The sequence below is a fragment of the Microbacterium sp. NPDC058345 genome (assembly GCF_042723855.1).
GTDB lineage: Bacteria > Actinomycetota > Actinomycetes > Actinomycetales > Microbacteriaceae > Microbacterium.
In genome coordinates, this window is the sequence record NZ_JBHXIG010000004.1 from 113,248 (window position 1) to 169,418 (window position 56,171).

A 56,171-nucleotide genomic window follows, 5' to 3' on the forward strand; every position below is an offset into this window, starting at 1 on the left:
CCACCGACGCGATGCACAGAGCCTATGCGCCGTATTCGCAGTACCGGGTCGGAGCGGCCGCCCTGGTCGACGACGGCCGCATCGTCGCCGGGTGCAACATCGAGAACGCCTCGTACGGGGTCACCCTGTGCGCCGAGTGCGCGCTGGTCGGCGACCTGTTCATGTCGGGCGGTGGCCGGCTCGTCGCCTTCAGCTGCGTGAACGGCGACGGCGAGACGATCATGCCGTGCGGCCGCTGCCGTCAGCTGCTGTTCGAGCACGCGAGCCCTGGCATGCTGCTGGAGACCGTGTCGGGGGTGCGCACCATCGACGAGGTGCTGCCGGACGCCTTCGGGCCGTACGACCTGCGCCACTCGGCCGCGCGCGAGGCCGCACGATGAGCATCGAGCCCTTCGACGCCGTCGACGTCATCCGCGCGAAGCGCGACGGGGGAGCGGTGGCTGAGCCGGCGCTGCGCTGGATGGTCGACGCCTACACCCGCGGTTACGTGTCCGACGCGCAGATGGCGTCGTTCGCGATGGCGGTCTTCCAACGTGGCATGCAGCGCGACGAGATCCGCGTGCTCACCGACGCGATGATCGCGTCGGGAGAGCGGATGGACTTCAGCGGGCTGGGCAAGCGGACGGTCGACAAGCATTCCACCGGTGGTGTCGGCGACAAGATCACCCTGCCGCTGGCTCCGCTCGTCGCCGTGTTCGGCGTCGCCGTGCCGCAGCTGAGCGGTCGCGGCCTCGGCCACACCGGGGGCACGCTCGACAAGCTCGAGTCGATCCCGGGATGGCGCGCGGCGTTGTCGAACGATGAGATGTTCGCGCAGATGAAGGGCGATGTCGGTGCGGTGATCTGCGCGGCCGGTTCGGGACTGGCCCCCGCGGACAAGAAGCTGTACGCGCTGCGCGACGTCACCGGCACGGTCGAGGCGATCCCGTTGATCGCGTCGAGCATCATGTCGAAGAAGATCGCCGAGGGCACGGATGCCCTGGTGCTGGACGTGAAGTTCGGCAACGGCGCGTTCATGCAGGACATCGACCGCGCGCGCGAGCTGGCACGGACGATGGTCGCGCTCGGCACCGATTCGGGGGTCGCCACCACGGCCCTCCTCACCGACATGAACGTGCCGCTCGGTCTCGCGATCGGCAACGCCAACGAGGTGCGCGAGTCAGTCGAGGTGCTCGCCGGCGGGGGTCCGGCGGATGTCCGCGAGCTGACCATCGCGCTGGCCCGCGAGATGCTCGCTCTGGCCGGACAGCCGGACGCCGATGTGGAGAGCGCACTCGACGACGGCCGCGCCATGGACTCCTGGCGCGCCATGATCCGAGCGCAGGACGGCGACCCGGATGCGGCTCTGCCCGCCGCGCGCGAGACCCATGTGGTGCGGGCGGCCGTCGACGGCGTCGTCTCGCGCATGGATGCCCTGCCGTTCGGCATCGCGGCGTGGCGCCTCGGCGCCGGGCGCGCGCGTGCGGAGGACCCGGTGATCCACGCCGCCGGCATCGACCTGCACGCGAAGCCCGGTGATCGGGTGACCGCCGGGCAGCCGCTGTTCACGCTCTCGGCCGACGACGACGCCCGCTTCGCCCGAGCCCTGCAGGCGCTCGACGGCGCGTACGAGGTCGGCCAGACGGCGCCGGAGGCGACGTCCATCGTGCGCGAGCGCATCACCGCCGACAGCTGAGACGAGGAGCATCATGAGCATCGATCAGAACGGCGACCGGAAGGTGCAGGGCGTCTCGCTGCGCTCGCTGCCGAAGGTGTCGCTGCACGACCATCTCGACGGCGCCGTGCGTCCGGCGACGATCCTCGAGCTCGCCGACGAGGCGGGCATCGACGCCCCGGCGGGGGACGCGAAGGCGCTGCGGCGGTGGTTCGCCGAGCGCGGCGATTCCGGCTCGCTCGTCGAGTACCTGAAGACCTTCGACCTCACGACCGCCGTCATGCAGACCGAGCAGGCGCTCACCCGGATCACCCGGGAGTTCGTCGCCGACCTCGCCGAGGACGGGGTGGTCTACGGTGAGGTCCGCTGGGCGCCCGAGCAGCACGTCGCCGGCGGCCTGACGCCCGCCCAGGCGGTGCGAGCGGTGCAGCGCGGCATCGAGGAGGGCGAGGACGACGCGGATGCGGCCGGCCGCAGCATCCGCGTGGGGCAGATCCTCTCCGCCATGCGCCAGGGCGATCGGTCGCTGGAGATCGCGAAGCTCGCCGTCGCGAACCGCGAGCGCGGGGTGGTCGGCTTCGACGTCGCCGGCCCCGAGGACGGCTTCCCGGCATCGGGTCACCGCGCCGCCTTCGACTACCTTGCCTCGGAGTTCCTGCCGGTGACCGTGCACGCCGGCGAGGCCGCGGGGCCGGCATCCATCCGCTCCGCCCTCATCGACGGCCGCGCGCTGCGCCTCGGCCACGGTGTGCGCATCGCCGAGGATCTGCAGGTCTTGGAGCGCGAAGGCGATGAGGTGCAGGTGCAGTTCGGCGACCTCGCCCGGTGGGTGCGCGACCGTGAGATCCCGCTCGAACTGTCGCCGTCGTCGAATCTGCAGACCGGGGCGATCACCCAGTGGGGCGACGAGCTCGCGGACCACCCGTTCGACCTGCTCTACCAGCTCGGCTTCGCGGTCACCGTGAACGTCGACAACCGCACCATGAGCGGCACCTCACTGACACGGGAGCTCGCGCTGCTCGTCGACGCGTTCGACTACGACCTCGACGATCTCGAGACGTTCCAGTTCAACGCCGCATCCGCGGCGTTCCTGCCGGTCGAGGAGCGCGAGGAGCTGGTCGAGATGATCTCCGAAGGTTTCGAGCGCTGAGCGCGGATCGCACGGAGCACAGCCGGATGTCCTGCATCGCCGTCGTGGGCGCCGTGTCGTGGAACACGCTGGTGCTCCTCGATGATCTCCCCGCGCCCACGCCGCACATGCAGTTCGCCCGCGGTGATTGGCAGACTCTCGGCGGCACGAGCGCGGGGAAGGCGCTGGCGCTGGCCGCGCTGGGCCGGCGGGTGCGGTTGCGCGCTCGGGTCGGTTCGGATGCCGCGGGCGCTCGCATCCGCGCTGCCCTCGACGGTGCCGGCATCGGCCTCGAAGATCTCGTGGTCACGGGCACCTCCGAACGGCATCTGAATCTGATGACGCCGCGGGGCGAGCGCGTGTCGCTGTATCTCTCGACACCCGAGGCGCCGCCGACGGTGGCCGATCCGGTCGAGCTGTTCTCCGATGCGGCCGCGATCGTGCTCGACCTGTCGGACGAGGGCCTGGCCGCGATTCCAGCCGCCCGCGCCTCAGGGCGCCCGATCTGGGTCGACCCGCACGACTGGGATGGAGTGCAGGACTTCCACCGGCCGTTCCTCGACGCCGCTCATGCTGTGCTGTGCAGCGCGGACCGGCTCGACGATCCCGCCGCGTTCCTGCGCTCGTGTGTCGCCGGGGGCGTGGCCCTCGCGGTCTGCACGAGGGGCGCCGAGGGCGCGATCGCCGTCGACGCGTCGGGCGAGCTGCACGCCGTGCCGGCTGTGCCCGTCGATGTCGTCGACACCAACGGCGCAGGCGATGCCTTCTTCGCCGGTGTCCTCAACGCGACGCTGGGAGGCGCCGCCGTCCAGGCCGCGCTGACAGCGGGGGCTCGTTCGGCCGCCGCCGCGCTGCGCTCACGGCATCTGCATCCGCTGCTTGACGACGTCCTCGTCTGAGCGCGCTGGTTCAGCCGAGCAGCGCCACGATCGCCCTGACAAGTACGACCAGGGTTCCCGCCCACGCGCACAGCAGCATCACGCGCCTGGCCAGCCGCACGGGAATGCGCCGAGCGGCGAACGCGCCGACGATGATGCCGATCGCGGTGCATGCGCCCAGCACGACCAGATCGAGCGGCGCAGTGGCGGGAAGACCGCGCAGGGCGACGGAGACCGCCCCGTAACCGAGGAAGATCACCTGTGCGCTCGCGGCGAATCGGCGCTGGGGCCAATCATCGCCCAGCGCATAGGCGGCGAGAGCAGGACCCGACAGCCCGCTCGAGGCGTGCATGAAGCCCGCCAGCGCGCCCGCCGCGACAGCGCCTCGACGGCCTCGCAGATGCCGCGCCACCGGGCCGAGCCACTGCGCGCCGAGCGCGATGACACCCATCGCGCCGATGAGTATGAGAAGCGCCGGCTCGGGAAGGGCCAGCGATGTCATCGCGCCGAGCGGCGCGGCGATCAGCCCCGCACCGAGCAGCCACAGCGTGCGCCGCCAGTCGACCTCGCGCCACGCGCCGGGCAGAGCGAAGAGCGAGGCGATGACCGCGAGGAAGACGGCGAGGGTGACCCCCTCGACAGGCCCGTACACGAGTACGACAGGACCGATCAGCACCAGCACGAACGCCAGCCCCGTCACGCGCTGGATCAACGCGGCGACGAGGACCGCCGCTGCTGTGAGGACGAGCACGCCTCAGCGTCCGCGAGGTGGGGCGGTCGGCTGCGGCATCCTGGTGCTGTCGGGCGTCGGTCGGGCCATCCCGACGATCTTAGGCGCTCGCGACCCCCTCCGCGCGCCCCGCGAACGCGTCGCGCACGGCCGGGAAGAGCGGATGATCCGATGCCAGCCCCGTCACCTCGGCGGCTAGCTCCACGGGGTCGTCGGTGCGCAGCCTGCGCTGCAGCTCGACGGACTGCTCGTCTTCAGGATCGTCGAACGCCAGCGCCGCGGCGACCGCGGTGAGCAGCGCATCGACGGACAACCCGCGCTCGGCCGCCTCGGCCGCCGGCCCGATGAAGCGCTCATGTCGAGAGAGCTTGCGCAGCGGCTGGCGCCCCACCCGCCAGACCGTGTCGGGCAGGGCGGGATTCGCGAAGCGCTGCAGGATGGTTTCGCGGTACTCCGCGAGCTCTGCAGGGTCGAGCCCGTGCTTGGCCGCCAGCAGCGCCGAGGTCTCTTCCAGCGTCGCCGCCACCTGACCGGCGATCGATGCGTCGGCGAGGGCGTCGGAGATGCGCTCGACGCCGGCCATGGCGCCCAGGTAAGCCGTCGTCGCATGTCCGGTGTTGACGGTGAAGAGCTTGCGCTCGATGTACGGAGCGAGATCATCGACGAAATGCGCGCCGGGGATGCTCGGCGGGCTGTCCCCGAACGGTCCGCGTTCGATGGCCCACTCGTGGAACGGCTCGACGGTGACGTCGACGCCCGCTCCCTCGGGCTGCCCGGGGACGATGCGGTCGACGGCGGTGTTCGCGAACACCGCGCGCGCAGCGACGGCCCCCCAGTCGTCGTCGCCGGCGCGCGCGGTGATCTCCTGACGCAGCAGATCGGTCGCTCCGATGGCGTTCTCGCACGCCATGATCTGCAGCGGTGCCGCCTGCCGATCGCGGCGGCGCAGCCCCTCCAGGATGGGTGCCGCGACGAAGCGCAGCACCGTCGGCCCCACGGCGGTGGTCACCACGTCGGCATCCGCGATCTCGGCGACGAGCCGCTCGGGATCCGCCGCGCTGTTGATGGCGCGAAAGCCGGTGACGACGGTGTCGCCGCCGCCCTCGCCCACCTCGTGCACCGTGTAGCTGTCTGCGGCGTTGATCGCGTCGACGAGCTGTGCGGCGACGTCGGAGAACACCAGCTCGTAGCCGCCCTGGTGCAGCAGCAGCCCGACGAAGCCGCGGCCGATGTTGCCGGCGCCGAAGTGGACGGCCTTGGGGGAGGTGCTCATGACTCGTTGACGGCAGAGAGCAGCTCGAACAGTTCCTCGGGGGTCGAGGCGGCGTTCAGGCGCGCCACGTCGTCCTCGTCGGAGAACAGGATCGCGATCTGCGAGAGGATGTCGAGGTGCTCGCCGTCCTTGCCGGCGATGCCGATCACGAACGTCGCCTGCTCGCCGTCCCAGTCGACACCGCCGTCGTAGCGGACGACGCTGAGCGCCGAGCCGATCACCGCGTCCTTCGCGTCGTTCGTGCCGTGCGGGATGGCCAGGCCGTTGCCCATGAAAGTGGACACGGCCTGCTCGCGGTCGTGCATGGCCTGCAGGTAGTCCGAAGTGACGGCACCGGCCGCGACGAGCGCGTCGGCGGCCTCCTTCAGGGCTTCATCGCGAGTGGCGGAGCCTTCGCGGATGCGTACGCGGTCGAGGGTGAGTACGGTCATTTCATTTCCTTTCGAGGCCGTCGTCCGGCTAGAGACCTCGCCAAGGGAGGTCCAGCACCTCAGCAGAGGACACGAAATGTGCCTCCGCTCAGATCACCTATCTTCATCCAACGGCCCGTCGCTCCGGCCATCGCGTAGCGAAACCAGCGAACCTGGCCGCTCATGTAGCCCCACTTCTCGAGGGTGCATCTGGCCGGGATCCAGATCATGTCCGTGTCGTCCCAGCCGAACTTCGTCGCACTGTTTTCTCCCGGGTATATGGATCCGGTAGGACCTGCACACACGGTCGTACTCGAGGCGTTTTGGCATATCGTCATCAGGCGACTTCCGTTGTTGTAAACGGTCGCACCTGCGGCGTGAGCATTCGGAGTCGGTCCCGCCAGCGTGACGACAAAGGCAACTGCTGCGACAGCTAGCGCTCTCAATGCGAGCCGGCCACGGTCGAGTCTCAGTGTTTGGGATGTCATTTTTGCGCCTTCCCTTGTGCGTCCCCCGTGCACTACCGCGGCGCCAAGGGTGGGCTGGATATTGCCGGATAGCGTAGGGGCATCTGTGGCAATTCGCTACTGCCGAGTGTGCCGGTCACGCACCATTTCTACGACTTCGTCGTACTTCGGCGAGTTCATGAAGTTGTCGACGGAGATGTGAGTCGACTGCGGCGACTTGCTCCGGGCGCGATCCGTGAGCTGTTGCTGGGTGATGACCATGTCGGCGGTGCCGTCAAGGTTGGCGATCGCCTGGTTGACGACCGTGACGCCCTCGACGCCTGCCTTCTTCAGCTTGTTGCGCAGCACGCTGGCGCCCATGGCGGACGAGCCCATCCCGGCGTCGCAGGCGAACACGATCGACTGGATCGGCGCGGCCGCGGTCGTGGTGGCGCCGCCCGCGTCGGTCGCCGCAGCCGCTTCGCCTCCTGCACCGAGGGTGCCGAGCACGCTGGACTTCTTGCCCTTGTTGGCCTCGGTCTGACTGATCGCCGAGCCGAACGCGTCGGCACCCGACTCCTCGGCGGCGAGGTCGCGCCGGCGGGAGGCGCGCAGGATGACGGCGGTGATCAGGAAGGTCACCGTCGCGGCGAGCACCACCGACAGGTAGACGACGAGCAGGTTGCCGATGCCGCCTGCAGCCGGGCTGGACGCGGCAGCGGTAACGGCGATGATGCTGCCGGGCGCCGCGGGGAAGGCGAGGCCGCCGCCGAGGATCATGTTCGTCGCGACGCCGGTCGCGCCCCCGGCAATGAGGGCGAGGATCGTCATCGGCTTGCTCAGCGCGTACGGGAAGTAGATCTCGTGGATGCCGCCCAGGAACTGGATGACGGCGGCACCGGGTGCCGAGGACTTCGCCTGGCCGACGCCGAAGAAGGTGAACGCGAGCAGCAGACCGACGCCGGGGCCGGGGTTCGCCTCGATCAGGAAGAGGATCGACTTGCCCGCGTCGGTCACCTGTTCTACGCCCAGCGGCGTGAACACACCGTGGTTGATCGCGTTGTTCAGGAAGAGCACCTTGGCCGGCTCCACGATGATCGATGCGATCGGGAGCAGGTGCAGCGAGACTAGCCAGCCCACGGCGCCGCCGAGGACGGCGCTTACACCGATGATGACGGGACCGAAGACGAAGAACCCGAGAATCGCCAGGAGCATGCCGAGGATGCCCGCGGAGAAGTTGTTGACCAGCATCTCGAAGCCGGGCTTGATCTTTCCCTCCCAGATGCGGTCCATCCACTTGGTGACGAGGGCCGCGAACGGGCCCATGATCATGGCACCCAGGAACATCGGGATGCTGGTGCCGACGATGACGCCCATGGTCGCGATCGTGGCCACGACGCCGCCTCGTTCCCCGTGGATCATGCGACCGGCGGTGTTGGCGATGAGCAAGGGCAGCAGGTACGTGATCATCGGCCCGACGAGACCCACGTACTGCGGGAAGGTCGCGCCGTCCTCGCTCTGCGCGAGCGCGGTCATGGCTCCGGGCCACCCGATCTCCGACGCGTTGCCGAATCCGCCGAGCAGATCGGACACCGGATGCCAACCGCCCAGCCAGCCGGCCGCGATGAAGAGCATGGTGATGAAGCCCCAGGCGATGAAGGCCGCGATGTTCGGCATGATCATGCCGGAGAGGAATGTGCCGAAGCGCTGGACGCCTACTCGCGCCCTGCCGAATCGTGTCGGCGTTGACGTCGTCGTCATGATGTCGTCTCTTTCTGGTGTGAGGGTGTCGGGTTACTGCGAGGTCGAGGAAGCGGATGCGGCATCGCGAGCGGCGGCGCGGGCACCGGCGGCATCGTCGGCGCCGAGGGCCGCGTCGGCGATGCGCCGTGCGTCGTCGAGGGTGTGTCCGGCCAGTGAGCGGCGCACGTCGGCGAGGGCGGCAGGAGCCATGGACAGGCTCGTCGCGCCCAGGCCGACCAGCACGACCGCCAGCAGCGGATCGGCGGCGGCTTCGCCGCAGATGCCGACCGGCTTGCCGAGGCGCGCCCCGGCGTCACCGACCTCGCGAACGAGGCGCAGCACGGCCGGATGCCAGGGGTCCTGGAACGACGCCACCGATCCGAGCAGGCGGTCGGCGGCCATCGTGTACTGCGTGAGGTCGTTGGTGCCGATGGAGGCGAAGTCCGCGTGCGCGAGCACGCGGTCGGCCAGTAGCGCGCTGGCGGGCACCTCCACCATCACCCCGGCCGTCTTGAGTCCGTACTCCTTGGCGAGCGCGGTGAAGTACGCCGTCTCCTCCACGGTCGTCACCATCGGAGCCATCACCCAGAGGTCGGATGCGGTGGCGGCATCCGCCTCGGCGAGGGCGGTGAGCTGCTCGCGCAGGATGTCCTCGCTGGCGCGCAGCGCCCGCAGCCCGCGCAGCCCCAGCGCCGGGTTCTCCTCGTGCGCGTCGTTCAGGAACGCCAGCGGCTTGTCGGCGCCCGCGTCCAGCAGGCGCACCACGACCTTCTTCCCCTCGAACGCCGTGAGCAGCTCGATGTACGCCGCGCGCTGCTGCTCGATCGTCGGTGCCTGGGCGGAGGACAGGAAGAGGAACTCGGTGCGGAAGAGCCCGACGCCTTCGGCGCCGCGCGCCACGGCGTCGGCCGCGTCGGAGGGCTTGCCGAGGTTCGCCAGCAGGCTGATCGGCGTACCGTCGGCGAGGGCGCCGGGGGTGGGGGGAGAGGCGTCGTCGGCGGCCCGCGCGGCGATGCGCTCGGCGACGACGGCGATCTCGGCGTCGGTGGGGGCGTCGTTCACCGTGCCGGCCGCGGCGTCGACGACGACGGTCTGACCGTCGACGAGGCCGGTGGCATCTGCGGCGCCGACCACGGCGACGATGCCCTTCTCGCGGGCGAGGATGGCGGTGTGCGAGGTTGGCCCGCCGTCGGTGGTGATCAGCGCGAGCACCTGCTCGAGGTTCAGCAGGGCGGTGTCGGCGGGAGCGAGGTCGCGGGCCACGAGCACGAACGGATGCCCCGGATCGGGCACACCGGGCGCCGCGACATCGCGCAGCCGGGCCAGCACCCGCTGGGCGATGTCGTCGAGGTCGGCGGCGCGCTGGCCGAGATAGCCGCCGACGGCCTCGAGGGTCGCGCGGAATCCGGCGAATGCGTCGTGCACGGCCCACTCGGCGGTGCTGCCCTCGTCGATGCGACTGTCGACCTCGTCCTGAAGGGTCGGGTCCTCGGCGATCATCGCCTGAGCCTCCAGCACCTCCTGGGCGGAACCGCCCGCGGCATCCGCGCGCTGCTGCAGCTCTGCCGCGACGGCCGCGACGGCTTCACGGGCGCGGGTGCGCTCGGCGTCCGCCCCGACGGTGCTCGGCAGCTTCTCGGGCGCCGGAAGCGCCTCGGCCATGCGCACGACCGTGCCCGTCGCGACGCCCTGGCCGATGCCCACACCGCGCAGGATGCTCATGCGTCCTCGTCGTGATCGGTGGTGAGCAGTTCGGTGAGGGTGTCGAGCACGGCTTCCGCGTTCTCGCCCTCGGCGCTGATGACGACGTGGTCTCCGAAGTCGATGCCGAGGGCGATCACGCTGAGGATGCTGGCGGCGTTGACCGCCTTGCCGGAATCCTTGGCGATGGTCACCGGGATGCCGGCCTCTTTCGCGGCCTGCGCGAAGAGCTTCGCGGGGCGGGCGTGCAGTCCGTGCGACGAGCCGACGCGGACGGTGCGGGAAGAGGCGGTCATGAGTTTTCCTTCCGGTCGTGCGGCGCGGCGATCGCGTCGCGGACGAGGCGCAGCGTGCGGCTGCCGTCGAGGTCGGTGAAGGCGTCGCCGGGAAGCGTGACGACCTGCGAGCGGCCGGAGAGCGCGCGGCGGATGGCGTCGGCGCGATCCGCCAGATGCGGACCGATCAGCACCGCATCCACTCCGGTCGCGAACAGCGCGGTGTGCTCGGTGCCGGCTTCGGTCGTCCAGGGCAGCCCGGCGGCCACGGCCGCGCGCCGCAGTCGCTGTGCGACGAACGTGCTGGACGCGCCGGCCCCGCACACCACCAGGATCCGCATCGATGCCCCTTTCCACCCTCAGTGTGCTGCCGGCTCCCAGCGTTCTTCCAGCAATCTTCCTTCCGCCCCTGCGGAACGTCGGCTTCCGCCTCCGCGGCGGACGGGACTGGCATCATGGAGGCGCACGGGTCGACGATGAGGAGGCGGAGATGTCGCGTCAGCGCCAGGACCAGCTCCTCACCGCGCTGCTGCGCCAGGACGGCTGGTCCACGGCGGCCAGCCTCGCCGATCGGCTCGGGGTGACCCCGCGCAGCATCCGAGCGTACGTGGCGTCTCTCAACGCCCGCGTGCCAGGGGCCGATGCGATCGAGTCGGGCCCGGCGGGCTACCGTTCCGGACCGGGCGCCGTGGACGCCCTCGGTGTCGCCGACGCGCACGGCACTCCGCGTGCGCGGCTGCATCGCCTCATTCGCACCCTCGTCGACGAGTCCGCGGGGATCGATGTGTACGAGACGGCTCTCGCGCTGCACGTCAGCGAGACGACACTCGAGAACGACCTGGCGAGGGTGCGCGCCCTGCTCGAGGGCGGCGGAGTCCGCCTGGAGCGCGATCGCGACCGCGTACGCCTGCACGGCGATGAGCAGTCGCTGCGGCGCCTGCTGAGCAGGCTCGCGCAGGACGAGATGGATGCCGGGCCCCTTCGGGCCGACGCGCTGCAGCGCGCTCTCGCGCCGGAGGCCGTGCCCGCGCGGGCCGTCGGTCCGTTCAAGACCGCCCTGGTCCGGGAGCTCGGCGCCCTCGGTTACTTCGTCAACGAGCTGGCCATCAGCGACGTGCTGCTGCACATCACCATCGCGGCCGAGCGCGTGGCCGTCGGGCGCGCCCTGGAGAGCACCGCGGATGCCGCGGATGCGGCCGTCATCGCGGTCGGCGAGACGATCGCCCGGCTCGCGGGCGAGCACTTCGGCGTCGCCCTCGGCCGCGGCGATCAGGAGCACCTCGCGAACCTCGTGCTCACCAGGGTCGTCACGCCGGGGCAGGACGCACAGCGAAGCACGCCGCGCAGCATCGACCCCGAGGTGGAGCGGGCCGTCCGCGCCGAGATCGAGCAAGCCGCCCACGACTATCAGGTCGACCTGGTCGATGACGTCTTCATCATGCGGCTCGCCCTGCACGTGCAGAACCTGCTGCGGCGGTCCCGTGAGCAGGCGTGGACCCGCAACCCGCTGACCCGGTCGCTGAAGTCGTCGTACCCGATGATCTTCGAGGTCGCGGTCTCGATCGCCAGCGGGCTGCACGACCGCCTGGGGGTCCCGCTGCAGGAGGACGAGATCGCCTACATCGCGATGCACGTCGGCGGGCGCCTCGAGCGCAGCCGTGCGGCGGACGCCATCCTCTCCGCCACGATCGTGTGCCCCGGCTACCACGAGTTGCAGGAGCTGCTGCGCTCCAGCGTCGACCGCTCCCTCGGCACGCTCATCGAGGTCGTCCGGGTGGACACCAGCGTCGACCCGGACTGGAGCAGTCTCGACACCGACCTCGTGCTCAGCACGATCCCCGTCGCCGGCGCCGACGAACGCATCGTGCGGATCCAGCCGTTCCTCGGAGAGGCCGACATCGAACGCGTGCAGCAGGCCGCCGCCCGGGTGCGTCGCGGGCGCCGGCTGCGCCGGCTGCGGACAGAGCTGCAGCGCTACTTCTCCGCCGAGGCGTTTTTGATGCCCATCCCCGACGCCGGTGAGGACGAGATCATCCGCCGGCTGGGCGGTCTGCTCGCCGCATCCGGCCTGATCGGCGACGACTACATCGAGAACACCATCGCGCGGGAGCGGATGTCGTCGACCGCGTTCACCGACGCGCTGGCGGTGCCGCACGCCCTGCAGATGACCGCGCGGCGCACCGCGATCGCCATCGGCATCGCCGACGGCTCAGTCGCGTGGGGGAGCGGACGCGTGCAGGTGGTCGCGCTCGCCGCGTTCAGCGAGAGCGACCGTGATGCCTTCCAGACCGTGTTCGAGCAGTTCGTCGAGGTCTTCAGCGAGCGCGACAGCGTGCAGCGGATCGTGCGTCGCGCGACAGGCTTCGAGTCCTTCCTCGACGAGCTGGTCGCGGTCATCGAGGGGTGACCTCCGTCCGTGTGAGGTCGCGGACGGTCACCGCGGCGCGATCACCGCGACGAGCGAGTCCAGCAGCACGGCGGCGCCGGGGGCATCGGCGACCTCCAGGGTCACCTCGTCCCCCGGCAGCAGACCAAGGTCCATCAGAGCGAGGATGCTGGTCAGATCGACGCGTTCGCCGGCATCCGTCGACAGCGTCACCGGCGCGGAATGCGCCTGAGCGAGACGCACCAGCTCGGCGACGGGCCGGGCATGCACGCCGTCGGGGACGGCGATCGCGACGCGCCGGCGCAGCACCGTCATCGCCGCTCCGCGAGCAGCTCCCGTACGGCGCCCTCGATCTCGGCGACGGCGGCGCGAGCCAGCTCGGCCGTCTCGCCGCGCGCGTCGATGTAGACCTTGAGCTTCGGCTCGGTGCCGCTCGGGCGCACGATCACGCGCGAGCCGTCGGCCAGCGCGTAGCGCAGCACGTCGCCGGCGGGAAGCCCGGCGGCACCCGCCGCGAGGTCCTCCGCCTTCGCGACGGCCCGTGCGCCGAAGGAGGCGGGCGCGTCGGCGCGCAGCGAGAGCATCAGCCCGCTGATCACCGACAGGTCGTCGACGCGGATCGACACCTGCCCGCTCGCGAAATGACCGATCTCGGCGCCGAGCTCGTCGAGCAGGCCGGCGATGGTGGTGTCGCGGCCTCGCGCCTCCGCGGCGAGACCCAGGATCGCCACGGCGGCCGAGATGCCGTCCTTGTCGCGCACCGTCTCGGGATTGACCAGGTAGCCCAGCGCCTCCTCATAGCCGAACGCGATCCCGGGAGCCCGTGAGATCCACTTGAAACCGGTCAGCGTCTCGTGGAAGTCGAGGCCGTACTTCTCGGCGATCGCACCGAGCCCCGGAGACGACACCAGTGAGCAGGCGAGCGACGCGCCGTGCGGCGCCGCGGCGGGGGCGACCTGGACGGCCTTGGCGGCGCGCCAACCCAGCAGCAGCCCGACCTCGTTGCCCGTCAGACGGCGCCAGCCGCCCTCGGCTGTGGCATCGGGGATCGCCACGGCGAGACGGTCGGCATCCGGATCGTTCGCGAGGATGAACTCCGCGTCCGCAGCCCTGGCCCGCGCGAAGGCCAGGTCCATCGCGCCCGGCTCCTCGGGGTTCGGGAAGGCGACGGTGCGGAACGTGGGGTCCGGCTCGCGCTGCTCGTCGACCACACGAGGAGCCGGGTAGCCTGCGGCCTTCAGCACGCGCGAGAACGTCTCCCAGCCCACGCCGTGCATGGCCGTGTACACCCAGCGCATCTCCTGCACGCCGAAGGGTGCGGGCGCGAGCGCGGCGGTGGCGGCCACGTACGCGTCGACGACGTCCTCGCCGGCGACCTCATAGGCGTCGGAGCGGGGCAGCACGCCGATGTCGCCGGCGTCGGCCACCCGCTGGATGTGCGCGGCGATCTCGGCATCCACCGGCGAGACGATCTGCGCTCCCTGATCCGCTCCGCCGAGATACACCTTGTAGCCGTTGTCGTTCGGCGGGTTGTGACTCGCCGTGACCATCACCCCGGCGTCCGCGCCCAGGTGGCGCACGGCGAACGCGAGCACCGGCGTCGGCAGCAGCCGGGGCAGCAGGATCGCACGCAGCCCCGCCCCGGCGAACAGCTCCGCGGAGTCGAGAGCGAAACGCCGCGAATTGCGCCGGCCGTCGTAGCCGATCACGACGGTCGGGGTACCCGCCGCGCGCTGCAGCAGGAAGCCGGCGAAGCCGGCGGCCGCCTGAGCGACCAGCACGCGGTTCATCCGGTTGCTTCCGGCGCCGAGCGCGCCGCGCAGACCGGCGGTGCCGAAGGCCAGCCGGCTGCCGAAGCGATCATCCAGGTCGGTCAGCGCGGCGGTGTCGCCGCCGGCGGCGCGGGTGATGACCGCGGCGAGCTCGTCGCGGGTCTCGGCATCCGGGTCCTGACGCAGCCAGGCGCGTGCCTGCGCGAGCCGGTCGGCGCCGTTCACAGCGCCTCGATCACGCGGGCGAGCAGGGCGGAGATCACCGGTTCGGCCTCGCGCCCGGCCTCGATGACCTCCGCGTGGCTGAGCGGCGTCTTCTGGATGCCGGCGGCGAGGTTGGTGATGAGCGAGAAGCCGAGGATCTCCATCCCCGCCTCCCGCGCGGCGATGGCCTCGAGCGCGGTGGACATGCCGACGATGTGGCCGCCGATGGCCTTCGCCATCTGCACCTCCGCCGGGGTCTCGTAGTGCGGCCCGCGGAACTGGGTGTACACGCCCTCGTCGAGCGTGGCGTCGACCGTCCTGGCGACGTCGCGCAGGCGCTGCGAGTACAGGTCGGTGAGGTCGATGAAGGTGGCACCCTCGAGCGGCGAGTCGGCGGTGAGGTTGATGTGGTCGCTGATCAGCACCGGCTGGCCGGGCTTCCACGTCTCGCGCACGCCCCCGGCGCCGTTGGTGAGCACCATGATCTTCGCGCCCGTGGCCGCCGCGGTGCGCACGCTGTGCACGACGCGCCGCACGCCGTGCCCCTCGTAGTAGTGGGTGCGCGCGCCGATGACGAGCACGTTCTTGCCGCCCGGCGTGCGGATGCTGCGCAGCGTCCCCACGTGGCCCTCCAGTGCCGGCTTGGAGAAGCCGGTGACCTCGGTGGCGGGGACGGTGGCGACGGTCTCGCCGATGAGTTCGGCCGCCTTGCCCCAGCCGGAGCCGAGGGTCAGGGCGATGTCGTGGTGGTCGACCCCGGTCAGCCGTGCGATGTCGGCGGCGGCGTGCGCTGCGACCTCGAACGGGTTCGCGTTCGGGTCGTCGAGGGGGTGCGTGAACGTTTCAGGCATGAGTCCACTCTAGGAACGTGCAGGTCGCACTGCCAGGATTGCGGAAGAATGGAGACCATGTCACAGACTCCCTTCGCGAACAGGCAGAGTGTGGCCGTCCTCGGTGGCGGCCCCGGCGGGTACGAAGCAGCTCTGGCCGCCGCCCAGCTGGGCGCGGAGGTCACGCTCGTGGAGCGGGTGGGGGTGGGCGGCGCAGCCGTGCTCACCGATGTGGTGCCGTCGAAGAGCCTGATCGCCACGGCGGACGCTGCGGTCGCGATCTCCGAGGCATCCGATCTCGGTGTGCAGTTCTACGCCAAGGGTGCGAACGGCAAGCCGCTCAAGCCGGAGATCGCCATCAACCTCGCGGCCGTCAACAAGCGCCTGCTGGCCCTCGCCGGCCAGCAGTCGGAGGACATGCGCGCCGCGCTGCTCGAAGCCGGCGTGCGCATCCTCTCGGGTCACGGGCGCCTCGAGGGCCCGAACGCCATCATCGTCTCCACGGCGCCGGGCGGCACCGACTTCGACCGCGTCGAGGCCGACACCGTGATCGTGTCGGTCGGTGCATCGCCGCGCGAACTCGACTCCGCGAAACCCGACGGCACGCGCATCCTCACCTGGACGCAGCTGTACGACATGAAGCAGCTGCCCGAGCACCTGATCGTGGTCGGCTCGGGGGTGACCGGCGCCGAGTTCGCCTCGGCGTACATGAACCTCGGTGCCAAGGTGACGCTGGTCTCCAGTCGCGAGCAGGTGCTGCCCGGCGAGGACAAGGATGCCGCGAAGGTGCTCGAGCAGGTCTTCACGCGCGGCGGGATGCAGGTGCTCTCGAAGGCGCGCGCCGAGAAGGTCGAGCGCACCGAGGACGGCGTGCGGGTGACCCTCACCGACGGGCGCACCGTGGACGGCAGCCACTGCCTGATGGCCGTCGGCTCGATCCCGAACACCCGCGACATCGGCCTGGAGGAGGCGGGCATCGAGCTCACCGAGGCGGGGCACGTGCGGGTGAATCGCGTGGCGCGCACCTCGGTGCCGAACGTGTACGCGGTGGGCGACTGCACGAACTTCTTCCCGCTGGCATCCGTCGCCTCCATGCAGGGCCGCACCGCGGTGTTCCACGCGCTGGGCGACATCGTGATCCCGCTCGAGCAGCGCAGGATCACCGCCAACATCTTCACCGCCCCTGAGATCGCCACGGTCGGGTACTCCGAGCAGGACGTGGAGAACGGCGTCGCCGACGGCATCGCCTACAAGCTGCCGCTGGCGGCGAACCCGCGCGCCAAGATGATGGGCATCAAGGACGGCTTCGTGAAGATCATCGCCCGCAAGGGATCCGGCACGGTGATCGGCGGCGTGATCGTCGCCCCGAAGGCCTCCGAGCTGATCTACCCGCTCGCGGTGGCCGTGGAGCGCCGCCTCACCGTCGATCAGGTGTCGCGCGTGTTCGCCGCCTACCCGTCGCTGTCGACCAGCATCACCGACGCGAGCCGGGCGATGCACCTGGTGAACATCTCCTGAGATCCGCCTCCTGATACGCGGAAGGCGCGTCCACCCGAACGGGGAGCGCGCCTTCCGCGTGTGCGTTCTGGTCAGCTGATGGTGAGCAGCTGGTGTCCGGCCGACACGGTGGCACCGGCGTCGGCGCTGATGTTGCCGATCACGCCGTCCTTGTGCGCCTGCAGCGGCTGCTCCATCTTCATCGCCTCGAGCACGACCACGAGATCGCCCTTGACGACCTGCTGGCCCTCTTCGACGGCGACCTTCACGACGGTGGCCTGCATGGGCGACTTGACCGCGTCACCCGAGGCGCCGGCGTTCGCGACGGTGGCGTGGCTGCGCCGAGACGGCGGCACCACGGCGGGACGGCCGGCGGTGCCGGCGACGGGCGCGGCCACACGGTCGGGCAGGCTGACCTCGAGCCGCTTGCCGCCGACCTCGACGGTCACCGTGTGGCGCCCCGGCGTCGCGGCGGGACCTTCGGGCTCACCGTCCCACGCGGGGATGTCGTTCACGAACTCGGTCTCGATCCAGCGGGTGTAGACGCCGAACGTGCCGTTCTCGGCGGTGAACGCGGGGTCGCGCACCACCTTGCGGTGGAACGGCAGGACGGTCGGCAGACCGGACACCTCGAACTCGTCGAGGGCGCGTCGTGCGCGCTGCAGCGCCTCGGCCCGATCACGGCCGGTGATGATGATCTTCGCGAGCAGCGAGTCGAACGCGCCCGACACGGCATCGCCGGCGGTCACGCCGGAGTCCAGCCGGGTGCCCGGTCCGCCGAAGGTCTTGAAGACGTGGATGGGCCCGGGCTGGGGGAGGAAGCCGCGTCCGGGGTCCTCGCCGTTGATCCGGAACTCGATCGAATGTCCCTGCGGGGCGGGGTCGTCGTAGTCGATCGTGCCGCCGGCGGCGATGCGGAACTGCTCGCGCACCAGGTCGATGCCCGTGACCTCCTCGGAGACGGGGTGCTCGACCTGCAGGCGGGTGTTGACCTCGAGGAACGACACGGTCCCGTCGGCGCCGATGAGGAACTCGCAGGTGCCGGCACCCACGTAGCCGACCTCCTTGAGGATCGCCTTCGACGCCGCGTACAGCTGCCGGTTCTGCTCCTCGGTGAGGAACGGCGCCGGCGCCTCCTCGACGAGCTTCTGGTGGCGGCGCTGCAGCGAGCAGTCGCGGGTGGAGATGACGACCACGTTGCCGGCGGCATCCGCGAGGCACTGCGTCTCGACGTGGCGCGGCTTGTCGAGGTACTTCTCGACGAAGCACTCGCCGCGGCCGAAAGCCGCCACCGCCTCGCGGGTCGCGGACTCGAACAGCTCGGCGACCTCGTCGAGCTCGCGGGCGACCTTCAGGCCGCGGCCGCCGCCGCCGTAGGCGGCCTTGATGGCGATCGGCAGGCCCACCTTCTCGGCGAAGGCGACGACCTCCGCCGCATCGGCAACCGGACCGGGCGTGCCCGGCGCCAGGGGAGCGCCGACCTTCTCGGCGACGTGACGCGCGGTCACCTTGTCGCCGAGCGCTTCGATGGCCTCGGGCGACGGGCCGATCCAGATCATGCCGGCGCCGATGACGGCGCGGGCGAAATCGGCGTTCTCGGCCAGGAAGCCGTAACCGGGGTGCACCGCGTCGGCGCCGGAGCGACGGGCGACCGAGAGGATCTTGTCGATCTGCAGGTAGGTCTCGGCGCTGGTGGCGCCGTCGAGGGCGTAGGCCTCGTCTGCGAGTCGCGCGTGCATCGCGTCTCGGTCCTGGTCGGCGTACACGGCGACAGAGGAGATTCCGGAGTCCCGGGCGGCGCGGATGATGCGTACGGCGATCTCGCCGCGGTTCGCGATGAGCACCTTGGCGATATCAGGCATGACTGTCAGCCTAGCGAGTGCCGGCGCGATCCTTTTGACGACTCTCCACAAGAAATACCGCGAACCGTGGTGCGGGGCTCACTGCGCCGCGGTCGCCTCCTCGAGGGCTGCCGCGTTCCACAGGTCCGTCCAGGTCACGCCGAGCTCGCCCGCCAGCCGCCGCAGGGTCGACAGCGACATCCCCACGACGGTGGACGGGTCGCCTTCCACTCGTGTGATGAAGGCGCCGCCGAGGCTGTCGACGGTGAACGCGCCCGCGACGTGCAGCGGCTCGCCGCTGGCGATGTAGGCCTCGAGCTCGGCATCCGTCACATCCGCCGCGAAGGTGACCGAGGCTTCGGCGACCGCCGTCGCCTCGACCGGCGGTGCGTCGGGCCGCACCCGGTGCACCGAATGCCCGGAGAACAGCACGCCGGTGGCGCCGCGCATCCGCTGCCAGCGCTCGCGCGCGGCTTCGGGCGTGTACGGCTTGCCGTAGACCTGGCCGTCGAGGGCGAACATCGAGTCGCCTCCGATGACGATCCCGTCGAAGCGGGGATGCTCCGCAGGCAGCCGCCCTGCCACGTCCGCGGCCTTCGCCCTGGCCAGCAGCAGCACGAGCTCGCCGGGGGTGAGGGGTGCGCCGCGCTCTGCCTCGGCGGAAGCCGCGACGGCGTCCTCGTCGACGTCGGGCGCGAGGATCAGCGGTTCGATGCCCGCCTGCCGCAGCAGCATCAGACGGGCGGGGGAGGTGGAGGCCAGGCAGACGCGCATGTTCCCACGGTATCCGGGATGGATGCCGTGCCGTGGGAGGATTGGAGGATGACCTCCTCCCCGGGCGACGAGCTCGAGCTCGACATCACCGGCATCGCTCATGGCGGCACCTTCGTGGCCCGTCACGAGGGCCGGGTGGTGTTCGTCGCGGACGCGATTCCCGGCGAGCGGGTGCGCGCTCGCGTGACCGACGCGTCGAAGAGCTCGTTCTGGCGCGCCGAGACCCTCGAGGTGCTCGATGCCTCGCCGCATCGGAGGGATCACATCTGGCCCGAGGCCGACATCGCCCGCGCACCCGAGGACCGCGTCGGCGGAGCCGATCTCGGTCATATCGCGCTCGACGAGCAGCGCGCGCTGAAGCGACGCGTGCTGCAGGAGGCGCTGGACAAGTTCGCCGGTGCCGGGCTCACCGCCCCCGAGGTGCACGGTTTGGATGCCGGCGACGGCACCGGGTGGCGCACCAGGGTGTCGCTGCACGTGGACGCCGACGGCCGCATCGGCCCGTACGCCGCGCGCAGTCACCGCGTGATCGACGTCGCGACACTGCCGCTCGCGCGACCGGCCGTCGCGGATGCCGCCAGGACGCTGCAGGGGCAGCGACCGGGTCGGGTCGACCTCGTCGAACCCGGTGACGGCCGGGTGCGCGTGCTGCCGCGGCCGGAGGGGCGTCGCGAACGACGGCCTCGCCCCGAGACGGTCTTCGAGCGCGTCGGAGACCGTCGGTTCGAACTCGACGCGGGCGCGTTCTGGCAGGTGCACCCGAAGGCGGCTGCCACGCTGCACGCCGCGGTCGCAGAGGCGCTCGCCGGGCGCGTCGACCCGGACGCCACCCACTTCGACCTGTACGGCGGGGTCGGGCTCTTCGCGTCGACGCTCGGTGAGCAGGGCGCGACCGACATCGTCACCGTCGAGTCGGACCGTCGTGCCACCGAGCACGCCGCCCGGAACCTCGAGCGCTTCGATGCGCACGCCGTCACCGCCCGCGTCGACCGCTTCCTCGACGGCCTCCCCGAAGGCACCCGAGCGGGTGCGGTCGTCCTCGACCCTCCCCGCGCCGGGGCCGGGCGCGGGGTCGTGGAGTCCGTTCACGCTCTGCGGCCGGACGCGGTCGTGTACGTCGCCTGCGATCCGGTGGCGCTGTCCCGCGACCTCGGCACCTTCCGCGGACTGGGCTGGGACGTGGCATCGCTGCGCGCCTTCGACCTCTTTCCCCACTCCCATCACTTCGAAGCCGTCGCGCTCCTCACCCGCTGAGCGGCGCGGGCGACTGGATAAGCTGACACCATGAGCACCGTCGCCCTCATCGACGACCACGAATCCGTCCGTCTGGGACTGGAAGCCGCCTGTCTGCGCGACGGCGAGCAGGCCGTGGTCTTCTCCGGCGCCACCGTGAAGGAATACCTCGCCTGGCGCTCCTCGGCGGCGGTTCCTCCGGTGGATGTCGTCGTGCTCGACCTCACGCTCGGCGACGGGACCACGGTGACCGAGAACGTCGCGACCCTCGTCGCCGACGGAGCCAGCGTGGTGATCCACAGCGTCGCCGATCGTCCTGCGGCGGTGCGCGAGGCGCTGGTTGCCGGTGCTGCCGGCGTGGTCAGCAAGTCGTCCGCGCTGGACGACGTGCTCGACGCGATCCGCACGGTCGCGCGCGGCGAGGCGCTGAACAACGTGGAGTGGGCGAGCGCCGTCGACGGCGACCGCGAGTTCGCCGACGCGCAGCTGTCCAGCCGCGAGCGCGAGGTGCTGCGGCTGTACGCCACCGGCCTGCCGCTGAAGGCGGTGGCGGAGCGTCTCGGGGTGGCGTACTCCACCGCCAAGGAGAACATCACCCGCATCCGCGTGAAGTACGTGGAGGTGGGCCGCCCCGCTCCGACCAAGGTCGATCTGCTCCGGCGCGCCATGGAGGACGGGATCGTCGCCGCGGACGGGGTGACGAGTGCCGGTTGACGCCCGCACCATCCGCGAGGCCTGGAGCAGCATCCCTTCGCCCGGAGCGGTCGGGGCCGGGATGGAGCGGTTCACCGGGCAGCGCATGGAGCGCATCCTCGCGATCGTCGCCGCGATCGGTTCCGCCGCACTGGGCGTGCAGGCGCTGCTGGCGGCGGTCACGAGGCTCGGCATGCCGGACGCCCCGCGCCTGGCGATGATGATCATGGTGTTCCTGCCGCTGCTGTGGATGATCCTCGCCTGCCTGACGGGACACTGGGTGAGGCAGGCATGCGGCGCGTTCGCGGTCGCATACGTGCTGGCCCTGTTGCTGTGGCCCATGGTGGTCGACCGGACGATCCGCACGCCCGAGAGCCAGCCGTGGATCTTCTTCCTGGTGAACGTCGGCGTCGTGGCGGCCCTGCTGGCCTTCCCGCCGCGGCTGCAGTTCGCCTGGGCGATCGGGCTGCCCTTCGTGTACGGGTACGTGCGGCTGGCTCAGGGCGACTTCACCCAGAGCTTCTGGATCACGACCGCGTTCGATGTGTCGTTCACGCTCATCCTCGGCCTGGTGATCGTGTCGCTGGGCTGGATGTTCCGTCAGGTCGCGAACGGCGTCGACGACGCGCGCTCGCGTGCCGTGCAGTCGTACGCCTCGGCGGCCGGCGCGACGGCGGCGGAGGAGGAGCGGGTGTCGATGGCGGCCCTGATGCATGACAGCGTGCTGGCGGCGCTGATCGCGGCGGAGCGCGCCGGCAGCGAGCGCGAGCGCACTCTGGCGGTGGCGATGGCACGTGAGGCGCTCACGCGCCTGGCGAACACCGAGGCGTCGATAGCCCAGGAGGGCAATGACGAGCCGGTGACGCGCGCGCAGGTCGTCGCCGAGCTGCGTCGCACGCTCTCGGAGCAGGGGGCGGATGCCATCGTCGAGGAACGCGGGGTGCCGGCGGCGGTACCGGGCCGGGTGGCGCGTGCTCTCGTTCTCGCGGCCCGCCAGGCGATCGGCAACGCCGTGGCGCATGCCGGCGGACGCGGCCTGCACGTCGTCGCGGAATCGGCCACGGCCGACCGTCTGACGTTGACGGTGGTGGACTCCGGCCCTGGCTTCGATCCGGACGCGATCGGCGAGGACCGTCTCGGCATCCGGGCATCCATCGTGGCGCGCATGGCGGCGGTCGCCGGCGACTCGGAGATCGTCACGGATGCCGGTGGCACGACCGTGCGGCTGGGCTGGGAGCCGTCATGAGGCGCACCGTTCGCAGCATGGCGACCGCGCTGGCTCTCGGGTTCGCGGTGTACTTCGCGGCGCGCGCGATCTGGTGGATCGTGCAGCCCACCGCACCGCTGCTCATGGTTGCCGCGATCGCACTGTATCTCGGCACCGTCCTGACGGCGGTGCTCGTCGAATCGGCGAACACCGTGCGGATGCCGCTGCTGCCGGCGATCATGTCGCTCGTCGCGGGTGCCGTCGTGCCGACGCTGGTGAGCCTGTCGCTCGAGCCGTCGACGCGCGGAGCGCCGTTCGCCACCTGGTACATCGGCGCGACGGGGCTGCTCGCCGTGGTGTGCATCGTGCGCCGGCGACTGATCGTCGGCTGGGCGATCCTGCTGGTCCTCGTCGTCGAGGCGTGTGCGTACATGGGGATCGGGGAGGCGTTCACGCTGGGCCTGGTCGGGTCGATCACCTGGGTGGTGGTGGCCCAGCTGCTGGTGCTGTTCTGGGATCGAGCGGTGCACGACACCGAGCGACTCGCCGACATCCAGCGGGCCGTCTCCGCGTGGCACGCCACCCAGCTGGTGCGTCAGCGCGAGCGGCGGGTGCGCGCGCAGCGCGCCCTGGCGGTCGCGGGTCCGGTGCTCAGCCGTACGGTGGCCGCGCGCGGTCAGCTGACCGAGCAGGAGCGACTGCAGGCGCGCCTGGCGGAGGGGACGCTGCGCGACGAGCTGCGCGGGGCGCAGCTGCTGAACGATGCGGTGCGCGACGCGATCAGCGGCGCACGGGCGCGCGGCACGCTGGTGACGGTGTTCGACGAGGGCGGCCTGGAGGGTCTGGACGAGACGCGGGTGAGCGAGATCCGCGACGAGCTGGCCGGTGTGATCGCCGAGGCGCGGGCGAACAGGGTCATCATCCGGGCGGGACGGGATGACGTGCTCGCGGTGACGGTGGTGGGTCGCGCGGCCGGCGGTTCGCGCGACGACGACGCCGTCGAACTCTGGCACGAGATTCCGCGCGAACCGCGCTGATCCGCGGCATCCGAGCGGGGTTCGGGGTGCGGGAGGAGAGTGGGCGAGGGGCGGCGAAGCCGCCCGCCCCTCGCCAGTGCGGACCAGTTACCCGAAAACTGTCCGCAGGGGGCGGTGATGCGTCTGTCTACCCTGGGACAGAGCAGCCGCCTAACGCGAAGCGTTGCTACCAGTCTGCTGACGTGCAAGCGCTCTGTCTGTAGGTATTTCGGGGGACAAAGTCGGCGTCAGCCCGAGAAGCGTCCCCAGGGGATGTCGCGCCGCAGCGGACCGCGCAGGGATCGCCGGGTGCGCTGCCACACCGACACCGGGGGCTCCTCGGCGACGGCGTCCTCGGACTCGCGGACGTATGCCTCGCTGACCACGGCGAGGAGGGCGGCGAGCTCTTCCTCGCTGGGGTTGCCGCGCACGATCTCGACGTGCGGTCGCTCCGCCGCCGGGTCGGTGCCGTCCGTGGCGCTCACAGCGGGATGTTCCCGTGCTTCTTGGGGGGCAGCTCGGCGCGCTTGCCCTTCAGCGCGCGCAGCGCCTTCGCGATGGCGACGCGGGTGTTCGCCGGCTCGATGATGCCGTCGATCTCGCCACGCTCCGCAGCGAGGAAGGGGGAGGTGACGCTGTAGGTGTACTCGTTGGCGAGGCGGGTGCGCACGGCGGCGACGTCCTCGCCGTTCTCCTCGGCCTTCTTGATCTCGTTGCGGTAGAGGATGTTCACCGCGCCCTGTCCGCCCATGACCGCGATCTCGGCGGTCGGCCAGGCGAGGTTGACGTCGGCGCCGAGCTGCTTGGAGCCCATCACGATGTAGGCGCCGCCGTAGGCCTTGCGAAGGATCACGGTGACCAGCGGCACGGTGGCCTCGGCGTAGGCGTAGATGAGCTTCGCGCCGCGGCGGATGACGCCGGTCCATTCCTGGTCGGTGCCCGGCAGGTAGCCGGGCACATCGACGAGCGTGACGATCGGGATCGAGAACGCGTCGCAGAAGCGCACGAAGCGGCTGGCCTTCTCGCCGGCCTCGATGTTCAGGGTTCCGGCCATCTGGGAGGGCTGGTTGGCGATGATCCCGACCGAACGGCCTTCGACCCGGCCGAAGCCGATGACGATGTTCGGCGCGAACAGCGGCTGCACCTCGAGGAAGTCGCCGTCGTCGACGACATGTTCGATGACCGTGTGGATGTCGTACGGCTGGTTGGGGGAGTCGGGGATGATCGTGTTCAGCCGCTGATCGGCATCCGTCGTCTGGAACTCGAACGCGGCCTCGTAGCTGGGCAGCTCGGCCATGTTGTTGTCGGGCAGGAAGCCGAGCAGCGTGCGGGCGTAGTCGATCGCGTCGTCCTCGTCCTCGGCGAGGTAGTGCGCGACGCCGGAGCGGGTGTTGTGCGTGTGGGCGCCGCCGAGCTCCTCCATGCCGACGTCCTCGCCGGTGACGGTCTTGATCACGTCGGGACCGGTGACGAACATCTGGCTGGTCTTGTCGACCATGATGACGAAGTCGGTGAGGGCGGGGCCGTACACGGCGCCGCCGGCGGCAGGGCCCATGATGATCGAGATCTGCGGGATGACGCCCGAGGAGCGGGTGTTCATCTTGAAGATCTCGCCGTACTTGCTGAGCGCCAGCACGCCCTCCTGGATGCGCGCGCCGCCCGAGTCGAGGATGCCGATGACGGGCATGCCGCTGGTGAGCGCGAACTCCATGATCTTGATGATCTTGTCGCCGGAGACCTCGCCGAGCGAACCGCCGAAGGTGGTGAAGTCCTGGGAGTAGACCGCGACGGTGCGGCCGTGGATGGTGCCGATGCCGGTGACGACGGAGTCGCCGTAGGGGCGGTTGCGGTCCATGCCGAAGGCGGTGGTGCGGTGACGCACGTACTCGTCGAACTCGACGAAGCTGCCGGCGTCGACGAGGAGCTCGATGCGCTCGCGGGCGGTCATCTTGCCCTTGGCGTGCTGCTTCTGCTGGGCGATCTTCTCGGGCTCGACGATGGCTTCGCTGAAGCGGGCGCGGAGATCCGCGATCTTGGCGGCCGTTGTCGAGAGGTCAGGCGTGTCCGTCACGGATTCCACCCTAGCGGCGGGTGCCGTCGAGACGTTGGATGCTCGCCACAACGGGTTCGCCGATCATTTGGCGACCGGCGTCAGCAGCCGGGGGCCTGCGGGCGCTCGGTGCAGGTGTGTGCGACCAGGGCGGTGTGGGCTTCGTAGATGCGGATGGCCTGGTCGGGTCCCGTCGTGGTGAGCTGCCCGGTGATGGGGAACCAGCCGACGCCGAGGTCGATCTCGGCGGTGTAGGCGACGTCGACTCGCGCGGTGTACGTGCCTCGGTCGGCGTAGGTATGGCTGGTGTCGGTGGGCGTGAACTGCGGCAGGTCGAGGGCCTCCCAGGTCTGCCCGCCGCTGTCGGCGGTGAGGCTGTCACCGTCGCCGAAGTGGAAGGTGAAGGATGCAGGCGTGAAGCGCACGCTGATGGGGTAGCCGAACAGCTCGCCGTCCTGGGTGTGCGTGTCGGCGGTGGCGACGAAGTTGGCGGGGAGTCCTGCGACGCCGAGGTTGTCGGGCTCGGCGGTGAGGGTGCTCGCGTCGGGAGCGAAAGAGGCGAGGTCGGTGATCGTGATCGGTGGGAGTGCGGGGGCGGGGTCGTCCGTCTCTTCCGCCTCCGCGCGATTGAGCGCGTCGACGCAGCGCATCATCAGATCCCAGTTGTCCTGGCATTGCGTGAAGGGATCGGGTCGGGGTTCCACGTCGACGACAAATTCTGTTCCGCCCAGGTCGGGACGCGATTCACTATCGGTGTGGTGAGTGCTTCCGCTACCAGGCGAAGTAACGACGCCTGATACGTCCAACCGGCCCGGATGATCGGTAGGAACCTCGGCCCAGACCTGATCTGCGCCGACCTGATCTGATGGCGGTGGAGGAGCTCCGGTACTGGCCTGAAGGACGAGGAGCAGCAGCGCACCTGCGCCCGTCCGAATCAACATTTGAAGTTCTCCGCGATCGTGTTCGAGCGGATCACCAACCCGGTCTGAGAGTCGCCCGGAACCATCTCGAGTTCGATAGCTTGTCGCGGCGATCGGCCCGCAGGAACGATCGAAACTCCCTCCGCGTTCAACAGATCCACTTCGGAGACGTCGAGACACACCCGAGCGGTTACTAGCTCGTCCTCGTAAGAAAAGGGGGTGAATCTATCGAAGGATGTCATCCCCGTGCGGGTTACGGACTCTGCGTGGTACAGGCTGTAGTTCTTGCGGCTTGCAGCCTCGGCCGGGTCGGTGAGCAGCGCGTAAACCGGCTCGATGGTACTTAGGTCGGACAGGTCCGTAGCGTTCACGGCATCCGTGTACGCCCGGTACGTCTCCTCGGCCGCCGCGAAGGCCTCCTCCTCCGAGGAGAACAGCGCGGTCTCGGTCGGCGTCGGGTCGGGCTCCGGCGTCGGCGTGCACCCCGCGAGCATCCCGAGCGCGAGCATGCCGGCTGTCAACGCGCCGAGAGTGCGCAAAGGGGTGGTCGCGATCGTCACCCGGCCACGGTAACCCCAACGGCGTGGTCTTCGCAGAAGTTGTCCACAGGTCAGACCCCCGGCTTCCGTCGCTCGATCTCACCCCGGCCTCAGAAGGGTGCGGGCGCTTCCACGTCGGTTTCGGTTCCGACGTCGGCTGATCCTTGTTCCCACTCGGGTGGCCCGGAGGGGACGAACATGACGCGGCGGGGTGGCCGGTCGGTGTACTTTCGGCCGAGGGGACTGGTCCACTCGAGAGTGCCATCGGGTAGCTGGACGGCGTTCCACCGGTACAGGTCGGGGACATCAGGGTGCTTGAGCGCATGGTGCGCGCGGCACAAATGCGCGAGGTTGTTCGTTGACGTCTTGCCGCCTTTGGCGTAGTCGAGCGTATGGTCGAGATCGCAGCGATGAACGGGCATGCGGCACCCCGTGAAGCGGCAGTGCTCGTCTCGCGCGTGCAGGAAGCGGCGCATCGACTCGGGCGGTGTATAGGTGTCGCTCTCGGTGACCATGCCCTGCGGATCGAGGAAGAGCCGGGTCCAGCCGGTGGTGCCTCCGGCGAGGCGGCGGGCCACATCGGGGTCGAGCGGGCCGTGTCCGTCGAGTTGAGCGGGCCGATCGTCGGCGCCGACGAGGGTCGTGGCGGCGACCGTGACCTGAATGCGAGCAGTGATGCGGTCGAGTCCGGAGCCCTGGATCTCGGAGGGGTCGGCCGTGAGGAGCAGATCGGTGAACAGGTCGGCGCGAATCTGATCCAGCGTTCGCGTCTCACCCGGCACCTGCTCGACCTGCGGTCCGTCGGCCAGCATGCGGTCGACGGCGGCCCGGTAGGAGGCGGCGCCCTCCGCATCGTCGCAGATCGCCGGCGCCGGCACCCAGGCTCCGGACGGCGCGGGATCGTCGCCGCCGAAAGGATCGATGGTGAACGTGTCGTCCGCGCCGAAGATCGCATCGCCGTCGTACGCAGGCGGCTCCAGGTGAGGGTCCACCGGCACGCGATCTTCAGGATGCGTCTTCTGATGGCGGGCCATCGTGGTGAGGCGGTCCATGATCGCCTGCGCCTGATACTCGGGCACGATCGCCTGCAACAGTGCCAGACCGTCGCCGACCGAGCGTACGGTGACCGATCGCTCCTCGACCGCGGCCTTGTGACGCTCGACCACCGTCACGCCGGCGAGCGCGGCGGCGATCTCGCGAACATGCGCGCGGGTGCGGGCGGGCGCCTCAACTTCGGCGAACTCCACCGCCGCCGCTTCGTACACGGCGAGCGTCGCGGCTTCGACTGTGCCCGCGACGATCGCCTGCGTGACGGGGAACGCCGCCCGCACGATCTCGCGCACGTGTGCAGGCGAAACCAGACCTGCTTCGAACGAAGACCGCAGAGTCGGAAAATCGGCGGCGAGGCTGCGCGCATCGGTGAAGGCGTGCTCGACGGCGCCCTTCGCCATGCGGCCGGCCGCCGAGTACTCGGCGACCATCGATCGCCAGATGGTGTCGCGGTGCAGGGGTGCCTGCTCGACGTCGCGCTCCATGAGGGCTGCCCGCTGTGCAAGAAGACCGGCAGCTTTCGCCTCCCACGCCGCGGCCTGCCGGCGCGCCTCGACCCACTCGTCGAGCAGCATCGCCTGCTGCTCGAAGTCGGGAAGAGCATCGTCGTTCATATCTCTAGTTTAGAACAAAACTTCGATTTTGGGAAGGGGTGGCCGGAGATTTCCACCCGATCGGCCACCCGCGGAGGCGGCTCGAACAAGGTCGGTGAGATGCAGCATGCCGTCACGCTAAGCGGGTGCGCCGACATTGCCAGGTACGGCGGGAGGCAGACTGCGGAGCCTGTGGAGAACGAGACCTCAGCGCCCTTCCGCGGAGAACGAGTCATCGTCCCTGGCGTCCGCCGCATCCAGGGCGTCAGCCGCGCCCTCGGCATCCGTCCCGCTTCGCCGTCGCAGCATGCCGCCCGCACGCCGGGCGGCCTCTCCGAGACCTCTTCCTGCCTCGCGGCCGGCTGAGCCGATCCCCCTCCCGGCCACGCCGAGGCCGCGGCCCACGGATCCCGCGATGCCGCTGACGCCACCGCCGACGGCGCGCGCGCCCTGCAGCATCCGCCTCTCGATCCGCTCGGTGCCCGGCACGGGCTCGAGCTCCTGCGGCAGCGCCGCCGGGGGTACGCCGAACGCGCGCCGGGACGTGGTGAGAACGCGGCGCCCGAGCAGGTGGTTCCCCGCTCCGCCCACGACGGCGCCGACGCCGAAGGGAAGCGCCTTGCCGAGGACCGATGCTCCGCCGCGTGATGCGAACTGGCGCACGAATGCCGACTTCAGCCGATCGACGAGCGGCCCGACGGCCGCGCGGGGCAGCGACTTCGTGACCAGCTCGCCCCAGTAGGACGAGCGCGTCCCTCCCTTGCCGGTCGCCTGTCTCGCCAACTGGGAGACGAGATCGACGCCCTCTTTGCCGAGCATCAGCGTCATGACCAGCGCCCTGGCCCGCTCGGGGTTGTCGATCGCGATCCCGTGCACCTCGGCCACCGACTGTGCGAACAGCGCGGTCGACTCCATGAAGCCCACGGTCTCGACGCCGGACAGCGCCAGGGTCACACCGGTGCCGATCCCGGGGATCACGGCCGTCGCTCCGACGGCCGCGCCGCCGGTGGTGACCGCGGCGAGATAGCGGTTCTCGAGCATCCGCACGATCTGATCGGGCGTCGCCTCGGGATGGCGCAGACGGATGCTGCGGATGTGCGCGATCACGAGCGGCCGCTGCACGGAGAGCACGCGGTCGAGCCCGCGCACGGCGAGCGGATGCTCCGGCGAGCCCACCGGGGGCACCGCGCCGTCCCACGGCGCATCGTCGGGGAGGGAGTGGATCTTGTGCACCTTGTCGCGCATAGGGCGATCCTAAGGAGTCGGCACCCTGAGAACGCCGAAAGCCCCGACCCCTTGCGGGGCGGGGCTTCCCATGCGTAGGGGAGTCACACGAACTGGTTCGCGCGCTCCAGATCCTCGGCGAAGTCGATCTCGACCGCGTACAGGTCGGAGACGTCCATCGGCTCGAGCAGCAGGCCGTCCTCGGCGATCGCCAGTTCGAGGCCCCGCTCGAAGTAATCCTGATCGTCGACGCGCTGCAGCTGGCGCATGAAGGCCTTCTTGTCGCGCGCGGAGATGTAGTTGATGCCGACCGCCTCGCCGAGACCGCCCTTGACCGTCTTCGACAGCTCCTTGATGTAGCCCTCGGCGGTGACGGTGTACTTGACCTCTTCGTCACTCACCTTGGAGGTGTTGACCGTGACGAAGGACTGGTCGCGCTCGATGTACTCGATCGCGCGGCCCAGGATGCGGGGGTCGAACACGACATCGCCGTTCATCCAGAGCACGCCGCCCTTGCCGGTGGCCGAAAGCGCGCGCAGCAGGCTCTTGGAGGTGTTGGTCACGTCGTAGCGCTCGTTGTGCACGTAGTTGGCGCGCGGGAAAGCCTCGATGATCGTCTCCGCGCGGTAGCCCACGACGGCGGTGATGCGGGCATCGCTGCCGAAGGCGGCACGGATGTTCTCGTGCTGCTGCTGCATGATGGTGCGGCCGTCGCTGAGCTCGGTGAGCGGCTTCGGGAGGGCGCGCCCGAGGCGCGAGCCCATGCCGGCCGCGAGGATGACGGTCTGAAGAGTCACGAAATCTCCTAAGGAACTGTGTTCACTGTCGATTCATCGACGGGACACCTCTTCGTGCCACGGCAATGCTACCGATGCCACCTGAGAACACCGGGGGCAGTCCCCGTCACGTTGTCGTTTCGTGACCGATTGCACACGGCTCTCCCAGGATCGCCGGAGGACCGAAATGTCCCTGATTTCCGCCACCGGTGCTGACAGGTCCGATTGCTATCGTAGTCCGCGTGACTGCTTCCCTCGACTCCGGAGACGACCCTGTGGACGCTGCGAAGGGCGAGAAGACGGATGCCGTCGCGCCGGCTCCTCCCGCGAAGAAGGCCCCCGTGCGCAAGCCCGCGACCAGGTCGAGTACGCCGGCGAAGAGCGCGGCAAGGGCGAGCGCCACCAAGGAAGCGGCGAAGAAGACGGCCACGAAGACGACGGCCACGAAGACGACGGCGGCGAACAAGACGAGTGCCCCCGCGACGGCTGCCGCCGAGGGCGCGCCGACGGAGGCGCCCGACGCGACGGCCGACAAGCACAGCACGGCGAAGCGACCTGCCGCGAAGAGCGGCACGACGAAGAAGCCCGCGACGAAGACGGCCACCGCGACGAAGAAGCCCGCGACGAAGACGGCCACCGCGACGAAGAAGTCCGCCTCATCGAGCGCCCGCACGGCGGCCGCGAAGGAGGCGTCCACGAGCGCGGCCTCGGCGAAGACCGCGTCCGCCAAGCGCGCAGCGACGGCCACGGCCGACAAGACCGCAGCGGTGAAGAAGGCGGCCTCCGGCACGGCCGCGGCGAAAGCGGCGACGAAGACGGCCGCGGCCAAGACCGCCGCCGCCAAGACCGCCGCCGCCAAGACTGCAGCCGCCAAGGCTGCAGCCGCCAAGGCGGCGAAGGCGGAGGCCGAGAAGGCCGCGAAGGCCGCGCAGAAGCAGGCGACGAACGGTGCGCCCGAGGCGTCGCGAACGAAGGGCGCCCGCACGGGCACCTCGAGCGCGCCGAAGACGGCCGAGCGGACGACGGGGCCGGCGACGAAGCGCCCGGCTGCGACGGCGACCCCCGAACCCGTGATCGACCTGGTCGTCGACGGCCAGGCGACGCGTCCCCTGATCGCTGCGTCCAACAGCGCGCCCGACCTCGCCGAGGCGCACCCGCCCCGCAAGCGCGACCACTCCGCCGATGAGCCGGCGCCGGCGATCCGCCAGCCGACCGAGCACCGTTCCGCCGAGCCGGCCGCGTCTGACGCCGGATCCCTTCTCGTGTCCATCGACGAAGCGCCCGGCGCGGACGCATCCGCTTCGACGGCATCCGACGCGGCAGCCTCTCCTGCCACCGCGTCTGACACGATGGCACCCGACACGGCAGCGGCCGACACGACGGCGCCCGAGATCACGGCCCCCGATCAGGCAGCGCCTGACACAGCAACGCCCCACATCACCAGTTCCGACGCGGAAACCGCCACCGCGGAAGCCCCCGAAACGGCAACCCCCGAAACGGCAACCCCCGAAACGGCAACCCCCGAAACGGTAACCCCCGAAACGGCGGCACCCGAGACCACAGCCGCGGACCTCGCGCCGGCCGACGCAGAACCCGATGCTTCCGGCGCGTCAGACCTCGAGGTCACGCCGGCCGCCGATGCGGCCGTGACCGACGCGATCCGCATCCGAGGCCTGGTCAAGCGCTTCGGCGATCACCGAGCCGTCGACGGCGTCGACCTCACGGTCCCGGCCGGCTCCTTCTACGGGCTCGTCGGTCCGAACGGCGCCGGCAAGACCACGACGCTGTCGGTCATCGCCGGCCTGCTGCGGCCCGACGACGGCACCGTTCACATCAGCGGCATCGACCAGCGCGCCGAGCCCCTCGCCGCGAAGCGCATGATGGGCGTGCTGCCCGACCGGCTGCGCACCTTCGACCGCCTCACCGGGCGGCAGCTGCTGCACTATTACGGGCAGCTGCGCGGGCTCGAGCGTGCCGTGATCGAGAAGCGCACCGCCGACCTGGCGCGCGCGTTCGATCTCACCGAGGCACTGAGCCGCGTGGTTTCCGACTACTCCGCGGGCATGACCAAGAAGCTGATGCTCGCGGGCGCGCTGATCCACTCGCCGCGCGTGCTGGTTCTCGACGAGCCCTTCGAGGCGGTCGACCCGGTCTCGTCGGGCGTGATCCTCGACATCCTCCGCTCCTACGTGGATCACGGCGGAACCGTGATCCTCTCCAGCCATGGCATGGACCTCGTCGAGCGGGTCTGCACGCGCGTCGCCGTGATCGTCGGCGGCGAGGTGCTCGCCGAAGGCACCATCGACGAGGTGCGCGCGGGTCAGACCCTCGAGTCGCGCTTCGTCGAGCTCTCGGGAACCGGCGGCGAAGTGGAGGGGCTCGAGTGGTTGCACACGTTCTCCGACTGAGGCTCGCGCTTCTCGCGGGCTCGCTGCGCGGAGACCGTGTCTGGCGCAACGCGCTCACGATGATCGCCGCGATCGCCGTGACGGCCGTGGTGTGCACGGCGACGCTCGGCCTGGCCGGCGCCCCGCTCGCCACCGCGCGCACCGTCATCGTGCTCGGCGGCGCGGCGATGTTCGTGGCGTTCCTGCTCGGGCCGATGCTCACCGGCACACCTGATCAGCTCGACCCGCGCCGGTTCGGCCCGTTCGGCGTCGACGAGCGGCGGATGCCGTGGGTCCTCGCCCTCGCCGCCCTGATCAGCGTGCCGAGCTTCGTCCTCATCGCCGTCGGCACCTGCGCGGTGATCGTCGCGACGGCGTCCGGTGTCGCCTGGCCGGCAGCCGCGCTCTCCGCCGCGATCGGCGTGCTGTCCACCGCGCTCGCCGCGCGCATCGGCATGGCCGTCAGCGCCATCCTGCTGCCGGAGCGCCGCTCCCGCGAGCTGACCGTGCTGTTCACGATCCCGGTGATCGTGATCGCCTTCCCCGTGGCCGCGTACTTCGCATCGCTGGAGTGGAACGGGCAGGTGCCCGCTGCCGTCGCGGCAGCCACCTCGCTCGTCGGCTACACGCCGCTCGCCGCACCCCAGGCGTTCCTCTTCCACCTCGCGGCGGGTGAGACCGGCGCAGCCTGGATCAGCGGGCTGGTCGCGGTCGCCTCGCTGGCAGGCCTCGCGGCGCTCTGGGCCTTCCTCGTGCGTCGCATGCTGACGACGACCGAGCGGCCCGCCGCCGCACGTGAGCGCAGCGGACTGGGCTGGTTCGGACCTCTTCCCCACAACGCCTTCGGTGCCGTCGCGGCGCGCAGCCTGGTCTACTGGCTGCGCGATCGCCGTTACATCGTCAACGTCATCGTCGTGCCCGTGGCCGGCGTGCTCACCGTGTTCCCGCTTCTCGTCGCCGGCGTGCCGCTGAGCATCGCCGCACTGGTGCCGGTTCCGCTGATGGCGCTGTTCTTCGGCTGGCTGCCGCACAACGACGTCGCGTACGACTCCACGGCGGTGTGGATCCACATCGCCAGCGGCATGCGCGGCCTGCCCGACCGGCTGGGACGACTGGTGCCGGTGCTTCTCGTGTCGGTGCCCGTGCTCGCCGTGTCCATCTCGGTCACCCTCGCCGTCATCTCGCAGTGGTCGTTGCTGATGCCGCTGATCGGACTCACCGCCGCCCTGCTGCTCACCGGCCTCGGGCTGTCGAGCATCCTGTCGGTCGTGGCGCCGTACGCCGTGTCCCGCCCGGGGGACAGCCCGTTCCAGCAGCCGCAGCGGTCCTCGTCGCACGGCTCGTACGGTGCGGCCGGCACGTTCCTCGGCGCGCTGGCGCTCAGCGCGCCGACGGTGTGGCTCTTCGGCCTGACCCTCGTCGAGGGTCCGCAGCATGCACCCGCGACGTTCTGGGTGGGGGTGGCGAGCGGAGCGCTCGTGCTGCTCGGCGGCGCCGTCCTGGGCGGGCGCATCTTCGAGCGCAGCGGCGAGCGGCTGATGGAGTTCGCCGAGACCACCTGAGCGGGCCGCGGGCGCAGCGGATCGCCGACCCATCGGTGCGTCGGCGGACTAGAATCGCGGGATGAGTACTCCGCTGGACAGCCCCGATCAGGGTGGCGTGGCAACGCTCGATCGCGAACTCGAAGAGCTTCTCCGCGAGGAGAATCTCGAGCCTGGCGACCACGAGCGCTTCTCCCACTACGTGAAGAAGGACAAGATCCTCGAATCCGCGATCACCGGCAAGCCGGTGCGCGCGCTGTGCGGCAAGAAGTGGACGCCCGGCCGCGACCCGGAGAAGTTCCCGATCTGCCCGACCTGCAAGGAGATCTACGAGAGCATGGTCGCGTAGCGCGAGCTAATCGGCGTCGACGAACGCGGTCGGGATCGCGGGATCGGACTTGCTGAGCGCGAGGGCGCGCACCGGCAGCTCCTCGCGCACGCGCAGGTGGTGCTCGCGGGCGGATGCCGTGCCCGAGGCGCCCTCGTACGCGGAGTCGATCTCGCCGTGCTCGACGAGCGTCACCTGCAGCGCCCGTGTTCCGGGGTGCTCGGCCGCCGTCTCCACCTCTTCGAAGCCGTCGGACACGACGATCGTCTCGGCGGTGGCGACGCCGTCGTCGAGGCTGCGGAACGCCGCTTTGCGGCCGCCTCTGGAGCCCTTGTCCGTCGAGGCCTTCGCCACCGCGACCCAGCCGCCCGCGGCGTCCTGCCGTGCGACGAGCTTGTAGACCATCCCCGCCGTCGGGTAGCCAGACCCGGTGACGACGGAGGTGCCGACCCCGTAGGAGTCCACCGGGGATGCCGTGAGAGCGGCGATCGCGTATTCGTCGAGATCGCTGGTGACGGTGATCTTCGTGCCTGTCGCCCCGAGTCCGTCGAGCTGCGCCCGCACCTCTGCGGCGACGAGCGGCAGGTCGCCGGAGTCGATGCGCACACCGCCGAGGCCCGTGCCCGCCACCCGGATCGCCGTCTCGACGCCGGTGCGGATGTCGTAAGTGTCGACGAGCAGGGTGGTGTCGGTGCCGAGACTGTCGACCTGTGCGCGGAAGGCATCCTCCTCGCTGTCGTGCAGCAGCGTCCACGAGTGCGCAGCGGTGCCCATGGTCGGGATTCCCCACCGTCGACCCGCCTCGAGGTTGCTGGTCGCGCCGAAGCCGGCGATGTACGCGGCGCGGGCGGCGGCGACCGCGGAGTGCTCGGCGGCGCGTCGCGAGCCCATCTCGGCCAGCGGCCGCTCACCGGCGGCGATGCTCATCCGCGACGCCGCCGTCGCGACGGCCGAGTCATGGTTCAGCACGCTCAGCGCCAGAGTCTCCAGCACCACAGCATCGGCGAACGACCCCTCGACGGTGAGGATGGGGGAGCCAGGGAAGTACAACTCGCCCTCCCGGTACCCACGGATGCTGCCGGTGAAGCGGTAGTCCTCCAGGTAGCGGATCGCCTCGGCGTCCACGACGTCCTCGTCACGCAGGTAGCGCAGCTCCTCCTCGCCGAAGCGGAACTCGCGCAGCAGCGTCAGCAGACGCCCCGTGCCCGCGACGACGCCGAAGCGGCGGCCGCCGGACAGCCGCCGGGAGAACAGTTCGAAGACGCTCGGCCGCCGCGCGGTGCCGTCGCGCAGCGACGCGGCGAGCATGGTCAGTTCGTAGCGGTCGGTGAGGAACGCGGAGCTCATCCGCTCAGTGTATCCAGCACGCGAATCGGGAATACTGATCAGGTGCCGGAGGGCTCCGGCGCGCACACGCGCGAGCAGACGAGGACTGACTGTGATCGATGACGACGAGCTGATCCGCCTGGCGAACAGCGTGCTGTGGCCCGGCTTCCTCGGCACGACCGTGCCGTCCTGGCTGGCGGACGCCCTCGGGCGGGACCTCGCAGGGGTCGTCTACTTCGCACAGAATCTCGGATCCGACACGGCCGCGCTCAGCGACGAGATCCACCGGATCGCCCCGCACGCTCTGATCGGCATCGATGAGGAGGGCGGCAGCGTCACGCGACTGGAGACCGCGACCGGCTCGACGGTTCCCGGGGCGGCCCAGCTGGGCGCTCTGGACGACGTCGACGCCACCCGCGCCACGGGCGCCGAGATCGCGCGACGGGTCGCGATGATCGGGGCGGACGTCGTCATCGCCCCGGTCGCCGATGTGAACACCGACCCGCGCAACCCCGTGATCGGCGTGCGCGCCTTCGGCGACGACACGGAGCGGGTCTCGCGCCATGTCGCCGCCGCGGTGCGCGGCATCCAGGAGGGCGGCATCGCCGCGTGCGCCAAGCACTACCCCGGCCACGGCGACACCCACGTCGATTCGCACCACGACCTGCCGCGGCTCACCCTGACGCAGGACGCGATCGAGGCCGTGCACCTTCCGCCTTTCCAGGCGGCGGTGGATGCCGGGGTGCGCTCGATCATGACCGCCCACATCTGCGCCGAGCAGTGGGGCGCGCTGCCCGCCACCCTGAACCCGGCGGTGCTGGGGAGGCTGCGCGAGACGGGCTTCGACGGCGTGATCATCACCGACGCCCTCGACATGGCCGCGATCCGCGAGAACCACGGGGTCGGCGGGGGAGCGGCGCTCGCGCTCGCCGCGGGCGCCGACCTGCTCTGCGTCGGCAATCCCACCAACCCCGGCGACGCGATGCTCGCCGATCAGGATGAGCACGACTACCGCGCCGCCCGGGACGGCATCGTCGCCGCGCTGCGCAGCGGCGAACTCCCGCGGGAGCGCGTCGAGGAGGCCGCCCGCCGGGTGCGGATGATGGCGGATGCCGTGCGCGCGCGGCCCGCGCCCGCGGCGTCGACCGACTACGACGGCGACACGATCGCGGACAGGGCGCTGAACGTGCGCTGCACGCTGCCGGTCTTCGATGACGTCCCCACCATGGTCATCGACCTGCGAAGGCCCTCGAGCCTCGCCGTCGACAGCGCCGCTTCGCACGTCGCGCTGGCACTCGCCGCCGGCGGGGAGATCGTGCGCCTCGGCGCGGAGGATGTCGCGGATGACGCGATCGAGGAGACGGCAGCTCGTGCCGCGCGATCACAGACCGTGGTGCTGGTGGACCGCATCGATGACGGCGCACCGCAGCGGATCGTGCTCGACCTCATCCGCCTCTCCGCTCCCGGAGTCGTGACGGTCAACGTGGGGCTGGCCACGGCGTCGCGCGGTGACGGTCCGGTCATCGATGCCCGAGACGCCGGCCTGCTCGCCGCGCGGGCCGCCCGCCGCGCTCTGCTCGCCCCGAACCGGAAGGACGCCTGACCCATGGACGACCGCGAAGAGCTGCGCTCCACCCTCGAGACCCTCGCCACCGAGCGCGTCGACCCCGCCTTCGCAGAACTCGACATGCTGGGCACACTCGACCAGGTGACGCTGATGGCCGAGCAGGGCGTCGTCGCCGCGAAGGCGGTGGCGGAGGAGCGCGAGAGCATCGCGCGCGCCGTGGACGGCATCGTCGAGCGGCTCGGCCGCGGTGGGCGCCTGGTGTACATCGGCGCGGGAACCGCCGGGCGCATGGGCGTGCTCGACGCGAGCGAGATCCCGCCGACGTACGGCACCGATCCGTCGCTCGTCACGGGCGTCATCGCGGGCGGCGAGCATGCGCTGCGCAACGCCGTCGAGAACGCGGAGGACGACGCGGACGCGGGCGCCGAGGTCGGCGCGACGCTCGGCCCGGACGACGTGATCGTCGGGGTCTCGGCATCCGGCCGCACCCCGTACGTCGCCGCAGCGCTTCGCGCCGCGCGCGAGCGAGGGGCGTTCACGGTGAGCCTGGCGTGCAACCGCGGGGCGGAGATCTCGCAGGGCGTGGACGTCGCCATCGAGGTCGTCGTCGGGCCCGAGGTCGTCGCCGGCTCCACGCGCCTGAAGGCCGGCACCGCGCAGAAGCTCGTGCTGAACACGCTGTCCACGCTCGCGATGGTGCAGTCGGGCAAGGTCTACGGCAACCTGATGGTCGACGTGCAGTCCACGAACGAGAAGCTCCGTGCTCGCGCCGAGCGCACCGTCATGCACGCCACCGGATGCACGCCGGAGGCGGCGGCCGCGGCGCTCGACGAGGCTGCCGGCTCGGTGAAGCTCGCGATCGCGATCGTGGAGACCGGCGCGGATGCCGACACCGCCCGCGCCGCCCTGGAGGAGGCCGGCGGCCATCTGCGGGCCGCGCTGGCTGCGACCCGGTCGGCGGGGCGGGACGGCTAGGCTGGTTGATCATGAACGACGCGCCGATCGGGATCTTCGACTCCGGGGTCGGCGGGCTGACGGTGGCCAGGGCGATCCGCGCGCAGCTGCCGCGCGAATCGCTCGTCTACATCGGTGACACCGCCCACTCGCCGTACGGGCCCAAGCCGATCGCCGATGTGCGCCGGTACGGCCTCGACGTGCTCGACACGCTGGTCGATCAGGGCGTGAAGATGCTCGTGATCGCGTGCAACACGGCATCCGCCGCGCTTCTGCGCGACGCGCGCGAACGCTACGACGTGCCCGTGGTCGAGGTGATCGGCCCGGCTGTGCGCCGCGCCGTTTCGACCACCCGCAACGATCGCGTCGGCGTCATCGGTACGGTCGGCACAATCGCATCCCGCGCCTATCAGGACATGCTCGAGGTCAATGAGCGACTCGAGGTCTTCACCGCGGCCTGCCCGCGTTTCGTGGAGTTCGTGGAGGCCGGTGTCACCGGCACGCCCGAGGTGCTCGCCGTCGCCGAGGACTACCTCGCCCCGCTGCGCGACGCCGAGGTCGACACCCTGGTGCTCGGCTGCACGCACTATCCGTTCCTGCGCGGCGCGATCAGCTACGTGATGGGCGACGGGGTGAGCCTGGTCTCCAGCGACGACGAGACCGCGGTGGACGTGTACCGGCAGCTGGTGCGCCGCGATCTGCTCGCGCGCGAGGACGCCGTGCCCACCTATGTGTACGAGGCCACGGGCGAGTCGGCCGACGCCTTCACGGCGCTGGCGAACCGGCTGATGGGCCGCGAGGTGCGCGATGTGCAACTGGTGCAGACCGGTGTCATCGCGCTTCCCGATCTGTCGGGCGCATCCCACGACTGAACCGATCCGAGAGGACACCATGACCGACACCGCCCCCGCACAGCCCGGGCCCGCGCAGGGCATCGTGCGCGCCGACGGCCGCGCCACCGACCAGCTGCGCGAGATCACCATCGAACGGGGCTGGTCGAGCCATGCCGAGGGGTCGGCGCTGATCAGCTTCGGCGGCACGAAGGTGCTGTGCACGGCGTCGTTCACGAACGGCGTGCCGCGCTGGCTCACCGGCAAGGGCAAGGGCTGGGTCACCGCGGAGTACGCCATGCTGCCCCGCGCCACGAACAGCCGCAACGACCGGGAGAGCGTGAAGGGACGCATCGGCGGGCGCACGCACGAGATCTCGCGGCTCATCGGCCGCGCCCTGCGTGCGGTGGTCGACACGAAGGCGCTCGGCGAGAACACCGTCGTGATCGACTGCGACGTGCTGCAGGCGGACGGCGGCACGCGCACCGCCGCCATCACGGGCGCCTACGTCGCGCTCGCGGACGCCATCGAGTGGGGCAGGGCGAAGAAGTTCATCGGGAAGAACTCGACCCCGCTGCTCGATACGGTCGCAGCCGTGTCGGTCGGCATCATCGACGGGGAACCCATGCTCGACCTCGCCTACGTGGAGGACGTGCGGGCGGAGACCGACATGAACGTCGTCGTCACCGGCCGCGGGCTGTTCGTCGAGGTGCAGGGCACCGCCGAGGGCGCGCCGTTCGACAAGCGCGAGCTCGACGCCCTGCTCGACCTGGGCGTCAACGGATGCGCCGCCCTCAGGGAGCACCAGCTCGCCGCCCTGGCGGCCGAGCGATGAGGATCGTCCTCGCCACGCACAACCCGCACAAGGTGGCGGAGTTCCAGCAGATCGTGGCGAGCACCCGTCCCGATCTCGAGGTGATCGGCTACGACGGCCCGGAGCCCGTGGAGGATGGCGTCACCTTCGCCGAGAACGCGCTGCTCAAGGCGCGGGCCGCCGCCGTGCACACCGGACTGCCGGCGCTCGCCGACGACTCGGGGATCTGCGTCGACGTGCTCGGCGGCTCACCAGGAGTGTTCTCGGCGTACTGGGCCGGCCAGAGGAAGGATGCCGCGGCGAACCTCGCGCTGCTGCTCGACCAGCTGCGCGACATCGCCGATCCGCATCGCACGGCGCAGTTCCGCTCCACCATCGCGCTGGTCGCGGCGGACGGCGCCGAGCACGTCGTCGAAGGCGTCTGGCCAGGGCGGCTCGCATCCGCACCGGCCGGGGAAGGAGGGTTCGGATACGACCCGATCTTCGTCCCGGACGGGCAGGAGGCGGGCGAGGAGCGCACGGTCGGTCAGTTCACGGATGCCGAGAAGCAGGCCCAGTCGCACCGCGCCAGGGCGTTCCGGGCGCTGGTCCCGCTGCTCGCGGAGCTGTGACGACCGCCCGGCCAGGCTGTTGAGAAGCGTTACCGTTCCCGAGTTCGGCGAAACGGCGCCGGGGCGAGAAGGCCCTGCCTAGCCTGGAGGCATGCACGATCACGCGCACGCCCACACGGGCCTCAGAGGAGCGGGAAACCGGCGCCTGCTGGCCGTCTCGCTGAGCCTGACGGCGACGGTGATGCTCGTGCAGGTCGTCGGAGCGCTTCTTTCGGGTTCGCTCGCGCTGCTCGCCGACGCCGCGCACATGTTCACCGATTCCTCGGCGCTGGTGGTCGCACTGATCGCCAGTGCGGTCGCCGCGCGGCCCGCCGATGATCGGCGCACGTTCGGCTATCAGCGCGCCGAGGTCTTCGGGGCGCTGGTCAACGCGATCATCCTCATCGTGCTGATGGCGGTCGTCGCGGTGCAGGGCGTGACGCGCCTGATCGACCCGGGCGAGGTCGAGGTCGCCGGTCCGCTGATGCTGATCGTCGCCGTGGTCGGCCTGCTCGCCAACGCGTTCGCGATGTGGCTGCTGAGCTCGGCGCAGAAGACGAGCATCAACGTGCGCGGCGCGTACCTCGAGGTGCTGGGTGACCTGATCGGCTCGGCGATGGTGATCATCGCCGCGATCGTCATCGTCACGACCGGCTGGATGCCCGCCGACGCGATCGCCTCGCTGCTCATCGCCGTGATGATCCTTCCGCGCGCGGTCTCGCTGCTGCGCGAGGTGTTCTCGGTGCTCGCCGAGTCAGCCCCGAAGGGCACCGCCATCCGTGAGATCCGCGCGCACCTGCAGGGGTACGCGGGGGTGGTCGGCGTGCACGACGTGCACGTGTGGCAGCTTACGCGGGGAGCGCCGGTGTTCACCGCGCACGTCACCGTCGACCCGGCCGTGCTCGCCGCAGGCGGTGCGGCTCCGCTGCTGCAGGAGCTGCAGGGCTGCCTCGCCGACCACTTCGACGTCGCGCACTCCACGTTCCAGCTCGAACCGGCCGACCGCGCCGAGTGCGAGGCGCGGCACGCCTGACGCATCCCGGACCGCGACGTCCGTGCCGGCGGTTCACGCCTCGACGGTGACGTCGGCGACCGCCTTGTCGGGTCTCAGCCCACGCCATCGCGAGTGACGCAGGATGCCGCCGGGCGACCAGTTGCCGAACTCGACCTCGCCGACGAGTTCCGGCCGCACCCACAGGGCGTCTCTCGACTCGGGGCGAGGCACACCCTCCAGCGGGGCGCGGTCCGTGCGCAGCGCGTCGAGCCGAGCGGAGAGGTCCCGCAGCATCCGGTCGGTGAAACCCGTCCCGACCTTGCCGACGTAGCGCAGCGCGCCGGCGTCGTCGGGCACCGCGAGCAGCAGCGAGCCGATCATGCCGTTGCGGCCGCCCTGGCCGGGCCGGATGCCGACGATGACGACCTCCTGGGTGTGCGTGTTCTTGAGCTTGATCCACGACGACGAGCGCGCGCCCGGCCGGTACGACGAGCCCGGGTCCTTGGCGACGACGCCTTCAAGGCCGTGCTGTCGGCTCATCTCGAGCGCCGCGTCGAGATCGTCGAACACCGGCGGCACCTGCACGGGCGCGTCGAGACCGCTCGCGAGGCGCTCGAGCAGTTCGCGTCGCTCGCGAAGCGGGACCCGCGTCAGGTCGTGCCCGTCGAGGTGCATCAGGTCGAAGAGCATGTAGACGATGGGCGTACGCACGACCTCGCGCTCGATGTCGCGCCCCTTGGTGAGGTGCATCCTGTTCTGCAGGCGGGCGAAGCTCGGCCGGCCCTGGGCGTCGAAGGCGACGATCTCACCGTCGACGACGGCATCCGTCGCGGGAAGATGAGGCGCGCCGTCGGCGGTGAGCTCCGGGTAGCGCGCGGTGATGTCGTTGCCGCTGCGTGCGCGCAGCGTGAACCGGCCGTCGCGCCAGATGCCGACCGCGCGGATGCCGTCCCACTTGATCTCGGCCCACGCCGCGGCTCGGGACGACCGCGCGAGACCGGGCGCACCGGACTCGGCCAGCATGGGGGAGAGGTCGGTGGGAACGGCTGCCGGACGACGCGTCTCCCGCGCGGCGGGGGTGTCGTCCTGGTCGTCGCCGGCCGCGTCGGGATCCTCAGGTCCGTCGGTGGGGTCCGGACGGCCGCCGTCGTCGGCCGTCCGGATGCGCACCTCGCGCGCGGGCTTCGCCGGCGGCGTGCTCGCGGGAGCGTGCCGGCCGGCATCCTTCATGCGATGCAGCAGCCACTGCGACTTCTCGCCCTCGCCCTCCGTGCGGATCAGGGCGAGCCGGGCGGAGCCCAGCCGTCCGCCGGCCTGGCCGGTGAACGTGCCGATGACCTCGTCGTCGCGCCACTTCTCCAGCGCGACCGCGCCGGTGTCCCACACCGTCATGGATCCTGCCCCGTACTCGCCGCGTGGGATCTCGCCCTCGAAGGTCAGGTACTCGAGCGGATGGGGTTCGGTCATCACGGCGAGGTGGTTGCGCTCCGCGGTCTCGGGGACCCCCTTGGGGACGGCCCAGCTGATCAGCACGCCGTCGCGTTCGATGCGCAGGTCGTAGTGCAGCCGGCTGGCGTGGTGCTCCTGGATCACGAAGCGCGGGTCGCCGCTCGATCCGGCATACGCCGTGCTCGGCATGGGCTCGGGGGTGCGGGAGGCGTCGCGCTTGGCGAGATACGCCGCCAGGGCCGGGCTCTGCGGTGCGAGCGGGGCGAGCGGATCGACACCGGCATCCACGCGCTCGAGGACCTCGTGGAAGTCGAGATGGCGCAGATCGGGATCGTCCAGCTCCTCCCAGGTGCGGGGCGCGGCGACCCAGGGGCGGGCGCGACCGCGCAGCGAGTACGGGGCGATCGTGGTCTTCGACGCGTTGTTCTGACTCCAGTCGATGAAGACCTTCCCGCCGCGGGCCGACTTGGCCATCGTGTGGGTCGCCAGCTCCGGGTGGTCGGCCTCGATCAGCCGGGCCAGTTCCTTCGCGACCGAGGAGACCTCGTCGCTGGTCTGCCGGCCCGTGCCGTCTTCGGTGGTCGGCAGCCGCGCATAGAGATGGATGCCCTTGCTGCCGCTCGTGACCGGCATGGGCTCGAGGCCCATGCCGCCCAGGATGCCGCGGGCGATCCGCGCGACCTCCGCACACTGGGCGAGGTCGGCACCCGGACCCGGATCCAGATCGAGCACCAGCCGGTCGGGACGCCCCCGCCCGCCGGAGTGGGTGAATCGCCACTGCGGCACGTGCAGCTCGAGCGCGGCGATCTGGGCGAGCCACACCAGGGTCGCCATGTCGTCGGCGAGGGGGTAGTCCTTGGGGCCGTCGGAGTGCTCGATCGGCATCCGCCGCACCCACTCCGGAGCGCCCTGCTCGAGCTGCTTGGTGAAGAAGCTCTCGCCCGGAGCATCCGTCGTGCCGACGCCGTCGACCCAGCGCTTGCGGGTGACGGGTCGCCCGCGCACATGCGGCAGCATCACCGGCGCGATCCGGGAGTAGTAGGCGATGACCTCGCCCTTCGTGGTGCCCGTCTCGGGGTACACGACCTTGTCGAGGTTGGTGACGCGCAGCCGACGGCCGTCGACCTGCACGACCTGCCCGCTCGCTGCCATGGGGCAAGAGTAGCCCGGGTTGCGCAAGCCCCTGGCCGCGGATGCTGTGACTCGTGATACTGGTGTGATGAGAAGCATCTGGAAGGGCGCCCTGACCTTCGGACTCGTGAACGTGCCCGTGAAGGTGTACTCCGCGACCGAGGATCACGACGTGTCGCTGCACCAGGTGCACGACGAGGACGGCGGGCGCATCCGCTACCAGCGCACCTGCGAGGTGTGCGGCAAGGTCATCGCGTACAGCGACATCGACCGTGCCTACGTCGACGACGACGGCACGACCGTCGTGCTCACCAAGGACGACCTCGCCGCGTTGCCGGCCGAGAAGAGCCGCGAGATCGATGTGGTGGAGTTCGTGCCGAGCGACCAGGTCGATCTGCTCACCCTCGACCGGGCGTACTACCTCGAGCCGGATTCGAAGTCACCCAAGGCCTATGTGCTGCTGCGCAAGACGCTGGAGCAGACGGACCGCACCGCGATCGTGCGGTTCACGCTGCGGCAGAAGACCAGGCTGGCCGCCTTGCGGGTGCGCGGCGACGTGCTGGTGCTGCAGACGCTGCTCTGGTCGGACGAGGTGCGCGAGGCGTCGTTCGCCTCGCTCGACGAGGACGTCAAGATCAGCGACAAGGAGCTTCAACTCTCGTCGTCGCTCGTCGACAGCTACTCCAGCGACTTCGACCCCGAGGAGTACGTCGACGAGTATCAGAAGGAGCTGCGGACGCTCATCGAGGCGAAGATCGACGCCGGCGAGACCTTCGACGTCTCCGAGACGTTCGAGGAGGAGGGCGAGGGAGCCGGCGGCGAGGTCATCGACCTGATGGAGGCGCTGCGCGCCAGCGTCGAGAAGTCCAAGTCCGCCAAGAGGGATTCCGGGTCGAAGGACTCCGGCGGCAAGAAGAAGACGTCGGGCAAGAAGAAGGCCGGCTGATCGGATGCAGACGACGCGGCCCGGATGCTCATGTGGAGCATCCGGGCCGCGATCATTCCGAGGTCAGTGCTTGCCGTCGCCGTCGATGTCGGGCGCGCGGTCGAAGACCTCGGCGTCGAGCTTCAGGTCCTGAGCCTCGGCGGCGTCGGTGACGACGTCGGCGCCGGCGGCCGCGGCCTTCTTGGCCTTGTGCCGCTCGCTCAGGTAGTGCCACAGGGTGACGAGGGCCGTGCCGCCGACGGCGGCGAGCAGGATGAGATCGATGTAGTCCTCCACGAACTTGGCCACGGGAGGGATGAAGCCGATCACGTAGCCGAACATCGTCAGGCCGAAGCCCCAGAGAACCGCGCCGATGAGGTTGTAGAGCGTGTACTTGCCCTTGTGCATGTGGCCGACGCCGGCGGCGACGGGGGCGAAGGTGCGCACGATGGGCACGAAGCGGGCGAGGATGATCGTGATGCCGCCGAAGCGCTCGAAGAACTGGTTCGTGCGTTCGACGTTCTTGCGGCTGAAGAGCCCGGATTCCTTGCGCTCGAAGACCGCCGGGCCGCCCTTGTGTCCGATGAGATAACCGACCTCGCCGCCGACGAATGCCGCCAGGCCGATCAGCAGCGCGACCCACCAGACGCTGATGCCGAACACGCCGTTCACGGCGTACGGCTGCGAGTGCGACAGCAGCCCGGCGATGACCAGCAACGTGTCGCCCGGCAGCAGGAAGCCGACGAGCAGGCCGGTCTCGGCGAACACGATGAAGCACACCACCAGCAGCGCCCAGGCGCCTGCGGCGCCGATGATCGTCGCGGGGTCGAGCCAGGGGATGAGGGCTGTCGGCGCCTGCAGGGCGGTCTCAATCATGATGTCCCGTCGTCAATGGTTCGGCGGATCGTGCTGCTGCGTCGGCGATGCGGATGGCATCGCTCGGTGCGGAAGGTGGGACTTGAACCCACACGCCCTGAGGCACAGGAACCTAAATCCTGCGTGTCTGCCAATTCCACCACTCCCGCGGGCAGTCAAGTCTATCGATCCGGGTGTGCGGGTTTTCCGTAGATGTGCCGAGCGTGCACCCTTGGACGACTCCGAGCCCTGAGCTTCTCTACTGCCGGTCTGGACCGTCCTGGCCATCAGCCGGACGGTTCGCCCGCGAGAACACCTCGAGGATCGCCTCATGCACGACGTCGGGCCGCTCCTGAGGGATCATATGGCCGGCGTCGTCGACCACGATGACGCGACCCTGCGGCACGGTTTCCATCAGGCTCGCCGCGATCGCATTCCAGCGCGGACGCAGCTTCGCCGTTGCGCGGGTCGTCTTCCCGCCCTGCAGACTGACGGTCGGCACGTCCGGGGTTCCGGCTGCCTCGAGCCGCTCGAGCAGCGGGACCGCTGGAGTGATCTGCTGGGCCTCGCGCCGGCCCGCCGCCATCGCCTGCGCGCCGGCGTAGTCGCGGGCGAACAGAGCCTGGTCATCGGAGCTGATGGTGTCAGCGAATCCATCCGGAAGCATCGCTCGCACGATGAGATCGCCGCGACGAAGTCGGGCGAGCAGCGCGTTGACGCGGAAAGAGACCAGGTTGAGGCGCACGATGCCGGGTGTCATCAGCTCCGCGACCGTCGCGTCGACGAACACCATCCCGGCAACGCGCTCAGGATGCCGGTCGGCGAAGCATCGAATGATCGGTCCGCCCCAGCTGTGGCCGACAAGCACCACAGGTTCGCTCTCACCGATCGCATCCAAGAGGCTCGTGAGGTCTTCGGCCAGTCGCTCGAGGGTGCGGTCGGACCTGTCGACGTCACTGCCGCCGTATCCTGCCCGGTCGTAGGAGAGGGTGCGCGCGAACGTGCTCAGCTCGCGTTGGGTGTGAGCCCAGCAGGCGGCAGGAGCGCTCATCCCCGCCTCGAGAACGATCAGCGGTCCGAATCCGTCGCCGGCGCGGATGGTGCGGATTCGCCTGCCGTCGGGCAACTCGACGATCTGCTCATCGAGTCCAGCGCCCGGATCCAGCTTCGTTGCTGGAGGGATGGTTTCTGACATTGCGATTACCTCTTTCATCGGTACCACTGAGGAGGGTGGAGGACATCCCAGAGACCTTCGTGCTCCAGTTGCGCGGCGAGCGAGAGCAGCGCGGCATCGTGTCGGATGCGGCCGATGAGCTGGATGCTGTAGGGCAGACCGTCGTCGTCGAGATGGGACGGCAACGAGACCGCCGGCTGACCGGTGAGGTTGGCCCATGGCGTGTAGCACGACCACTCGATCATCCGCCGGCTGACGTGTTCGATCCCTTCGGACTCGAAGTGGCCGACGGGAACGGGTGGCCCGCTGGTCGTAGGGGTGAGAGCGATATCGACGTCGTCGAGTGCGGTCAGGAAGGTCATCGCGTACTGGGCGAGAACCGCCTGCATGGTCAGCACATCGGTCCCCGTCATCGCTTCGCCCGACGCGGCGAGGTGCTGCGTATGGGGAGTGAGCCGGTCACGTCTGTCAGGGGGAACCAGGTTCGTCACGCTCATGGCGGCGGAGATGCTCAGCATGTCGCTCAGCGCCTGGGCTGTGGTCTCGTCCCACGGGGCGGGGAGAGCGACCTCGACCACCTCGTGTCCGAGGTCGCGCAGCAGCTCGGCGGCACGATGCACCGCACGGATCGTCTCGGGGTGCGGCGCGACACTCTCGAAACCCGTGTCGGTCCACCATGCGATCTTCAGACGCCTGTCGGGCTCGATGCGACCCGCCCGCGCCAGGTCCGAATCCGACGTCCAGTGGTACAGGTCGCCGGCCGGACCGTGAGCCATCACATCGAGCAGGAGCGCAGCATCCTCGACGGTTCGCGCGAGAGGGCCTTCGACGCCGGCCGCGAAGAAGGAACCCGCCGGGGCCAGGCTCACCAAGCCCCTGCTCGGTTTGACGCCGACAAGATGACACGTGGCCGCGGGGGTGCGGGTCGAGCCGGCTCCATCACTCGCGTGCGCCAGCGGCAGAAGACCCGCCGACACGGCGGAGGCTGCACTACCGCTCGAGCCGCTCGAGTAGCGACCTGTGTCGAAGGGCGTGACGGACGGCACGGGGGCCATCACGCCGTCGACGTAGCAGGCGACGCCGAACTCCGGTGCATTCGTCTTTCCGAGCACGACCGCTCCGGCCCGTCGGATCAATCCGACGGTCCAGGCGTCATCGGTGGGCACCGATCCGGCGAGTGCGGCAGACCCGTAGGAGGTGGCGAGGCCTGCCGTCGCGTGAAGGTCCTTGATCCCGATCGGTATGCCACCCAGCGGCGTGTGCAGGTGGTGCGCCAACTGCTCGTCCGCGCGATCGGCTTCGCGGAGGGCGAGCTCGGGATCGACGGTGATGAATGCCCCGAGCTCGCCGTCGAGCTTGTCGATCCGATCCAGATAGTGCTCCGTCAGGGCGCGCGCTGTGAAGTCGTGATCGCGTAGGGCGCGCAGCTGTTCGGCAGTGGAGAGATCGTGCAGCTCGCTCATCGCGTCGCCGCCATGGAGGTGATGACACGATACGCAGCGTCCGCAACGGCGTCGAGGAGCTCGGCGGACGGTGGACGGCGGGCGACGATCCGAGAGTGCATCAGCGGCCCCTCGAGCAGACCGCTGATCAGCTGGGCGTCCGGAAGTGCCGCGATCTCGCCGCGTTCGGCGGCTCTGTCCAGGGACAACCGCAAGGCGCGTCCTCGTCGCAGCCCCATCTCGCGAAAGGTGGTCTCCGCTTCGGCGTCGTCGACCAGCTCGGACAGCCACCCGACGACGCTGTCCATCCACGGCGCCGACCACGATCTGGTGAGGTCATCGAGGTACACGCGAAGGTCGGACCGAAGGGATCCGGTGTCCACTTCAGACATCGGTTGCACGTGCGCGTTCAGCGCGTCTGCGACGAGGCGGCTCTTGGTGGACCAACGACGGTACACATCGCTGCGATGGGCGCCGGCGCGCGCGGCGACGCGCGCGAGCGTCAGTTCCGCGTAACCACCTTCCGTCATCAGGTCCCACGTCGCGGCAAGCAGTCGCTGTTCGAGATCTGGATCGCGCGGTCTTCCGGCCATCGTCGGCTCCTCTTCATTGACTACACGGTGTAGCGCTACGGTGTGTAGCTGATAGTAGGGGACGGGACCATCGACCACAAGAGTGCTGTCGATGATCGGTGCACGCTCCTGTGGAAAACTTCCGCGAGGGGTTCCCGGAATCTGTCATGATGCCCGCGTGAGCCATCCGTCCGTCGTCGTCGCCGAGCGCGTGCGCAGGCGTCTGCGCCTGGAGCACACCGATCCCTCCTCGCACCCGGAGGAAGCGCGCCGGATCGCTCAGACGGAGGTGCGCCGCCACAACGACCTGGCTCTGCAGCGCGGGCAGGCGCTGATCGACGACGAAGCCGCCCTGGTGCGCGATGTGCTCGCGTCGGTGTCGGGGTTCGGTGTGCTGCAGCCGCTGCTGGACGATTCCGAGATCGAGGAGATCTGGATCAATCGCCCCGACCGCGTGTTCGTCGCGCGCGGTGGCGAGACCCATCGGGTGGATCTGGCTCTGACCGATGTCGGGCTGCGCGACCTCGTCGAGCGGATGCTGCAGTCCACCGGCCGCCGCGTCGACATCAGCCAGCCCTTCGTCGATGCCTCGCTGCCCGACGGATCGCGACTGCACGTGGCCATCGCCGATGTGGTCCGCGGCTCGTGGGCGGTCAACATCCGCAAGTTCCTGCCGCAGCACCGCACGCTCGAGTCGCTCGTCGCCCAGGGTTCGATGCCGGCGGAGATCGCGGAGATGCTGCACCGCGCCCTGCTCGACGGGCGCAGCGTGATCGTCTCCGGCGCTACCCACGCCGGCAAGACCACTCTGCTGGGCGCTCTGCTCGCCTCGTGCGCGGATGCACAGCGCATCATCACCGTCGAGGAGACCTTCGAACTCGCCGTCGACGGCCCGGACGTCGTCGCGCTGCAGGGGCGGCAGGCCAGCCTGGAGGGCTCGGGCGAGATCACGCTGCGCCGCCTGGTCAAAGAGGCGCTGCGCATGCGACCGGAACGACTCGTCGTCGGCGAGGTGCGCGATGCCGAGGCACTCGACCTGGTGCTGGCGCTGAACACGGGCGTTCCCGCCGCCGGCACCGTGCATGCCAACAGCGCCACGGAGGCGCTGGAGAAGCTCGCACTGCTGCCGCTGCTCGCGGGCCGCAACATCGACCGCGCGTTCATCGCGCCGGCACTCGCCGCGTCCATCGCGCTTGTGGTGCACTGCCGTCGAGAGGCCGACGGCTCCCGGCGCATCGAGGAGATCATCGCCCCCACCGGCGAGGTGGTCGACGGGCGGATCGTCAGCCGGCGCGTCTATCACGCGGAGGCGCGCGCATGACCCTGCTCGTCGGCGCGCTGCTCGGCACCGGGCTGCTGCTGTGCGCATCGCCATGGCTGTGGCCACCGCGAGAGCGGCCGCCCAGGGCACCGCAGCGGGGGCGGCTCGTGCGCCTGATCGAGGAGGCAGGGTACGGACGATCGTCGGCGCGCACGGTTCTCGTGATCATGGTGGCCGCCGGCCTGGTGGCGGCATCGGTCGTGTGGGTGGTCACCGTGCTGCCCGTGCTGGCCCTGCTCGCCGGACTCGCCGGTGCCGCCGCGCCCGTGCTGTTCCTGCGTGGTCGGCGGCTGCGGCTGCGCAAGGCGCGACGCCAGCTGTGGCCTGACGTGTGCGACCTGCTCGTCGCGGCGATCCGCGTGGGGCTGTCGCTCCCCGACGCCGTCGCGAGCCTGGCGGAGTCCGCGCCGCCCGCCGTGCGCCCGGCCTTCGCCGTCTTCGCACGCGATCTGCGCGCGACAGGACGGTTCGAGACGAGCATCGACAGGCTCAAGAGCACGCTGGCCGACCCGATCGCCGATCGCATCATCGAGACGCTGAGGATGGCCCGCCAGGTGGGCGGCACCGAGCTGACCGGCGTGCTGCGCGCGCTGTCGTCGTCGGTGAGGGCCGATGCCGCGCTGCGCGGGGAGGTGGAGGCGCGCCAGTCGTGGATCCGCGGTGCCGCCGTTCTGGGCGCTGCGGCGCCGTGGGTCATCCTCGGACTGCTGGCGATGCGCCCGGAAGGGCGAGAGGCGTACGCGTCGACCGAGGGAGTGCTGGTGATCGTCGTCGGCGCCGCGGTCTCGCTGATCGCCTACCGGATCATGCTGCGCATCGGAAGGCTGCCGGAACCCGAGCGGTGGTTCGGATGATGAGCGCCGTGACCGACATCGCCTTCGCCGTGCTCATCGGCGGCGCATTCGCCCTCGGAGTGCTCGGCATCCTCTCTGCCCTGCCGCGCTGGGGCGCGCAGCCCCTCGACCGCCGCATCGCGCCGTACGTGCGCGACGTGGTGCCGGACGAACTGCTGCCCGCCGGGATGCTTCCCCGCGCCGGTGTGCTGCCCGTGCAGGGACGACGCCTCTGGGATCGGATGCGCACCGGGTTCGAGCGGGTCCTGGGCGGCGGCGACAATCTGCGGCTGCGGTTGTCGCAGGCGGGGCTCGCCCTGACCCCGGCGCTCTTCCGTGGACGACAGCTCGCCTGGGGCATCGCCGGTCTGCTGGGCGGCGCGGTGCTCGTCATCGTGCTGGCGATCGCAGGACGGATGACGCCTCCGGTGGTGCTTCTGCCCTTCATGGCCGGGGCGGTGGCCGCGGTCGGTTACGACATGCTGCTCACGGCCCGCGCGAAAGCCCGCCGAGCGCGGCTCGCCGACGAGCTGCCCACCCTGCTGGAGTTCCTCGCGCTGTGCCTGTCGGCGGGGGAGTCGCTGCTCGACGCGCTGCGGCGCGTCTCGTCCATCGGCACGGGGGAGCTGACGACGGAGCTGGGCCAGACCGTGCTGGCGGTGCACACCGGTTCGCCTCTCGCGGACGCCCTCGGTGAGACGGCGACCCGCCTGCAGCTGCCGGGACTCACCCGGGCGGTGGATCAGATCGGCGCCGCCCTGGAACACGGAGCGCCGCTGGCGGCCGTGTTGCACGCGCAGGCGGCGGACGCGAGGGACGAGGCCAAGCGCGTGCTCATCGAGCAGGCCGGGCGCAAGGAGATCCTGATGCTCCTGCCGCTGGTCTTCCTGATCCTGCCCCTGAGCGTTCTGTTCGCCGTGTACCCCGGACTGTTCATCCTGAGGGTCGGTCTGGGCTGAGCGCCCGCACTTCGAATCATCGACACGAGGAGTCATCATGACGACACTGAGACGCTGGATCGCCACCGCCACGCACCGTACGCAACGCCTCATCGACGACGAACGCGGAGACGTTCCTGGCTGGGTCCTGGTCACCCTGATGACCGCTGCGCTGGTCGTCGTCATCTGGGCCGTCGCAGGACCCGCGCTGGTCGACCTGTTCGAGCAGGCCATCTCGCGCGTGTCCGGTATCTGATCGCGGCATGCGCCGGTCGTCGCTGCTCACGGACGAGCGCGGTTCCAGCCCCGTCGAGTTCGTACTCGTCGGCACCCTGCTGACCGTCCTCACCCTCGCCGTGATGCAGCTCGCGTTCGCGGTGTACGTGCGCAACGTCGTGCACGACGCCGCCGTCGAGGGCGCCCACTACGCAGCGCTGGCCGACACGACTCCCGCCGAGGGCAGGGATCGCACGCGAACGGTGATCACGCGCGCGATCGGGGCGGAGTATGCGGCCGAGGTCGCGATCGGCGAGGACGCGAGCCTCGGACATCAGAGCGTCGTGGTGCGGGTGAAGACGACGCTGCCGGTGATCGGGCTGATCGGAGTGCCCTACGGAATGGAGGTGGCGGCGCGTGCGCCGGTGGAATCGTTCGGCGAGGATTGACCCGCTCGACGAGGAGGGCTCGGCGGCGCTCGAGTTCATCGTCGCGGGCGTGCTGCTGCTCGTGCCGCTGATCTATCTCGTGCTCACCTTGGGGGCCGTGCAGGAGCAGACTCTCGGCGCCGAAGCGGCAGCACGGCACACCGCACGTGTCATCGGCCAGGCGGAGAGCGCCGAGGCCGCGTCGGCCGGCGGTGATGCCGTGCTGGCCAGCGTGATGCGCGAGTACGGCATGGACCCTGACACGGTCGGTGTCGGCATCACCTGCGCACCGGCGGCCGCGGCCTGCCCCTCGGCCGGGGCCACGGTGATCGTCACGGTCCGCACGAAGGTCTCGCTGCCGTTCATGCCGCCGATCTTCGGTCTCGACGAGCTCGCCGCCATCCCCGTCGAGGCACAGTCCGCGCAGAAGGTGTCGCGCCTGTGGGGGAGCGGATGAGGGCGATGCGCCGGTTTCGCGCGCTCGCGGATGACGAGGACGGCAGCATCCTGCCGCTGATCCTCGGCTACGTGCTGCTCGCCATCGCCGTGGTGCTGGTGTGCGTGTGCGCCACCGACCTGTACATCGCCCAGAAGCGCCTCGACTCCCTCGCCGACGCCGCCGCGCTCGCCGGCGCGGACGGCTTCACCATCGACGCGCGCGACGACGCCGTGTTCGCCGAGCTGACGGATGAGGGCGTGCGCGAGCAGGCGGACGCCGTGGTGTCGGCGGTCTCGACACAGGCGCGCGTCGTGTCGGCCGGCACGCCGGACGGGGTCTCGGCGCGGGTCACCGTGGCAGCGCCGTGGCATCCACCCGTCTTCTCGCCGTTCGTGCCGGAGGGCGTTCCCCTCGAGGCGACGGCGACCACCCGCACGGCCCTGAGGTAGGACAGCGCTCAGTCGCGCTGACGCGGGATGAAGCGCGGGATCCAGCGGAGGAATCCGGCCGCCCCGAGCAGCGCGACCGCGCCCATCACGCCGGTCGCGAGCGACAGCGAGACCACGGCGGTGAGCGCCGAAACGAGCAGCGGGGCGGCGGCGCCGCCGGCATCCGTCAGCGTCCGCCACGAACCGAGGAACGTCGCCGGCTCCCGTTCCGGCGCGAGGTCGGCTCCCACGGTGAGCAGGATGCCGCTGGAGAGGCCGTTGCCCACACCGAGCACGGCGGCGAGCACGCCGTACCAGAGCATCGCCGCGTCGAGCTCGTGCGTGACCGAGAGGGCGATGAATCCGAGGCCCATGAGCAGCATCGCGGGCATCGCCGCCCAGACCCGGCCGAACCGGTCCATCACCTGGCCGCTCGCGTAGAACAGCGCGAAGTCGATCGCGCCGGTCACGCCCACCACCAGCGCGATCGTCTCGGCATCCAGACCGAGGGAGACGCCCCACAGGGGCAGGATCACCTGCCGGGCCGAGCGCACCGCCGACAGGGCGGCAGCCGCCAGCCCGAGGCGCGACAGCACGGCGCGGTACGCCCAGATGGTGCGCAGGACGCCGCGCTGATCCATGGTGGGGATGGAGCCGGTCACGACCTCGCCGGAATCCTCGGCGACCGCCGCCCCGGTCGGCTTGAGCAGAGCGGGGCTGCTCTTCTCGGGGTCGGGGCCGACGAGCACCAGCACCGTCATCACCGCCACGCAGCCGATGAGGAACCAGATCGCGGCGTGCTCGCTGGCCGTCACGCGGATCAGCGCGGCGGCGACGAACGGGCCGATGAACACGCCGAAGCGGAAGCATCCGCCCAGCAGCGACAGCGCCCGTGCCCGCACACGCGTCGGCACGCGCGTGGTCATGAAGGCGTGCCGGGCCAGACCGAACGCGGCGGCGCAGAACCCGAGCAGGAACACGGCCGCGGCGAAGAGCGCCAGAGACTCCGCCACCAGCATCCCGATGCCGGCCAGCGCCGACACGACGCCCGCGATCACCATGGTGAAGCGCTCGCCGATCTTCGCGACCGCCCAGCCGGCGGGAATGTTGCCGCAGAGCTGACCCACGACGAGGGCGGAGGTGACCAGGGCGGCCGTCGGCACGTCGGCGCCCAGCTGCGTCGCCAGCACCGGGATCAGCGGGATCACCGCGCCCTCACCGAGGGCGAACAGCACCGTCGGCAGGTACACCATCGGCCCGAACCGCCTCAGGACCACCGCCGCGCTCTCACTCACATGCCCACGCTAGTCGCGCGGCAGAGCCGCGCAGCGCAGACATTCCCGCCGCGCTCGGAACCGCCGACACGGCGCGATAGGCTGAACTGCCATGTTCGAACTCGATCTCTCCGCCGACATCCAGGCCCTGCGACAGACATTCGGCGACATCCGCGAGGTCGTCGACATCCCCTCACTGCGCGACGACATCGCGCGCCTCAGCGATGAGGCCGGAGCACCCGATCTCTGGGACGACCCCGAGAAGGCACAGAAGGTCACCAGCGCGCTCAGCCACAAGCAGGCCGAGCTCAAGCGCATCACCGAGGTCGAGCAGCGTCTCGACGACCTCGAGGTGCTCGCCGGCCTCGCCAACGAGATGCAGGACGAGGACTCGGCCGCCGAGGTGCGCAGCGAACTCGCCTCGCTCACCGAGACCATCAACCAGCTCGAGGTGCAGACGCTGCTCGACGGCGAATACGACGAGCGCTCCGCGATCATCACCATCCGCTCCGGCGCGGGCGGCGACGACGCCACCGACTTCGCCGAGATGCTCATGCGCATGTACCTGCGC

The 56,171-nt window shown here is 70.5% G+C and carries 54 protein-coding genes and 1 tRNA gene (2 of these 55 only partly in view); 28 read left to right on the forward strand and 27 right to left on the reverse strand.

All coding sequences use genetic code 11. From position 1 onward, the window contains the following. The 4 genes in view from ACFWH5_RS14945 to ACFWH5_RS14960 are tightly spaced (at most 26 nt apart) and all read left to right on the forward strand, a layout consistent with a single transcriptional unit that may run on beyond the window. On the forward strand, positions 1–380 hold the 3' portion of the coding sequence (locus tag ACFWH5_RS14945) for a cytidine deaminase (protein ID WP_378836085.1). 37 nt of this gene lie to the left of the window's left edge; 380 of the gene's 417 nt are visible here — the last part of the coding sequence; its start codon lies beyond the left edge, outside the window; it ends in the stop codon at positions 378–380. Then, the gene (locus ACFWH5_RS14950; RefSeq protein ID WP_378836087.1) at positions 377–1,675 is read left to right on the forward strand and encodes a thymidine phosphorylase; all 1,299 of its coding nucleotides are present in this window, start codon (positions 377–379) and stop codon (positions 1,673–1,675) included. The genes ACFWH5_RS14945 and ACFWH5_RS14950 overlap by 4 nt, the downstream gene beginning before the upstream one ends. A 13-nt stretch (positions 1,676–1,688) precedes the next feature. Then, on the forward strand, positions 1,689–2,804 hold the full coding sequence (locus ACFWH5_RS14955) for an adenosine deaminase (RefSeq protein ID WP_378836090.1): 1,116 nt from the start codon (positions 1,689–1,691) through the stop codon (positions 2,802–2,804). Between the two features lie 26 nt (positions 2,805–2,830). Continuing rightward, on the forward strand, positions 2,831–3,682 hold the full coding sequence (locus tag ACFWH5_RS14960; RefSeq protein WP_378836091.1) for a carbohydrate kinase family protein: 852 nt from the start codon (positions 2,831–2,833) through the stop codon (positions 3,680–3,682). Between the two features lie 10 nt (positions 3,683–3,692). Here ACFWH5_RS14960 and ACFWH5_RS14965 read toward each other — a convergent pair whose 3' ends face one another. The 7 genes from ACFWH5_RS14965 to ACFWH5_RS14995 all read right to left on the reverse strand — a co-directional run bounded on the left by ACFWH5_RS14965 (position 3,693) and on the right by ACFWH5_RS14995 (position 10,580). After that, complete coding sequence (locus ACFWH5_RS14965) at positions 3,693–4,412, reverse strand: TSUP family transporter (RefSeq protein WP_378836094.1); 720 nt, start codon at positions 4,410–4,412, stop codon at positions 3,693–3,695. A 79-nt stretch (positions 4,413–4,491) separates the two neighbouring features. Next, the gene (locus ACFWH5_RS14970; RefSeq protein ID WP_378836096.1) at positions 4,492–5,664 is read right to left on the reverse strand and encodes a mannitol-1-phosphate 5-dehydrogenase; all 1,173 of its coding nucleotides are present in this window, start codon (positions 5,662–5,664) and stop codon (positions 4,492–4,494) included. Further along, positions 5,661–6,095, reverse strand: a complete 435-nt coding sequence (locus ACFWH5_RS14975) for a PTS sugar transporter subunit IIA (protein WP_378836099.1) — start codon at positions 6,093–6,095, stop codon at positions 5,661–5,663. The genes ACFWH5_RS14970 and ACFWH5_RS14975 overlap by 4 nt, the downstream gene beginning before the upstream one ends. A 563-nt stretch (positions 6,096–6,658) precedes the next feature. Next, on the reverse strand, positions 6,659–8,281 hold the full coding sequence (locus ACFWH5_RS14980; protein WP_378836101.1) for a PTS mannitol transporter subunit IICB: 1,623 nt from the start codon (positions 8,279–8,281) through the stop codon (positions 6,659–6,661). 33 nt (positions 8,282–8,314) lie between these two features. Then, a complete protein-coding gene (gene ptsP / locus ACFWH5_RS14985; RefSeq protein WP_378836103.1) occupies positions 8,315–9,985 on the reverse strand; it encodes a phosphoenolpyruvate--protein phosphotransferase in 1,671 nt (556 codons plus the stop codon). Beyond that, positions 9,982–10,260, reverse strand: coding sequence for an HPr family phosphocarrier protein (locus ACFWH5_RS14990; RefSeq protein WP_378836105.1), 279 nt, complete (start codon positions 10,258–10,260; stop codon positions 9,982–9,984). The genes ptsP and ACFWH5_RS14990 overlap by 4 nt, the downstream gene beginning before the upstream one ends. Beyond that, entirely contained in the window at positions 10,257–10,580 is a 324-nt protein-coding gene (locus ACFWH5_RS14995) for a PTS sugar transporter subunit IIB (protein WP_378836107.1), read from the reverse strand. Before ACFWH5_RS14995 ends, ACFWH5_RS14990 begins: the two co-directional genes overlap by 4 nt. 149 nt (positions 10,581–10,729) lie before the next feature. Between ACFWH5_RS14995 and ACFWH5_RS15000 the strand changes: the two genes are divergently transcribed. Then, positions 10,730–12,646, forward strand: coding sequence for a BglG family transcription antiterminator (locus ACFWH5_RS15000; protein WP_378836109.1), 1,917 nt, complete (start codon positions 10,730–10,732; stop codon positions 12,644–12,646). Between the two features lie 27 nt (positions 12,647–12,673). Here the strand turns inward: ACFWH5_RS15000 and ACFWH5_RS15005 are convergent, their stop codons facing one another. From ACFWH5_RS15005 to ACFWH5_RS15015, 3 genes are read right to left on the reverse strand one after another with little or no spacing between them, the layout of a single operon-like run. Further along, positions 12,674–12,940, reverse strand: a complete 267-nt coding sequence (locus ACFWH5_RS15005) for an HPr family phosphocarrier protein (protein WP_378836111.1) — start codon at positions 12,938–12,940, stop codon at positions 12,674–12,676. Further along, positions 12,937–14,622: a phospho-sugar mutase gene (locus ACFWH5_RS15010; protein WP_378836113.1), complete on the reverse strand. Its 1,686-nt coding sequence runs from the start codon at positions 14,620–14,622 to the stop codon at positions 12,937–12,939. The genes ACFWH5_RS15005 and ACFWH5_RS15010 overlap by 4 nt, the downstream gene beginning before the upstream one ends. Continuing rightward, positions 14,619–15,452 carry a purine-nucleoside phosphorylase gene (locus ACFWH5_RS15015; protein ID WP_378836114.1) on the reverse strand — a complete coding sequence of 278 codons (834 nt, stop codon included), beginning with the start codon at positions 15,450–15,452 and terminating at the stop codon, positions 14,619–14,621. The genes ACFWH5_RS15010 and ACFWH5_RS15015 overlap by 4 nt, the downstream gene beginning before the upstream one ends. A 48-nt stretch (positions 15,453–15,500) precedes the next feature. On the opposite strand from ACFWH5_RS15015, the gene ACFWH5_RS15020 reads away from it, so the two are divergent. Beyond that, entirely contained in the window at positions 15,501–16,949 is a 1,449-nt protein-coding gene (locus tag ACFWH5_RS15020; protein ID WP_378836116.1) for an NAD(P)H-quinone dehydrogenase, read from the forward strand. A 71-nt stretch (positions 16,950–17,020) separates the two neighbouring features. Here the strand turns inward: ACFWH5_RS15020 and ACFWH5_RS15025 are convergent, their stop codons facing one another. After that, a complete protein-coding gene (locus ACFWH5_RS15025; protein ID WP_378836119.1) occupies positions 17,021–18,790 on the reverse strand; it encodes an acetyl/propionyl/methylcrotonyl-CoA carboxylase subunit alpha in 1,770 nt (589 codons plus the stop codon). A gap of 78 nt (positions 18,791–18,868) precedes the next feature. Next, a complete protein-coding gene (locus ACFWH5_RS15030) occupies positions 18,869–19,543 on the reverse strand; it encodes a Maf family protein (protein WP_378836121.1) in 675 nt (224 codons plus the stop codon). A 48-nt stretch (positions 19,544–19,591) separates the two neighbouring features. On the opposite strand from ACFWH5_RS15030, the gene ACFWH5_RS15035 reads away from it, so the two are divergent. The 4 genes from ACFWH5_RS15035 to ACFWH5_RS15050 are packed head-to-tail and all read left to right on the forward strand — an operon-like array spanning position 19,592 to position 23,713. Further along, the gene (locus tag ACFWH5_RS15035; protein WP_378836124.1) at positions 19,592–20,797 is read left to right on the forward strand and encodes a class I SAM-dependent RNA methyltransferase; all 1,206 of its coding nucleotides are present in this window, start codon (positions 19,592–19,594) and stop codon (positions 20,795–20,797) included. 30 nt (positions 20,798–20,827) lie between these two features. Beyond that, positions 20,828–21,490 (forward strand): response regulator, encoded by a 663-nt coding sequence (locus tag ACFWH5_RS15040; RefSeq protein ID WP_378836126.1) that lies wholly within the window; start codon positions 20,828–20,830, stop codon positions 21,488–21,490. Continuing rightward, positions 21,480–22,715, forward strand: a complete 1,236-nt coding sequence (locus tag ACFWH5_RS15045; protein WP_378836129.1) for an ATP-binding protein — start codon at positions 21,480–21,482, stop codon at positions 22,713–22,715. Before ACFWH5_RS15040 ends, ACFWH5_RS15045 begins: the two co-directional genes overlap by 11 nt. Continuing rightward, positions 22,712–23,713: a hypothetical protein gene (locus ACFWH5_RS15050; RefSeq protein ID WP_378836131.1), complete on the forward strand. Its 1,002-nt coding sequence runs from the start codon at positions 22,712–22,714 to the stop codon at positions 23,711–23,713. Before ACFWH5_RS15045 ends, ACFWH5_RS15050 begins: the two co-directional genes overlap by 4 nt. Positions 23,714–23,940: 227 nt before the next feature. On the opposite strand, the gene ACFWH5_RS15055 is transcribed toward ACFWH5_RS15050, so the two are convergent. The 7 genes from ACFWH5_RS15055 to ACFWH5_RS15085 all read right to left on the reverse strand — a co-directional run bounded on the left by ACFWH5_RS15055 (position 23,941) and on the right by ACFWH5_RS15085 (position 30,865). Then, on the reverse strand, positions 23,941–24,177 hold the full coding sequence (locus ACFWH5_RS15055; protein WP_378836133.1) for an acyl-CoA carboxylase subunit epsilon: 237 nt from the start codon (positions 24,175–24,177) through the stop codon (positions 23,941–23,943). Then, positions 24,174–25,772 carry an acyl-CoA carboxylase subunit beta gene (locus tag ACFWH5_RS15060; RefSeq protein WP_378836136.1) on the reverse strand — a complete coding sequence of 533 codons (1,599 nt, stop codon included), beginning with the start codon at positions 25,770–25,772 and terminating at the stop codon, positions 24,174–24,176. The genes ACFWH5_RS15055 and ACFWH5_RS15060 overlap by 4 nt, the downstream gene beginning before the upstream one ends. Before the next feature lie 71 nt (positions 25,773–25,843). Beyond that, on the reverse strand, positions 25,844–26,446 hold the full coding sequence (locus tag ACFWH5_RS15065) for a PKD domain-containing protein (RefSeq protein ID WP_378836138.1): 603 nt from the start codon (positions 26,444–26,446) through the stop codon (positions 25,844–25,846). Between the two features lie 230 nt (positions 26,447–26,676). After that, positions 26,677–27,222 (reverse strand): hypothetical protein, encoded by a 546-nt coding sequence (locus tag ACFWH5_RS15070; protein ID WP_378836141.1) that lies wholly within the window; start codon positions 27,220–27,222, stop codon positions 26,677–26,679. 89 nt (positions 27,223–27,311) lie between these two features. Continuing rightward, the gene (locus tag ACFWH5_RS15075; RefSeq protein ID WP_378836143.1) at positions 27,312–28,865 is read right to left on the reverse strand and encodes a DUF222 domain-containing protein; all 1,554 of its coding nucleotides are present in this window, start codon (positions 28,863–28,865) and stop codon (positions 27,312–27,314) included. Between the two features lie 186 nt (positions 28,866–29,051). After that, positions 29,052–30,089 carry a hypothetical protein gene (locus ACFWH5_RS15080; RefSeq protein WP_378836146.1) on the reverse strand — a complete coding sequence of 346 codons (1,038 nt, stop codon included), beginning with the start codon at positions 30,087–30,089 and terminating at the stop codon, positions 29,052–29,054. A gap of 83 nt (positions 30,090–30,172) precedes the next feature. Beyond that, positions 30,173–30,865, reverse strand: coding sequence for a phosphocholine cytidylyltransferase family protein (locus tag ACFWH5_RS15085; RefSeq protein WP_309129061.1), 693 nt, complete (start codon positions 30,863–30,865; stop codon positions 30,173–30,175). A gap of 221 nt (positions 30,866–31,086) precedes the next feature. On the opposite strand from ACFWH5_RS15085, the gene ACFWH5_RS15090 reads away from it, so the two are divergent. From ACFWH5_RS15090 to ACFWH5_RS15100, 3 genes are all read left to right on the forward strand, one after another. Next, positions 31,087–33,252 (forward strand): ATP-binding cassette domain-containing protein, encoded by a 2,166-nt coding sequence (locus tag ACFWH5_RS15090; RefSeq protein ID WP_378836149.1) that lies wholly within the window; start codon positions 31,087–31,089, stop codon positions 33,250–33,252. Further along, complete coding sequence (locus ACFWH5_RS15095; protein WP_378836151.1) at positions 33,228–34,793, forward strand: hypothetical protein; 1,566 nt, start codon at positions 33,228–33,230, stop codon at positions 34,791–34,793. The genes ACFWH5_RS15090 and ACFWH5_RS15095 overlap by 25 nt, the downstream gene beginning before the upstream one ends. Before the next feature lie 61 nt (positions 34,794–34,854). Continuing rightward, a complete protein-coding gene (locus ACFWH5_RS15100; RefSeq protein WP_067201268.1) occupies positions 34,855–35,121 on the forward strand; it encodes a DUF3039 domain-containing protein in 267 nt (88 codons plus the stop codon). Positions 35,122–35,127: 6 nt separating this feature from the next. On the opposite strand, the gene ACFWH5_RS15105 is transcribed toward ACFWH5_RS15100, so the two are convergent. Continuing rightward, positions 35,128–36,447 (reverse strand): nicotinate phosphoribosyltransferase, encoded by a 1,320-nt coding sequence (locus ACFWH5_RS15105; protein ID WP_378836155.1) that lies wholly within the window; start codon positions 36,445–36,447, stop codon positions 35,128–35,130. Positions 36,448–36,538: 91 nt separating this feature from the next. Here ACFWH5_RS15105 and ACFWH5_RS15110 point away from each other — a divergent pair, with 91 nt between their 5' ends. The 6 genes from ACFWH5_RS15110 (at position 36,539) to ACFWH5_RS15135 (ending at position 42,214) form a co-directional block, all read left to right on the forward strand. Next, on the forward strand, positions 36,539–38,029 hold the full coding sequence (locus tag ACFWH5_RS15110; RefSeq protein WP_378836158.1) for a glycoside hydrolase family 3 protein: 1,491 nt from the start codon (positions 36,539–36,541) through the stop codon (positions 38,027–38,029). 3 nt (positions 38,030–38,032) lie between these two features. After that, positions 38,033–38,968 (forward strand): N-acetylmuramic acid 6-phosphate etherase, encoded by a 936-nt coding sequence (murQ, locus tag ACFWH5_RS15115; protein WP_378836161.1) that lies wholly within the window; start codon positions 38,033–38,035, stop codon positions 38,966–38,968. 11 nt (positions 38,969–38,979) lie between these two features. Further along, on the forward strand, positions 38,980–39,819 hold the full coding sequence (gene murI / locus ACFWH5_RS15120; RefSeq protein WP_378836163.1) for a glutamate racemase: 840 nt from the start codon (positions 38,980–38,982) through the stop codon (positions 39,817–39,819). 19 nt (positions 39,820–39,838) lie between these two features. Further along, complete coding sequence (gene rph / locus ACFWH5_RS15125) at positions 39,839–40,612, forward strand: ribonuclease PH (protein ID WP_378836166.1); 774 nt, start codon at positions 39,839–39,841, stop codon at positions 40,610–40,612. Next, positions 40,609–41,202 carry an RdgB/HAM1 family non-canonical purine NTP pyrophosphatase gene (gene rdgB / locus ACFWH5_RS15130; RefSeq protein ID WP_378836168.1) on the forward strand — a complete coding sequence of 198 codons (594 nt, stop codon included), beginning with the start codon at positions 40,609–40,611 and terminating at the stop codon, positions 41,200–41,202. The genes rph and rdgB overlap by 4 nt, the downstream gene beginning before the upstream one ends. 91 nt (positions 41,203–41,293) lie before the next feature. Beyond that, positions 41,294–42,214 (forward strand): cation diffusion facilitator family transporter, encoded by a 921-nt coding sequence (locus ACFWH5_RS15135; protein ID WP_378836170.1) that lies wholly within the window; start codon positions 41,294–41,296, stop codon positions 42,212–42,214. Between the two features lie 33 nt (positions 42,215–42,247). Here ACFWH5_RS15135 and ACFWH5_RS15140 read toward each other — a convergent pair whose 3' ends face one another. Continuing rightward, positions 42,248–44,776, reverse strand: a complete 2,529-nt coding sequence (locus tag ACFWH5_RS15140; protein WP_378836173.1) for an ATP-dependent DNA ligase — start codon at positions 44,774–44,776, stop codon at positions 42,248–42,250. A 67-nt stretch (positions 44,777–44,843) separates the two neighbouring features. Here ACFWH5_RS15140 and ACFWH5_RS15145 point away from each other — a divergent pair, with 67 nt between their 5' ends. After that, entirely contained in the window at positions 44,844–45,701 is an 858-nt protein-coding gene (locus tag ACFWH5_RS15145; protein WP_378836175.1) for a Ku protein, read from the forward strand. Positions 45,702–45,764: 63 nt separating this feature from the next. On the opposite strand, the gene ACFWH5_RS15150 is transcribed toward ACFWH5_RS15145, so the two are convergent. From ACFWH5_RS15150 to ACFWH5_RS15170, 5 genes are all read right to left on the reverse strand, one after another. Continuing rightward, positions 45,765–46,556, reverse strand: a complete 792-nt coding sequence (locus ACFWH5_RS15150; RefSeq protein ID WP_378836177.1) for a DedA family protein — start codon at positions 46,554–46,556, stop codon at positions 45,765–45,767. Positions 46,557–46,623: 67 nt separating this feature from the next. Then, positions 46,624–46,705 (reverse strand) — tRNA-Leu (locus ACFWH5_RS15155). Positions 46,706–46,794: 89 nt separating this feature from the next. After that, a complete protein-coding gene (locus ACFWH5_RS15160) occupies positions 46,795–47,730 on the reverse strand; it encodes an alpha/beta fold hydrolase (RefSeq protein ID WP_378836180.1) in 936 nt (311 codons plus the stop codon). Positions 47,731–47,744: 14 nt separating this feature from the next. Then, the gene (locus tag ACFWH5_RS15165; RefSeq protein WP_378836182.1) at positions 47,745–49,172 is read right to left on the reverse strand and encodes an amidase; all 1,428 of its coding nucleotides are present in this window, start codon (positions 49,170–49,172) and stop codon (positions 47,745–47,747) included. Continuing rightward, entirely contained in the window at positions 49,169–49,822 is a 654-nt protein-coding gene (locus ACFWH5_RS15170) for a TetR/AcrR family transcriptional regulator (protein ID WP_378836185.1), read from the reverse strand. The genes ACFWH5_RS15165 and ACFWH5_RS15170 overlap by 4 nt, the downstream gene beginning before the upstream one ends. Positions 49,823–49,901: 79 nt before the next feature. On the opposite strand from ACFWH5_RS15170, the gene ACFWH5_RS15175 reads away from it, so the two are divergent. Genes ACFWH5_RS15175 through ACFWH5_RS15205 form a run of 7 tightly spaced genes read left to right on the forward strand, consistent with a single transcriptional unit; the run spans position 49,902 to position 54,347 of the window. Further along, a complete protein-coding gene (locus tag ACFWH5_RS15175) occupies positions 49,902–51,044 on the forward strand; it encodes a CpaF family protein (RefSeq protein ID WP_378836188.1) in 1,143 nt (380 codons plus the stop codon). After that, entirely contained in the window at positions 51,041–51,898 is an 858-nt protein-coding gene (locus tag ACFWH5_RS15180) for a type II secretion system F family protein (protein ID WP_378836190.1), read from the forward strand. The genes ACFWH5_RS15175 and ACFWH5_RS15180 overlap by 4 nt, the downstream gene beginning before the upstream one ends. After that, positions 51,898–52,836: a type II secretion system F family protein gene (locus ACFWH5_RS15185; RefSeq protein ID WP_378836192.1), complete on the forward strand. Its 939-nt coding sequence runs from the start codon at positions 51,898–51,900 to the stop codon at positions 52,834–52,836. The genes ACFWH5_RS15180 and ACFWH5_RS15185 overlap by 1 nt, the downstream gene beginning before the upstream one ends. Positions 52,837–52,873: 37 nt before the next feature. After that, on the forward strand, positions 52,874–53,071 hold the full coding sequence (locus ACFWH5_RS15190; RefSeq protein WP_378836195.1) for a hypothetical protein: 198 nt from the start codon (positions 52,874–52,876) through the stop codon (positions 53,069–53,071). Between the two features lie 7 nt (positions 53,072–53,078). After that, positions 53,079–53,480, forward strand: coding sequence for a TadE family protein (locus ACFWH5_RS15195; protein ID WP_378836197.1), 402 nt, complete (start codon positions 53,079–53,081; stop codon positions 53,478–53,480). Next, positions 53,449–53,916, forward strand: a complete 468-nt coding sequence (locus ACFWH5_RS15200; protein ID WP_378836200.1) for a TadE family protein — start codon at positions 53,449–53,451, stop codon at positions 53,914–53,916. Before ACFWH5_RS15195 ends, ACFWH5_RS15200 begins: the two co-directional genes overlap by 32 nt. A gap of 5 nt (positions 53,917–53,921) precedes the next feature. Then, complete coding sequence (locus ACFWH5_RS15205; RefSeq protein WP_378836203.1) at positions 53,922–54,347, forward strand: pilus assembly protein TadG-related protein; 426 nt, start codon at positions 53,922–53,924, stop codon at positions 54,345–54,347. A gap of 8 nt (positions 54,348–54,355) precedes the next feature. Here ACFWH5_RS15205 and ACFWH5_RS15210 read toward each other — a convergent pair whose 3' ends face one another. Further along, on the reverse strand, positions 54,356–55,579 hold the full coding sequence (locus tag ACFWH5_RS15210; protein ID WP_378836302.1) for an MFS transporter: 1,224 nt from the start codon (positions 55,577–55,579) through the stop codon (positions 54,356–54,358). A gap of 133 nt (positions 55,580–55,712) precedes the next feature. Here ACFWH5_RS15210 and prfB point away from each other — a divergent pair, with 133 nt between their 5' ends. After that, positions 55,713–56,171 carry the 5' end (the start) of a peptide chain release factor 2 gene (gene prfB, locus ACFWH5_RS15215; protein WP_378836205.1) on the forward strand. 651 nt of this gene lie beyond the right edge of the window, so the window shows 459 of its 1,110 coding nt (coding positions 1–459); its start codon is at positions 55,713–55,715; its stop codon lies beyond the right edge, outside the window.

Coding starts and splice junctions, on each gene's coding strand:
- ACFWH5_RS14950 (WP_378836087.1), top strand. CDS start 377: ATGAGCATCGAGCCCTTCGACGCCGTCGACGTCATCCGCGCGAAGCGC.
- ACFWH5_RS14955 (WP_378836090.1), top strand. CDS start 1,689: ATGAGCATCGATCAGAACGGCGACCGGAAGGTGCAGGGCGTCTCGCTG.
- ACFWH5_RS14960 (WP_378836091.1), top strand. CDS start 2,831: ATGTCCTGCATCGCCGTCGTGGGCGCCGTGTCGTGGAACACGCTGGTG.
- ACFWH5_RS14970 (WP_378836096.1), bottom strand. CDS start 5,664: ATGAGCACCTCCCCCAAGGCCGTCCACTTCGGCGCCGGCAACATCGGC.
- ACFWH5_RS14975 (WP_378836099.1), bottom strand. CDS start 6,095: ATGACCGTACTCACCCTCGACCGCGTACGCATCCGCGAAGGCTCCGCC.
- ACFWH5_RS14980 (WP_378836101.1), bottom strand. CDS start 8,281: ATGACGACGACGTCAACGCCGACACGATTCGGCAGGGCGCGAGTAGGC.
- ptsP (WP_378836103.1), bottom strand. CDS start 9,985: ATGAGCATCCTGCGCGGTGTGGGCATCGGCCAGGGCGTCGCGACGGGC.
- ACFWH5_RS14990 (WP_378836105.1), bottom strand. CDS start 10,260: ATGACCGCCTCTTCCCGCACCGTCCGCGTCGGCTCGTCGCACGGACTG.
- ACFWH5_RS14995 (WP_378836107.1), bottom strand. CDS start 10,580: ATGCGGATCCTGGTGGTGTGCGGGGCCGGCGCGTCCAGCACGTTCGTC.
- ACFWH5_RS15000 (WP_378836109.1), top strand. CDS start 10,730: ATGTCGCGTCAGCGCCAGGACCAGCTCCTCACCGCGCTGCTGCGCCAG.
- ACFWH5_RS15005 (WP_378836111.1), bottom strand. CDS start 12,940: ATGACGGTGCTGCGCCGGCGCGTCGCGATCGCCGTCCCCGACGGCGTG.
- ACFWH5_RS15015 (WP_378836114.1), bottom strand. CDS start 15,452: ATGCCTGAAACGTTCACGCACCCCCTCGACGACCCGAACGCGAACCCG.
- ACFWH5_RS15020 (WP_378836116.1), top strand. CDS start 15,501: ATGGAGACCATGTCACAGACTCCCTTCGCGAACAGGCAGAGTGTGGCC.
- ACFWH5_RS15025 (WP_378836119.1), bottom strand. CDS start 18,790: ATGCCTGATATCGCCAAGGTGCTCATCGCGAACCGCGGCGAGATCGCC.
- ACFWH5_RS15030 (WP_378836121.1), bottom strand. CDS start 19,543: ATGCGCGTCTGCCTGGCCTCCACCTCCCCCGCCCGTCTGATGCTGCTG.
- ACFWH5_RS15035 (WP_378836124.1), top strand. CDS start 19,592: ATGACCTCCTCCCCGGGCGACGAGCTCGAGCTCGACATCACCGGCATC.
- ACFWH5_RS15040 (WP_378836126.1), top strand. CDS start 20,828: ATGAGCACCGTCGCCCTCATCGACGACCACGAATCCGTCCGTCTGGGA.
- ACFWH5_RS15050 (WP_378836131.1), top strand. CDS start 22,712: ATGAGGCGCACCGTTCGCAGCATGGCGACCGCGCTGGCTCTCGGGTTC.
- ACFWH5_RS15075 (WP_378836143.1), bottom strand. CDS start 28,865: ATGAACGACGATGCTCTTCCCGACTTCGAGCAGCAGGCGATGCTGCTC.
- ACFWH5_RS15080 (WP_378836146.1), bottom strand. CDS start 30,089: ATGCGCGACAAGGTGCACAAGATCCACTCCCTCCCCGACGATGCGCCG.
- ACFWH5_RS15100 (WP_067201268.1), top strand. CDS start 34,855: ATGAGTACTCCGCTGGACAGCCCCGATCAGGGTGGCGTGGCAACGCTC.
- ACFWH5_RS15105 (WP_378836155.1), bottom strand. CDS start 36,447: ATGAGCTCCGCGTTCCTCACCGACCGCTACGAACTGACCATGCTCGCC.
- murQ (WP_378836161.1), top strand. CDS start 38,033: ATGGACGACCGCGAAGAGCTGCGCTCCACCCTCGAGACCCTCGCCACC.
- murI (WP_378836163.1), top strand. CDS start 38,980: ATGAACGACGCGCCGATCGGGATCTTCGACTCCGGGGTCGGCGGGCTG.
- rph (WP_378836166.1), top strand. CDS start 39,839: ATGACCGACACCGCCCCCGCACAGCCCGGGCCCGCGCAGGGCATCGTG.
- rdgB (WP_378836168.1), top strand. CDS start 40,609: ATGAGGATCGTCCTCGCCACGCACAACCCGCACAAGGTGGCGGAGTTC.
- ACFWH5_RS15135 (WP_378836170.1), top strand. CDS start 41,294: ATGCACGATCACGCGCACGCCCACACGGGCCTCAGAGGAGCGGGAAAC.
- ACFWH5_RS15140 (WP_378836173.1), bottom strand. CDS start 44,776: ATGGCAGCGAGCGGGCAGGTCGTGCAGGTCGACGGCCGTCGGCTGCGC.
- ACFWH5_RS15145 (WP_378836175.1), top strand. CDS start 44,844: ATGAGAAGCATCTGGAAGGGCGCCCTGACCTTCGGACTCGTGAACGTG.
- ACFWH5_RS15150 (WP_378836177.1), bottom strand. CDS start 46,556: ATGATTGAGACCGCCCTGCAGGCGCCGACAGCCCTCATCCCCTGGCTC.
- ACFWH5_RS15160 (WP_378836180.1), bottom strand. CDS start 47,730: ATGTCAGAAACCATCCCTCCAGCAACGAAGCTGGATCCGGGCGCTGGA.
- ACFWH5_RS15165 (WP_378836182.1), bottom strand. CDS start 49,172: ATGAGCGAGCTGCACGATCTCTCCACTGCCGAACAGCTGCGCGCCCTA.
- ACFWH5_RS15180 (WP_378836190.1), top strand. CDS start 51,041: ATGACCCTGCTCGTCGGCGCGCTGCTCGGCACCGGGCTGCTGCTGTGC.
- ACFWH5_RS15185 (WP_378836192.1), top strand. CDS start 51,898: ATGAGCGCCGTGACCGACATCGCCTTCGCCGTGCTCATCGGCGGCGCA.
- ACFWH5_RS15190 (WP_378836195.1), top strand. CDS start 52,874: ATGACGACACTGAGACGCTGGATCGCCACCGCCACGCACCGTACGCAA.
- ACFWH5_RS15195 (WP_378836197.1), top strand. CDS start 53,079: ATGCGCCGGTCGTCGCTGCTCACGGACGAGCGCGGTTCCAGCCCCGTC.
- ACFWH5_RS15205 (WP_378836203.1), top strand. CDS start 53,922: ATGCGCCGGTTTCGCGCGCTCGCGGATGACGAGGACGGCAGCATCCTG.
- ACFWH5_RS15210 (WP_378836302.1), bottom strand. CDS start 55,579: ATGGTGTACCTGCCGACGGTGCTGTTCGCCCTCGGTGAGGGCGCGGTG.